The 57,671-nt window shown below is 38.0% G+C and carries 57 protein-coding genes and 1 riboswitch (1 of these 58 cut by a window edge); of the genes, 41 read left to right on the top strand and 16 right to left on the bottom strand.

Going from position 1 to position 57,671, the window contains the following annotated elements:
* Positions 1-126, bottom strand: partial view of a MalY/PatB family protein gene (locus KQ486_RS05000; RefSeq protein ID WP_216686959.1) — the 5' portion only. It extends 1,044 nt beyond the left edge of the window; only the first 126 of its 1,170 coding nucleotides appear in the window; it begins with the start codon at positions 124-126; its stop codon lies off the left edge, out of view.
* Positions 127-434: 308 nt separating this feature from the next.
* Between KQ486_RS05000 and yugI the strand changes: the two genes are divergently transcribed.
* From yugI to KQ486_RS04985, 3 genes are all read left to right on the top strand, one after another.
* The gene (gene yugI / locus KQ486_RS04995; RefSeq protein WP_144163451.1) at positions 435-821 is read left to right on the top strand and encodes a S1 domain-containing post-transcriptional regulator GSP13; all 387 of its coding nucleotides are present in this window, start codon (positions 435-437) and stop codon (positions 819-821) included.
* A 126-nt stretch (positions 822-947) separates the two neighbouring features.
* Positions 948-2,105, top strand: coding sequence for an iron-containing alcohol dehydrogenase (locus tag KQ486_RS04990; protein WP_144163450.1), 1,158 nt, complete (start codon positions 948-950; stop codon positions 2,103-2,105).
* A gap of 138 nt (positions 2,106-2,243) precedes the next feature.
* Positions 2,244-2,636, top strand: a complete 393-nt coding sequence (locus KQ486_RS04985) for a YugN family protein (RefSeq protein ID WP_216686958.1) — start codon at positions 2,244-2,246, stop codon at positions 2,634-2,636.
* Between the two features lies 1 nt (position 2,637).
* Here the strand turns inward: KQ486_RS04985 and KQ486_RS04980 are convergent, their stop codons facing one another.
* Entirely contained in the window at positions 2,638-3,660 is a 1,023-nt protein-coding gene (locus tag KQ486_RS04980; RefSeq protein ID WP_274236140.1) for a potassium channel family protein, read from the bottom strand.
* A gap of 21 nt (positions 3,661-3,681) precedes the next feature.
* Here KQ486_RS04980 and KQ486_RS04975 point away from each other — a divergent pair, with 21 nt between their 5' ends.
* Positions 3,682-3,999 carry a hypothetical protein gene (locus KQ486_RS04975; RefSeq protein WP_216686956.1) on the top strand — a complete coding sequence of 106 codons (318 nt, stop codon included), beginning with the start codon at positions 3,682-3,684 and terminating at the stop codon, positions 3,997-3,999.
* A gap of 863 nt (positions 4,000-4,862) precedes the next feature.
* On the opposite strand, the gene KQ486_RS04970 is transcribed toward KQ486_RS04975, so the two are convergent.
* From KQ486_RS04970 to KQ486_RS04960, 3 genes are read right to left on the bottom strand one after another with little or no spacing between them, the layout of a single operon-like run.
* Positions 4,863-5,216 carry a TraR/DksA C4-type zinc finger protein gene (locus tag KQ486_RS04970; RefSeq protein WP_216686955.1) on the bottom strand — a complete coding sequence of 118 codons (354 nt, stop codon included), beginning with the start codon at positions 5,214-5,216 and terminating at the stop codon, positions 4,863-4,865.
* 22 nt (positions 5,217-5,238) lie between these two features.
* Positions 5,239-5,619, bottom strand: a complete 381-nt coding sequence (locus KQ486_RS04965) for a hotdog fold thioesterase (RefSeq protein ID WP_216686954.1) — start codon at positions 5,617-5,619, stop codon at positions 5,239-5,241.
* A 47-nt stretch (positions 5,620-5,666) separates the two neighbouring features.
* Complete coding sequence (locus KQ486_RS04960) at positions 5,667-6,602, bottom strand: 1,4-dihydroxy-2-naphthoate polyprenyltransferase (RefSeq protein WP_216686953.1); 936 nt, start codon at positions 6,600-6,602, stop codon at positions 5,667-5,669.
* Positions 6,603-6,812: 210 nt separating this feature from the next.
* Between KQ486_RS04960 and KQ486_RS04955 the strand changes: the two genes are divergently transcribed.
* From KQ486_RS04955 to KQ486_RS04925, 7 genes are all read left to right on the top strand, one after another.
* Complete coding sequence (locus KQ486_RS04955; protein WP_216686952.1) at positions 6,813-7,004, top strand: hypothetical protein; 192 nt, start codon at positions 6,813-6,815, stop codon at positions 7,002-7,004.
* A gap of 164 nt (positions 7,005-7,168) precedes the next feature.
* Positions 7,169-7,366, top strand: coding sequence for a YwbE family protein (locus KQ486_RS04950; protein ID WP_144163442.1), 198 nt, complete (start codon positions 7,169-7,171; stop codon positions 7,364-7,366).
* Positions 7,367-7,503: 137 nt separating this feature from the next.
* Positions 7,504-8,895 carry an isochorismate synthase gene (locus KQ486_RS04945; RefSeq protein ID WP_216686951.1) on the top strand — a complete coding sequence of 464 codons (1,392 nt, stop codon included), beginning with the start codon at positions 7,504-7,506 and terminating at the stop codon, positions 8,893-8,895.
* Positions 8,896-10,623 (top strand): 2-succinyl-5-enolpyruvyl-6-hydroxy-3-cyclohexene-1-carboxylic-acid synthase, encoded by a 1,728-nt coding sequence (gene menD / locus KQ486_RS04940; protein ID WP_216686950.1) that lies wholly within the window; start codon positions 8,896-8,898, stop codon positions 10,621-10,623.
* A 5-nt stretch (positions 10,624-10,628) separates the two neighbouring features.
* Positions 10,629-11,450: a 2-succinyl-6-hydroxy-2,4-cyclohexadiene-1-carboxylate synthase gene (gene menH, locus KQ486_RS04935; RefSeq protein ID WP_144163439.1), complete on the top strand. Its 822-nt coding sequence runs from the start codon at positions 10,629-10,631 to the stop codon at positions 11,448-11,450.
* A 12-nt stretch (positions 11,451-11,462) separates the two neighbouring features.
* Entirely contained in the window at positions 11,463-12,281 is an 819-nt protein-coding gene (gene menB, locus KQ486_RS04930) for a 1,4-dihydroxy-2-naphthoyl-CoA synthase (RefSeq protein WP_144163438.1), read from the top strand.
* A gap of 214 nt (positions 12,282-12,495) precedes the next feature.
* Positions 12,496-13,089, top strand: coding sequence for a class I SAM-dependent methyltransferase (locus tag KQ486_RS04925; RefSeq protein WP_216686949.1), 594 nt, complete (start codon positions 12,496-12,498; stop codon positions 13,087-13,089).
* 29 nt (positions 13,090-13,118) lie between these two features.
* Here the strand turns inward: KQ486_RS04925 and KQ486_RS04920 are convergent, their stop codons facing one another.
* Positions 13,119-13,454, bottom strand: coding sequence for a type II toxin-antitoxin system PemK/MazF family toxin (locus tag KQ486_RS04920; protein WP_216686948.1), 336 nt, complete (start codon positions 13,452-13,454; stop codon positions 13,119-13,121).
* Position 13,455: 1 nt separating this feature from the next.
* Positions 13,456-13,683, bottom strand: a complete 228-nt coding sequence (locus tag KQ486_RS04915; RefSeq protein ID WP_274236138.1) for an AbrB/MazE/SpoVT family DNA-binding domain-containing protein — start codon at positions 13,681-13,683, stop codon at positions 13,456-13,458.
* 586 nt (positions 13,684-14,269) lie between these two features.
* Between KQ486_RS04915 and KQ486_RS04910 the strand changes: the two genes are divergently transcribed.
* From KQ486_RS04910 to KQ486_RS04885, 6 genes are all read left to right on the top strand, one after another.
* On the top strand, positions 14,270-15,535 hold the full coding sequence (locus KQ486_RS04910) for a thermonuclease family protein (protein ID WP_216686946.1): 1,266 nt from the start codon (positions 14,270-14,272) through the stop codon (positions 15,533-15,535).
* A gap of 210 nt (positions 15,536-15,745) precedes the next feature.
* Positions 15,746-17,209, top strand: coding sequence for an o-succinylbenzoate--CoA ligase (locus tag KQ486_RS04905; RefSeq protein WP_216686945.1), 1,464 nt, complete (start codon positions 15,746-15,748; stop codon positions 17,207-17,209).
* Between the two features lie 110 nt (positions 17,210-17,319).
* Entirely contained in the window at positions 17,320-19,185 is a 1,866-nt protein-coding gene (locus KQ486_RS04900) for a DUF262 domain-containing protein (RefSeq protein WP_216686944.1), read from the top strand.
* Between the two features lie 105 nt (positions 19,186-19,290).
* On the top strand, positions 19,291-21,213 hold the full coding sequence (locus KQ486_RS04895) for a hypothetical protein (RefSeq protein ID WP_216686943.1): 1,923 nt from the start codon (positions 19,291-19,293) through the stop codon (positions 21,211-21,213).
* A gap of 3 nt (positions 21,214-21,216) precedes the next feature.
* A complete protein-coding gene (locus KQ486_RS04890) occupies positions 21,217-22,077 on the top strand; it encodes a hypothetical protein (protein WP_216686942.1) in 861 nt (286 codons plus the stop codon).
* Positions 22,055-23,179 (top strand): hypothetical protein, encoded by a 1,125-nt coding sequence (locus KQ486_RS04885; protein WP_216686941.1) that lies wholly within the window; start codon positions 22,055-22,057, stop codon positions 23,177-23,179. The genes KQ486_RS04890 and KQ486_RS04885 overlap by 23 nt, the downstream gene beginning before the upstream one ends.
* Before the next feature lie 49 nt (positions 23,180-23,228).
* On the opposite strand, the gene KQ486_RS04880 is transcribed toward KQ486_RS04885, so the two are convergent.
* Both KQ486_RS04880 and KQ486_RS04875 read right to left on the bottom strand, forming a co-directional pair.
* Positions 23,229-25,649 (bottom strand): DEAD/DEAH box helicase family protein, encoded by a 2,421-nt coding sequence (locus KQ486_RS04880; protein WP_216686940.1) that lies wholly within the window; start codon positions 25,647-25,649, stop codon positions 23,229-23,231.
* Complete coding sequence (locus KQ486_RS04875) at positions 25,649-25,972, bottom strand: nucleoside triphosphate pyrophosphohydrolase (protein WP_216686939.1); 324 nt, start codon at positions 25,970-25,972, stop codon at positions 25,649-25,651. Before KQ486_RS04875 ends, KQ486_RS04880 begins: the two co-directional genes overlap by 1 nt.
* A gap of 148 nt (positions 25,973-26,120) precedes the next feature.
* Here KQ486_RS04875 and KQ486_RS04870 point away from each other — a divergent pair, with 148 nt between their 5' ends.
* The 8 genes from KQ486_RS04870 (at position 26,121) to KQ486_RS04835 (ending at position 34,702) form a co-directional block, all read left to right on the top strand.
* A complete protein-coding gene (locus KQ486_RS04870; RefSeq protein ID WP_216686938.1) occupies positions 26,121-29,279 on the top strand; it encodes a DEAD/DEAH box helicase in 3,159 nt (1,052 codons plus the stop codon).
* Positions 29,280-29,322: 43 nt separating this feature from the next.
* Positions 29,323-29,820, top strand: coding sequence for a GrpB family protein (locus KQ486_RS04865; protein ID WP_216686937.1), 498 nt, complete (start codon positions 29,323-29,325; stop codon positions 29,818-29,820).
* A gap of 170 nt (positions 29,821-29,990) precedes the next feature.
* Positions 29,991-30,947: an acetamidase/formamidase family protein gene (locus tag KQ486_RS04860; RefSeq protein WP_216686936.1), complete on the top strand. Its 957-nt coding sequence runs from the start codon at positions 29,991-29,993 to the stop codon at positions 30,945-30,947.
* A 141-nt stretch (positions 30,948-31,088) separates the two neighbouring features.
* Positions 31,089-31,601 (top strand): hypothetical protein, encoded by a 513-nt coding sequence (locus KQ486_RS04855; RefSeq protein WP_216686935.1) that lies wholly within the window; start codon positions 31,089-31,091, stop codon positions 31,599-31,601.
* Positions 31,602-31,746: 145 nt separating this feature from the next.
* Positions 31,747-32,652, top strand: coding sequence for a helix-turn-helix transcriptional regulator (locus KQ486_RS04850; RefSeq protein WP_216686934.1), 906 nt, complete (start codon positions 31,747-31,749; stop codon positions 32,650-32,652).
* A gap of 115 nt (positions 32,653-32,767) precedes the next feature.
* A complete protein-coding gene (locus KQ486_RS04845) occupies positions 32,768-33,136 on the top strand; it encodes a hypothetical protein (RefSeq protein ID WP_216686933.1) in 369 nt (122 codons plus the stop codon).
* Complete coding sequence (gene yidC / locus KQ486_RS04840) at positions 33,088-33,876, top strand: membrane protein insertase YidC (RefSeq protein WP_216686932.1); 789 nt, start codon at positions 33,088-33,090, stop codon at positions 33,874-33,876. Before KQ486_RS04845 ends, yidC begins: the two co-directional genes overlap by 49 nt.
* Before the next feature lie 295 nt (positions 33,877-34,171).
* Positions 34,172-34,702, top strand: a complete 531-nt coding sequence (locus KQ486_RS04835) for a hypothetical protein (protein ID WP_144163419.1) — start codon at positions 34,172-34,174, stop codon at positions 34,700-34,702.
* Positions 34,703-35,430: 728 nt separating this feature from the next.
* Here KQ486_RS04835 and KQ486_RS04830 read toward each other — a convergent pair.
* Positions 35,431-36,606 (bottom strand): MFS transporter, encoded by a 1,176-nt coding sequence (locus KQ486_RS04830; RefSeq protein WP_144163418.1) that lies wholly within the window; start codon positions 36,604-36,606, stop codon positions 35,431-35,433.
* A 266-nt stretch (positions 36,607-36,872) separates the two neighbouring features.
* Between KQ486_RS04830 and KQ486_RS04825 the strand changes: the two genes are divergently transcribed.
* The gene (locus tag KQ486_RS04825) at positions 36,873-38,066 is read left to right on the top strand and encodes an amino acid deaminase/aldolase (RefSeq protein ID WP_375713321.1); all 1,194 of its coding nucleotides are present in this window, start codon (positions 36,873-36,875) and stop codon (positions 38,064-38,066) included.
* Positions 38,066-39,397 carry a D-arabinono-1,4-lactone oxidase gene (locus KQ486_RS04820; RefSeq protein WP_216687011.1) on the top strand — a complete coding sequence of 444 codons (1,332 nt, stop codon included), beginning with the start codon at positions 38,066-38,068 and terminating at the stop codon, positions 39,395-39,397. Before KQ486_RS04825 ends, KQ486_RS04820 begins: the two co-directional genes overlap by 1 nt.
* A gap of 80 nt (positions 39,398-39,477) precedes the next feature.
* Here KQ486_RS04820 and KQ486_RS04815 read toward each other — a convergent pair whose 3' ends face one another.
* From KQ486_RS04815 to KQ486_RS04805, 3 genes are read right to left on the bottom strand one after another with little or no spacing between them, the layout of a single operon-like run.
* Complete coding sequence (locus tag KQ486_RS04815; protein WP_144163416.1) at positions 39,478-40,362, bottom strand: glycine betaine ABC transporter substrate-binding protein; 885 nt, start codon at positions 40,360-40,362, stop codon at positions 39,478-39,480.
* Positions 40,363-40,364: 2 nt separating this feature from the next.
* Positions 40,365-41,042 carry a cysteine hydrolase family protein gene (locus tag KQ486_RS04810; protein WP_216686931.1) on the bottom strand — a complete coding sequence of 226 codons (678 nt, stop codon included), beginning with the start codon at positions 41,040-41,042 and terminating at the stop codon, positions 40,365-40,367.
* A 13-nt stretch (positions 41,043-41,055) separates the two neighbouring features.
* A complete protein-coding gene (locus KQ486_RS04805; protein ID WP_216686930.1) occupies positions 41,056-41,589 on the bottom strand; it encodes a GbsR/MarR family transcriptional regulator in 534 nt (177 codons plus the stop codon).
* 205 nt (positions 41,590-41,794) lie between these two features.
* Between KQ486_RS04805 and KQ486_RS04800 the strand changes: the two genes are divergently transcribed.
* The 5 genes from KQ486_RS04800 (at position 41,795) to KQ486_RS04780 (ending at position 44,256) form a co-directional block, all read left to right on the top strand.
* A complete protein-coding gene (locus KQ486_RS04800) occupies positions 41,795-42,127 on the top strand; it encodes a hydrolase (protein ID WP_216686929.1) in 333 nt (110 codons plus the stop codon).
* Between the two features lie 100 nt (positions 42,128-42,227).
* Positions 42,228-42,821 carry a hypothetical protein gene (locus KQ486_RS04795; protein ID WP_216686928.1) on the top strand — a complete coding sequence of 198 codons (594 nt, stop codon included), beginning with the start codon at positions 42,228-42,230 and terminating at the stop codon, positions 42,819-42,821.
* Positions 42,822-42,839: 18 nt separating this feature from the next.
* Positions 42,840-43,319, top strand: a complete 480-nt coding sequence (gene ytkD / locus KQ486_RS04790) for an RNA deprotection pyrophosphohydrolase (protein ID WP_370512040.1) — start codon at positions 42,840-42,842, stop codon at positions 43,317-43,319.
* Positions 43,320-43,577: 258 nt separating this feature from the next.
* Entirely contained in the window at positions 43,578-44,081 is a 504-nt protein-coding gene (locus KQ486_RS04785; protein WP_255439869.1) for a type II toxin-antitoxin system SpoIISA family toxin, read from the top strand.
* Entirely contained in the window at positions 44,068-44,256 is a 189-nt protein-coding gene (locus tag KQ486_RS04780; protein WP_216686927.1) for a hypothetical protein, read from the top strand. The genes KQ486_RS04785 and KQ486_RS04780 overlap by 14 nt, the downstream gene beginning before the upstream one ends.
* Before the next feature lie 591 nt (positions 44,257-44,847).
* On the opposite strand, the gene KQ486_RS04775 is transcribed toward KQ486_RS04780, so the two are convergent.
* Together KQ486_RS04775 and pckA are read right to left on the bottom strand one after the other, a co-directional pair.
* Positions 44,848-45,840, bottom strand: coding sequence for a TraB/GumN family protein (locus tag KQ486_RS04775; protein WP_144163408.1), 993 nt, complete (start codon positions 45,838-45,840; stop codon positions 44,848-44,850).
* A 502-nt stretch (positions 45,841-46,342) separates the two neighbouring features.
* Complete coding sequence (pckA, locus tag KQ486_RS04770; protein WP_144163407.1) at positions 46,343-47,932, bottom strand: phosphoenolpyruvate carboxykinase (ATP); 1,590 nt, start codon at positions 47,930-47,932, stop codon at positions 46,343-46,345.
* A gap of 285 nt (positions 47,933-48,217) precedes the next feature.
* On the opposite strand from pckA, the gene KQ486_RS14545 reads away from it, so the two are divergent.
* Positions 48,218-48,781, top strand: coding sequence for an NUDIX hydrolase (locus KQ486_RS14545; RefSeq protein WP_216686926.1), 564 nt, complete (start codon positions 48,218-48,220; stop codon positions 48,779-48,781).
* A gap of 102 nt (positions 48,782-48,883) precedes the next feature.
* Positions 48,884-48,989: riboswitch (SAM riboswitch) on the top strand.
* 193 nt (positions 48,990-49,182) lie between these two features.
* The gene (gene metK / locus KQ486_RS04760; protein ID WP_216686925.1) at positions 49,183-50,385 is read left to right on the top strand and encodes a methionine adenosyltransferase; all 1,203 of its coding nucleotides are present in this window, start codon (positions 49,183-49,185) and stop codon (positions 50,383-50,385) included.
* Between the two features lie 184 nt (positions 50,386-50,569).
* Here the strand turns inward: metK and KQ486_RS04755 are convergent, their stop codons facing one another.
* Entirely contained in the window at positions 50,570-50,875 is a 306-nt protein-coding gene (locus tag KQ486_RS04755; protein ID WP_144163404.1) for a hypothetical protein, read from the bottom strand.
* Between KQ486_RS04755 and KQ486_RS04750 the strand changes: the two genes are divergently transcribed.
* The 7 genes from KQ486_RS04750 to tatA all read left to right on the top strand — a co-directional run bounded on the left by KQ486_RS04750 (position 50,866) and on the right by tatA (position 57,466).
* Positions 50,866-51,408, top strand: a complete 543-nt coding sequence (locus KQ486_RS04750; RefSeq protein ID WP_144163403.1) for a hypothetical protein — start codon at positions 50,866-50,868, stop codon at positions 51,406-51,408. The genes KQ486_RS04755 and KQ486_RS04750 overlap by 10 nt on opposite strands.
* A 61-nt stretch (positions 51,409-51,469) precedes the next feature.
* Positions 51,470-52,513 carry a DUF2332 domain-containing protein gene (locus tag KQ486_RS04745; protein ID WP_216686924.1) on the top strand — a complete coding sequence of 348 codons (1,044 nt, stop codon included), beginning with the start codon at positions 51,470-51,472 and terminating at the stop codon, positions 52,511-52,513.
* Between the two features lie 23 nt (positions 52,514-52,536).
* Positions 52,537-53,808: a S41 family peptidase gene (locus KQ486_RS04740; RefSeq protein WP_216686923.1), complete on the top strand. Its 1,272-nt coding sequence runs from the start codon at positions 52,537-52,539 to the stop codon at positions 53,806-53,808.
* A 55-nt stretch (positions 53,809-53,863) separates the two neighbouring features.
* The gene (locus KQ486_RS04735; RefSeq protein ID WP_216686922.1) at positions 53,864-54,142 is read left to right on the top strand and encodes a hypothetical protein; all 279 of its coding nucleotides are present in this window, start codon (positions 53,864-53,866) and stop codon (positions 54,140-54,142) included.
* Between the two features lie 543 nt (positions 54,143-54,685).
* Positions 54,686-55,453 (top strand): gluconate 2-dehydrogenase subunit 3 family protein, encoded by a 768-nt coding sequence (locus KQ486_RS04730; protein WP_246065509.1) that lies wholly within the window; start codon positions 54,686-54,688, stop codon positions 55,451-55,453.
* Entirely contained in the window at positions 55,454-57,208 is a 1,755-nt protein-coding gene (locus tag KQ486_RS04725) for a GMC family oxidoreductase (RefSeq protein ID WP_216686921.1), read from the top strand. It abuts the gene before it with no gap.
* Between the two features lie 51 nt (positions 57,209-57,259).
* Positions 57,260-57,466, top strand: a complete 207-nt coding sequence (gene tatA / locus KQ486_RS04720; RefSeq protein ID WP_186278686.1) for a twin-arginine translocase TatA/TatE family subunit — start codon at positions 57,260-57,262, stop codon at positions 57,464-57,466.
* Positions 57,467-57,671 lie beyond the last annotated feature (205 nt).

Genomic DNA, 57,671 nt, shown 5'->3' with positions numbered 1-57,671 from the left:
GGCAAAATCCATGTCTGCCACCCACATCGGTAACAAATCACTTGTGCCAAAGATTTTTTCTCTTGCATCCCATTTTGCGGAATTGGTATTTTCTCGGTCGATTCCTTGCTCGAAGATTTCTTTCATTGTAACGCCCCCTTTTTAATCTATACGTCTATCATAATTTAAAGCAAAAAAAATGGCAAAGCGGGGGAATCCACTTTGCCAAAGGGGGAATACGAGAAAGTATTACACTACTATGTATAACCATTTAAACAAAAAATAAACCACTTTTTATAAAAAAGTTTATATTTATTTTTATTTTTGATATTTCCTTATGAAAATCGGATTGAATTTGTAACGACCATGAGAATTTGACGGCACTTTTTTGATTCATTCGCCAAAGTGTGATAAAATAGTTAACTGTGTAAAAAGTTTAGAATTAGGAGTTGTATATGATGAGTAACATCCAAGAAGGACAAGTGATTGAAGGAAAAGTCACTGGAATCAAGCCATATGGCGCGTTTGTTGAAATCGACGACCAAACACAAGGTCTCGTTCATATTTCTGAGGTAACTCACGGTTTCGTAAAAGATATTAATGAGCATTTATCTGTAGGTGACAAAGTATCTGTAAAAGTTTTGAATGTTGACGAAGAGAATAATAAATACTCTCTTTCGATTCGTGCGACTCAGGACAAGCCACAAGCTCAAACACAGAAACATCAAGCACCTGTTGCACAGTCAACAGAAGAAGATTCTGGCGGCTTCAACGTGTTGAAAGATAAGCTAGAAGAATGGATCGAACAATCAAAAGAGCGCGAAAAAACATTCCGTCGCTAATATAAAAATGTGTCTTTTGTAATTTTTTCATTTACAGAGGACACTTTTTTTGATTTCATCGCGATTTTTAAACATAATAGAACCAGCAATTCATTTATGTACGTTAAGTTGAAAGGAGTTTAGGTTATGGAAAATTTTCAGTTTTATAACCCGGTACAGTTGGTCTTTGGACGTGGTCAACTTGAAAAGCTACCGAACTTAATTCCGGATGGCGTCGAGCGCGTATTAGTTGTTTACGGTGGCGGCAGCATTAAGCGAAATGGGATTTACACCAATGTCATGAAAAAACTTGAGAATTATGAAGTTTTTGAGCTAGGCGGTGTAGAACCGAACCCTCGCATTACAACTGTCAATCGTGGTGCCGATCTTTGTAAACAACATAATATCGACTTCATCTTAGCAGTTGGTGGCGGCAGCGTTATTGATTGTACGAAGTCAATTGCCGTTGGTGCTAAATATGACGGAGATGCGTGGGACTTAGTCACCCGAAAAGTGAAAGCACCAGGCGGATTGCCATTTGGAACTGTCTTGACTGCTGCTGCAACGGGCTCTGAGATGAATCGCGGCTCTGTCATTACGAACTGGGAAACGAATGAGAAGTACGGATGGGGTTCACAGTACACGTGGCCATTGTTCTCCATTCTTGACCCAGTTCATACGTATTCTGTACCGAGAGAGCAAACGGTTTATGGAATCGTCGATATGATGAGCCATATTTTAGAGGACTATTTCCATAAACCGACGAATGCACCGGTACAAGACCGGATGGCTGAAGGAATTCTTCGGACGATTATCGAAACGGCGCCGAAGTTACTTAAAAACTTGGAATCATACGAATATCGCGAAACCATTATGTATGCAGGAACCATTGCGCTTAATGGCTTCCTTCAGATGGGTTATCGAGGCGATTGGGCGACGCATAATATTGAACATGCGGTGTCAGCCGTTTATGACATCCCACACGCAGGAGGTCTGGCAATTCTCTTCCCGAATTGGATGGAGCATAACTTGAATGTTCATACGGAACGATTCAAGCAAATGGCCGTCCGTGTTCTCGGTGTCGATCCAACAGGTAAATCAGATGAACAAGTCGGTCAAGAAGGAATTGACCGTCTACGTAAGTTTTGGACAGCACTCGGTGCACCAACCCGACTTGCTGACTATGATATCGACGATTCACAATTAGACGTAATGGTCGAAAAAGCAATGGCAAACGGACCTTTCGGAAACTTCAAAACACTTCATGCAGAAGATGTGCATACTATTTTACGTCAATCCTTATAAAATTCATTAAACCAGTCGTGAGGCGTTCTACGGCTGGTTTTTTTGTGTGTTATAAATGTTTTTTCATAAAATTGGTGACATGATAACTTTTTAGCCGTATATAATAACAAACAAACTTAGAAAAGTTGGTGAACCAAAATGTATCCAATTCACTCTGGAATTGAAAATCAAGTTTATGACTATAAAGATTTATCTTATATCTTGTTTCGTTTAGGTTTTGAAAACGAGGACATTGAATTCGAGAAGGGATCGATTGATTACCCGTTAAATCAGCCACATGGCGGTCGTGCATTTTTGCGTATTCCGATCTACATTGAAATCGGCCACTTTAACGAACCTGAAGCGAAAGTTCGAATCGCCAAACCATATATTCTATCTCAGTCTTTTGAAGAAGGATTGGCTGAAGAAGGGCTTTCAGTAAATCTTTCCTCTACTGTGACGAGAACAGAAGCTGACTCAGTCTTACATCCGGCGCTAATGGAAGAAGCAGAACGAGTAATTGAACAAGTCGAAAAAGCATTGCTACAATAAATCAATCCATATAAATTCCTTGGTCGCCTGCTTGGATTTTTTCGTCTGGATCCGGATTAATGATTCGTTCTTCCTCACGCACCAACCCAAGCAGGAGCTTACCATCCTTCTGTAATTGGTGTGTAAGCTCAATAATCGTGTGACCTTGCCATTTTTCCGAGATGTCTTGTAGATGTAGCTTTTGCGTGGACAACACGGAAGCTAAGTAATCAAATGTTTTTGCATGTCCGGACCCAACCAGCTCTTGATAAATGAGTAAGCTAGTCGTCTCGTTTGTACAAATGACTTCCGTCGCTCCAGCACGTAATACATTATTTTTTTGTTGCTCAGTCAACACTTCTGAAAAAATTGGGATTTCTCTGTGTATGCCGCGTGCTGTAATCGTCAACAAGGTCGAACGGTAATCTGCTTCCACTTCTTTCAATGACTGATCAGCAGTAATAATAATTTTTTCCGCTTCATCGATATTCGCCTGCTGCCACGTTTCATCAACCGTTGGGTCACCTTTAATAAAATGAACGAAGGTGAGCGGTAAAGGGTTTGAGCGACACGTTCGGTCAACGAGCACAATAGATGGTGGCTTTGTGTTGTTTTCCTGAAACAAATGAATGAGCCTACGCGTTCGCTCATTCCACCCAACGATAATGATGTGCCCCTTCCCTTGATAAGCAACCTGGCCCTGATGAAACTCCCTTTCTTTTTTCTGCGTTTGATTCGAAACAGCAACCATATAGTAGGCCACCAACCCTCCACCTAATAAAATCATGACCATTGTCAAAAACCTACCGAGCATTGTCACAGGTGCATAATCTCCATAGCCGATCGTCGTCCCTGTAATGAATGCCCACCAGATTCCTTCAAAAATCGTATTGAATTGCTGCGGTTCTACTAAATAAATAACCGTTCCAAACAAAAGCAAAAAAGATAGAACCGTAATAACCAATCGAAACAATGTCGGTAACTGAAAATATGTCCGTAGCAACTGTTGAAACATAGTAAACCACCTTTGTATGTAGCGACTCACGGATATTTTAACCAGATTGCTATGAAATTATTAAAAAAGACTGAGCTGATTGTTGATAAAAGTGGTCTAACTGTCGATAAAAGAGTGCTGACTGTTGATACGAGTGCTCTGACTGTCGATAAAGTCGTTGTAACTGTTGATACGGGTGCTCTAACTGTTGATAAAGGTGTTGTAACTGTTGATACGGTCGCTCTGACTGTCGATAAAAGCGTTGTAACTGTTGAAACGAGCGCTCCGACTGTCGATAAAAGCGTTGTAACTGTTGATAGGAGCGCTCTGACTGTCGATAAAGGCGTTGTAACTGTTGATAGAAGCACTCTAATAACCGTATTAGAATAAAAAGCAGTACATATTAAATGCTATGTTATATTTATTGCTGATAAGTTTGTCGATTGTGAAGTTGGTTGAAATTTTTGTGGTATATTTGGAAAAATGGAAGTTATCCTATGATAAGTGTTAGAACTTTGTGGAAACTTATACTTAAACGGACGGGGCTGTTGTGAAATCAGGGCAGGATAGAGTAGACGATGAAAATATATTAAGAAAAAAGTCAATGTGTACAAACATTCATTTCGTGGTATAATGAACATAGAAGGATTATAAGTGCATAAACTAATAAAGACCGCCCATGCTGGTACATGGAGCGGTCGAAATAGACCGAACCCCATCAGAGGGGCTAGGCAGCAAAAGGAAAAAGTAATCCCTCAGCACCGCTCAAACGCATTGGAGGGGTTATTTTTTTTGGTTTTTGTCAGACATAATAAACGCCACCAACATCCCGAAGGATATCATCAGCGTTAATGCACTAACAATGTCCATAGGCGAGCACCTCCCTCCCCGGGAAGTCTCCCGACGAAGACTAACGGCAGATCAACAGTGCTACCTAACCCCTCATGCGAAGCCAGTCTATTTTATTTTATTGTAATATATCGCTACCATTTATACTGAATACTGACACAATTTTTATTTTATATAAACTGATTAATAGTTTTTCGAAAATAGCAAAAAAATTTCCGTAAAATGTGAAATGGTGCACTTAAGTAAATGTGGCTTTAGTTAGCAATCAATACAAAACGCTTGGATAGAGTTTTATTTCTAACCAAGCGTTTTTGTGCATTCATTCAAGTATTATTTCATCTCAGTTTTTTTCCATGGTAAGTCAACTACTTGCCTAAAAGGTGAGCTGCTTTTCAAATAAATTTTTATTCCGCTTCCGAAACCACCGTGCGTGCAGTTGGCACAGCTTTCAAGCGTTCAACCGGGATTTCTTTACCGGTTTCTTCGCAAATACCGTATGTGCCTGTATCCATTTTTTCTAATGCATGATTGACTTCTTCTAATTGCTGTCGATCACGGTGATAAATTGTCATATCTTTTTCTCGTTCAAAAAGCTCAGTCCCTTGATCGCCAGGGTGCGTTTCGTCAAAGGAGTTCAGTTCTCCAACGGAACCTTCCATCAAGTCCTCTTGGTTTAAATAGCGTTCGATTCGCTCTTCCAAGTCACGTTTTTCATCTTCAAGTTTATTTTTTATTTCTTTCAAATCTTGCTTGTCCATAAGATGAATCACTCCTGATTTGTTATTTTGCCACCACTCCAATTGTGCAACGTGATAAACAAATCAACCGGTCGTTTTCGTCCTTGATTTCAATTTCCCATACCATCGTCGTTCGTCCAATATGTCTTGGTGTCGCATAAGCATAAATGGTTCCATCACGTTTGCTTTTGATGTGGTTGGCATTAATTTCAATTCCAAAGACATTATATTTTTCCGAATCGACATTGAGAAAACCACCGAGACTTGCGGCGGATTCAGCTAAAGCGACAGAGGCTCCTCCATGCAAGTAGCCCATTGGTTGATGAACAGTAGGTGTGACAGGCATGGATAAAACCACTTTTTCTTTTGTTCCTTCTAATACCTCAATTCCCAACGTTTCAAACAATGTACCCTCTAAATTCATTTACAGTAACCCCTCTCAATTTTCCCTTTTTTCAAGAACTTATTCGATTAGAGTGTAAAAACATGAGCAAGCAAGAAAGATAATCCATATAACAAACCATAAAACGTATTCGTCTGCGCGGTATATTTCATCGCCGGCATCATTTCAAGAGGTGTCTCATTCTCTTTAAACGTTTTCACGGCATCATATGCTTTTTTCACACTGAGAAAGACAATCAGACCCCAGATTGGCATCATGCCGATCGCCATAAAAATAATGGCGCATAAGTAGGCGACGATGAAAAACCCAGCAAGTACGCGAATCGCATTGTCACGGCCGACTAAAATCGCAAGCGTCTTCCGGCCGTGTTTTTTGTCGCCTTCCAAGTCACGAATATTATTGGAAAGCAAAATCGCTCCAATCAATACAGCAATCGGAATCGTCAATAGAAGTAACTCTCCGGTCACAACTTCGGTTTGAATGTAAAAACTAATGCCGATAATAACAGTACCCATAAAAAATCCGGAGAAAATTTCACCGAACGGCGTATAGGCAATCGGTATTGGACCGCCAGTATATAAGTAACCGAATAACATACTGACCGAGCCGATGACGGCAATCCAGAACGTCGTTTCTAAACAGATGTAAAAACCTAATAAAACGGCGATTCCATAAAAAATAAAGGCCAAATTCCGAACTCGCTCTGGTGAAACGCCGTCACGAACAATTGTCCCGCCGATTCCGACGGACTGATCGTTATCGAGTCCTTTTTTAAAATCATAATATTCATTAAACATATTGGTTGCCGCTTGGATTAGCATCGATGCTAGTAACATGGCAATAAACAAACCAAAATGTAGTCCCGTTTCCAAGCTGGCAATCATCGTGCCAATAAAAACAGGTGCAAATGAAGCCGTCAATGTATGTGGTCGAATCATCCGCCACCACACTTGAAAGCCCGATTTTTCTTGAAGTGCATCTCGGATGGATTTATCGCTGGACATGAAACAATTCCCTCTCTCCCAAATAATACGTTGATTAATCTAAAATAAGTTTAGAGAATGCCTACTTGGATGTCAATGTGAACAACTTTCGAAACTTGATTGAAGCTTAATTGAAAGGCTATGTTAAAACCACACACGTCCTATGGGTAACATCGTTCTGCCGATAAACCATATGAAGCCGCCGATAAATCAGGAGAACCCGTCGATAAATTGAGCAAAGCCGTCGATAAACCAGGAGAACCCGTCGATAAATTGAGCAAAGCCGTCGAAAAACCGTTTGAAGCCGCCGAAAAACGGATCGAAGCCGTCGAAAAACCGGGCAAAGCTGCCGAAAACCGGAGCGCAGCCGTCGAAAAATCGTGTGAAGCCGTCGAAAACCGGATCGAAGCCGTCGAAAAATAGAGAAAAGCCATCGATAAAACGTGAAGAAATCAATATTGAATCATCAACAACGAATCTTAACAAAGCAATTTGAAAAGAAGTCGTTATAATATTTTTCCCATTGATTTTGAACCACGAATACAGTAAACTAAACCGAATCACGAAGACATAAAGGAAGTGAACAGATGAACGGACAAGAACGCAAAAACATTCAGCCAGGTATAGAGGTTGATATTGTTCTAAAACAAGATCAACGAACTGGAAAAACGACGCGTGGAATTGTAAAAGACATATTGACCAAGTCAGCCCAACACCCACACGGAATTAAAGTTCGACTACAAGACGGACAAGTTGGCCGAGTGAAAAACATCATCGGTGAATAAGTAAAAACAAGGAAATTCCTCTCTTCATTTCCTCAGCCTCCCAACCTTCACTTCGGTGCTTATTCTTGTCCACATCCGCAAAAAGACTTACAATATAGGGTGGACCGTTTTTAATGAGAATAGGTGGAGGAATATGCATGATTCAAATTGAGAAAACATCCGTGCATGACCAATTAAATCAAGCAACGGCTTATATAACGAACCGTAAACAAATTGAGGTATCCCTTGTGGAACCGATCGAACATATATCTGCCCTGCAGTTTTTCAAGAAAACGAAAAACTTAGGGGACCGAATGTTTTGGCAAAATCCGACTGGCGATATGAAAATCGCGGGTGTCGGTGCACATAAACGATTGACCCCCGAAAAAGGTGAGGACCGTTTCCAGTCCATTCGAAAGCAATGGGAAGCGTATTTGGAGAATTGCTTGCTTCCTGAAGCGGGCGAAGCTGGAACAGGTCCCATTTTATTTGGCGGCTTTTCATTTATGGATCACATCAATCAAACAGACGACACGTGGAAAGCATTCGCTTCTGGTGAGATGATTTTAGCGAAATGGATGCTGACAGAACAAGACGGTCAGACATACTTAACGCACCATACGACGATTGATGCGACAACGAATGTAAATGAAATCGCAAACCGTTTTACCGAAATGAAAAAGGTGCTGAGCAAGCCATCCATTGAGGTAACCTTACCGACGGTGCAATCGATGCATGATCAATTTACGTATGAACACTGGGAAAACTTATTGAATGAAGCAATCGATGCCATTCGTGAACAAGCACTTGAAAAAGTCGTATTGGCGAGAAAAACAGACGTTTTATTCGATCACGAAATTCCACTTGCTGAAGTCATTGAACGAATGATCGATAAGCAGACGAATAGCTATGTATTTGTCATTGAGCAGGAGGACGACGCATTTATCGGTGCAACACCGGAACGACTCGTTCAAGTAAAAGGAAATGAATTGTTATCGGCCTGCCTTGCTGGGACAACCGCTCGAGGAAAGACAGAGGAAGATGATGAAATGCTCGCATGGCAGCTGTTAAACGATGAGAAAAATCGTGAAGAGCATGACTATGTCGTGCAAATGATCAAGCAGTCGGTCGCTCCTTATGTCGAAAGCTTTGATATTCCCGACGCACCCGTCATTTATCCATTGAAATCGTTGCAACACCTTTTTACACCAGTGACAGCTACATTGAAAAGCGATGCAACGATTTTGGATTTGGTGAAACAATTACACCCCACACCGGCATTAGGTGGAGAACCGCGTGACAAAGCCCTTCAATTTATCGATGAAAAAGAACCGTTTGATCGTGGTTGGTACGCGGGCCCAATCGGTTGGTTGGATGCAAATTTCGACGGAGAATTCGCCGTCGCGATTCGTTCGGGACTCATTACTGAAAATCAAGCTACGTTATTCGCAGGTTGTGGTGTCGTAAAAGATTCTGACCCACGAGCGGAATACGAAGAAACACGGATCAAGTTTACACCAATGCTTGATGCTTTGGGAGGTACGCAGTAAATGAATATGGGAGAAGCGTCTAGATATTTAACCAACTTTGTCGATGAGTTAGCCCAAAACGGAATGGAACATGTCGTCATTTCGCCGGGCTCTCGCTCGACTCCCTTAGCATTGACCTTTACCGAGCACCCAACCATTCAGGAGTGGGTGCATTTTGATGAACGCTCATCTGCATTCTTTGCCTTAGGGATGGCGAAATCAAAACAAAAACCCGTCGCATTAGTCTGTACATCTGGAACGGCTGCGGCGAACTATTACCCGGCCATCGTCGAAGCGTATTATAGCCGTGTACCCTTAATCGTCTTAACAGCGGACCGTCCGCATGAACTTCGCGATAACGGGGCACCGCAAGCAATTGATCAAATCAAAATGTATGGCGACTACGTAAAACATTTCCACGAAATGGCAATTCCAGAAGCAAACCCATCGCTCGTAGCGTATGCGAGACGCCAAGCAGCAAGAGCATATAGCCAAGCGGAAGCGACCCAACCAGGTGCTGTTCAGTTGAACTTTCCTTTTAGAGATCCGCTTATTCCGGATTTCACATTGGAAAATCTTTGGGGCAATGCATCGGGCAAATATGTGACAGGAATCACCGGACATGAACAGCTACATCCAAGTCAGACCGAAACATTGATCGATCAACTAAAAGATTTATCAAAAGGCATCATCGTTTGTGGAGAATTGCCGGGTGATACAGACGTTGAAGCCATCCACCAATTGGCAGAACAATGGAACATCCCTATTTTCGCGGACGTATTATCGCATGTTCGTCACGGAAATAACGGAAACGCAAAAGTGATTTCAACGTATGATGCCATTTTGAAAGATGAAGAATTCGGGCGCAGCTTTGAGCCAGATTTTATCCTTCGCTTCGGTGCGATGCCTGTATCAAAGCCTTATTTGAAATGGATTCAAGCGATTCCACTGAAACACCATATCGTCGTTGATCAAGCGAGCGGATACCGTGAACCGGCAAGCTTGGAAACGACGATGGTCTACAGTGAACCAAATGAACTCGTTCAACAAATGTTGAAATCACCTGTGCAGCCAACCGGTGACCCGGCATGGTTAGACACGTGGACAAAAATGGATGAAGCAGCGATGAAAGAGATTCACGAATCGGTTGATGGGGAACAGTTAACCGAAGGCAAAGTCGCATATGAATTAACCGAAGCGGCTACTACCGGAGACGTTATTTTCGTCGGTAACAGCATGCCAATCCGTGACTTAGATACATTCTCACTCACCAAAAAAGAAAAAATCCGCATCCATGGAAACCGTGGAGCGAACGGCATTGACGGATTAATTTCAACAGCGACTGGATTTGCAGCGACAGGGAGAGCCGTAACCCTATTTCTTGGCGACCTATCCTTTTTACATGACTACACGGCATTATTTATCGCAAGAAAATATGAACTGAATCTACGTGTTGTCGTCGTCAACAACAACGGAGGCGGGATCTTCTCTTTCTTGCCACAAAACAGTGAAGCAGATCATTTTGAAACATTGTTCGGCACGCCATTTAACCCGCCGATCAAAGCATTGGCTGAAGCGGTCGGCTATCACTATCACCAACCGACCAGATCCAAAGAATTACAACAGCTGCTGGAACAGCCAATTACGGGAATGGAAATCATCGAAGTCGTAACAGAGCGTGATGAAAACAAACAACATCACCGAGCGTTATGGCAACGCATTGCAGAAAGTATCAGTAAAGAAGGTTGATTGAAATGATTGTACCTGTAGGAAATCAACAATATTTTGTCCGGCTGGCAGGTGCTGGCGAACCGGTCGTACTTCTACACGGCTTTACCGGGACCGCCAAACAATGGGAAAATCTTGTGAATCAATCAGACATTTTTTGTCAGTGGATTGGAATTGACATGCCAGGCCATGGAAAAACCCTCATTCGTGATGAAAAAACGATGGAAGGCTATGTCGATGAATTGATTGAAGTCATTAATCAATTAGAGCTCAATCGCTTTCATTTAGTTGGTTATTCCATGGGTGGCCGCACCGCTATGCTCCTGGCAGACCGGTACCCGAACCGTGTCAAAAGCTTAACCTTGGTCGGTGCATCGCCAGGACTTGAATCGGAAGAAGAGCGAGCCGAACGAAAAAAGAAAGACGAAGAACTGGCTACATTTATCGAAGAAAAAGGAATCGAGCGATTTGTCGACTATTGGGAAAATATCCCGCTCTTCCAAACGCAAAAGTCTTTACCGAACGACATTCAAAAAGCGATTCGAAAAGAACGACTCATCCAAACGGAGCACGGACTTGCGCTATCGCTTCAAACGATGGGAACCGGAGTCATGCCGTCTTTATGGGACCGTTTAGAACAACTGAACCTTCCGACATGTTTAATTACGGGTAAGCTCGATGAGAAATTTACGGCAATCAATCAAAAAATGGTTGAACGCTTGCCACAAGCGGAGTTGAACATTGTTGAAGAAGCGGGTCATGCAGTTCACGTGGAAAATCTCCATTCTTTTGTTAAAATAGTAAGTGAATTTTTACAAATCCATATGAAACATAAAACACATACGTAGGAGGAAAACAATATGGCAGTCGAATGGACAAAAGTTCGAGACTATGAAGAAATTATTTACGAAAAATACAACGGAATCGCAAAAGTTACCATTAACCGACCAGAAAAGCGTAACGCGTTTACGCCATTAACGGTTAAAGAAATGATCGATGCATTCACAAGAGCACGTGATGACAAAGAAGTAGGTGTCATCGTTCTTGCAGGTGCAGGAGACAAAGCATTCTGTTCCGGTGGAGACCAGTCTGTTCGTGGACACGGTGGTTATGTCGGTACAGACGAAGTGCCACGCTTAAACGTATTGGACCTACAACGCTTGATTCGTGTCATCCCTAAACCAGTCGTAGCGATGGTTTCCGGATATGCAATCGGAGGCGGCCACGTCTTACACGTATGCTGTGACTTGACGATTGCTGCTGACAACGCTGTATTCGGTCAAACAGGACCAAAAGTAGGAAGCTTCGATGCTGGTTACGGCGCAGGACTTCTTGCTCGTATGGTAGGACATAAGAAAGCACGTGAAATCTGGTACTTATGCCGTCAGTACAGTGCAGAAGAAGCGGAAGACATGGGCTTAGTCAACACAGTCGTACCACTAGAAAAATTAGAAGAAGAAACAATCCAATGGTGTAACGAAATGCTCGAAAAATCACCAACTGCACTACGCTTCCTAAAAGCATCCTTCAACGCTGACACAGACGGCTTGGCAGGACTGCAACAAATGGGCGGAGACGCAACACTACTTTACTACACAACTGATGAAGCGAAAGAAGGCCGCGATGCATTTAAAGAAAAACGCAAACCGGACTTCGACCAGTTCCCTCGCTTCCCATAAGTCGCAGAAAACAAAGATCACATCTACGGTTAGGTGTGGTCTTTTTCATTATATTGCGAAATAAAAAGGTCCAAATCGATAAGGAGAACGGAGTGAATACAATGGACTCTTCAATCTTTGCCGCCGTATTTGTCATCTTTATTATCGCCATCATGTTTAATTCGAAAAAGAAGAAGTGATTATTTTTGAAAAAGACGTAAAAGAGGGATTCTAAATGGGAACATTATTTTCAAAAGCATATGACAGGGTGATGAAGCCTGTCGAACAAAGACGCTTCGGAAAAATACGGAAAAAGCTTGTCTCCAATCAACACGGAACAGTTTTGGAAATCGGTTCAGGGACAGGCGCGAACTTTCCATATTATAAAAATGCCGAAAAAGTTATTGCCATTGAACCGGACAAATCGATGAGAGAGCTTTCAGAGAAAAAGCGAAGCGAGGCGACTGTACCCATCGAATTAGTCGATGCGACGGCTGAACAGTTACCTTTTGATGACAATACATTCGATGTCGTTGTCGGAACGTTAGTGCTTTGCTCGGTCACTGATTTAAACCAAGCTCTTCAGAAAATAAAACGCGTGGCTAAATATGATGCACCCGTATTGTTTTTGGAACACGTTCGGCTAGATCAACCATTCGTTGGTAGATTACAAGATGTGGTGACACCTGTCTGGAAACGGCTATGCGATGGCTGCCATCTCAACCGCAATACATTGGAAATCATCAAACAGAATGGCTTTCGTGTAGAGCAAGTGGACGAGCATTTTAAAGGATTGTTTTTGGAGATTCGAGCGAGGAATGAGAAATAAAAAAGTAAGGTGGAAAGTTCATTAATTTATTATTCTTCGTAAATGTAAGTATGTATCACCTGAACAACCTTATTAACAAGATCATTCGGTGCTTTTCCTGTTATTTTTGCATTTCTGGTTTTCCAATCTAAATTTTTAACTTGGTCGCTAATGATAACTCCTTCGACAGCAAAACCTTCTGGTATAGGAATGTTGAATCCCCATTCTCGTTTTGTTCCGCTAATAGGACAAACGGTTGCATAACCAGTTACACGATTAAATTTCGCTGGAGATAATACAATAGCAGGTCTTCTGCCCGATTGCTCGGTGCCTGTTTGTGGATAAAAGTCTAAATATATAAAATCCCCTCGATCTGGAACTTTCATATTATAATTCTTCCTTCCCGACTGATTTGTTAAAAAACTCATTATAAGGGTTTTCACCTTCACATTGAGCTAGTAGATCGTCTAAAGTTGGCTTACCTTTTGGTTTTAAATAAATTCCATTATTCGTTTCCCGAATTTCTAATTCTGTTCCTTTTTCAATCCCATATTTCTCAGCTAACTTAAAAGGTATACGAATTCCAATACTATTTCCCCATTTTTGTGCTTTCACAGTTATATGATACCTCCTTGTTTCCTCGTTTGGCTCCATTATACCACACTCCCACCACTAAATGTATACTCTAGTATATACATTGGAGGTAGAAATGATACTTAAAGTAGTGTATAGACAGGAAACTCATGATACAATGTAAACCAAAGTGCAGTGGATCATATATTACAATTCACCACCCATGCAGTTACACGGAATGGTCGTATAGACCGAACCCAGTGAAAAATGGCTAGTAGCTATAGGTTGGATAATCTCTCAGTGCCGTACTAACGCTATTGAGGGTTTTTTTTATAGTTACCAGAGACGTTCAATGCAAGGAACATTCCGACCGAGATTAGCAGCAGTATACATATTCTAGTTATCTCTAAAATTGACTGTAGTGATCAATCGACAACAAGCATATTCCGAATCCTTGTGAAAACAACATTTATACATAAAACTTCTTTTCGGAAACTAGACATAAGAAACTACAGGAGTGATTTGAATGGACAATTTCTTAATAATCCTGTTTATGTTGAGCTTCATCGGCATAATCATTAGTTTAATCCGTCCCTCTTTCATAAATTTTTCAAGTAGAAAAAGCGCCATGAAAGTATTCATACCTTTACTTTTGGGAAGTTTTATTTTTATTGGTGGTCTTAAAGAGGGCTTCGTATTTTTATTTTCATTACTATTTTTATTAAGTTTAGTTGCGATGATCATCGGTTTAATCCGTCCTTCATTACTGAAATTCTCAAATCGAATAAGTGCAATGAAAGTTTTGTTCCCGGTATTTTTAGCAAGCTTTCTTATCGTTTTAATAACGACAGATCCTGTTGAGGAACCACGGACTGACCAAGAGACAGTACAAGAGGATGCAGTTGAACAGAAAGAGACTGAAGAAACAGAGAATGCAGAAGAACAATCTGAAGAGCAAAAAAATAAAAATGAAGATGAAAACGCGGCTGAGTCGAAAAACAAAGACAATCGCGAAGAAATACATAACGAGGAAAAAGAAAACGCGAATGAAGAATCCGATTCCTCGTCAGTGAACAAACAAGAAGAAAAACAACAAAACAATACAGAAAACAAGAATGATTCCAAGACATTGGATGAAAAAGAATCCGATCCATCGAATGATGAGTCAACGAACGAGTCGACGGATTCAGAATCAGACAAACGCCCATCCAATGAAACCAAAGGGACGACGGCCACTGTAACTCGTATCGTAGACGGTGATACGATTGGAATTAACTTAAACGGAACGATCGAAAGTGTTCGTTTGTTATTAGTCGACACACCTGAAACTGTCCACCCATCACTTCCCGTCCAAGCATTTGGACCAGAAGCCTCTTCATTTGCGAAGAAAACGTTATCGGGCAAGAAGGTTCAAGTAGAGTATGATGGCCCCAAACGGGATAAATACGGACGGTTATTGGCTTACTTGTGGGTTGATGGTAAAAACTTTAATGAAATGCTTCTAAGAGAAGGTTTGGCCAGACTAGCGTACGTTTATGACCCCCCTTACACGCATATGAGTTCATTCACGAAAGCTCAATCGGAAGCAGTAAACGCAAAGAGAGGCATTTGGAGTATCGAGGGTTATGTACAATCGGATGGTTTTAACGCTGTCGAATCTGAAACCGAAACCAAGCAATCGAACAATTCTTCTACGGCATCCACTGAAACGAAAACTTCAGGGTCTTCAGCCTATAACGGACCATATAATCCACAAGGCAAGGATCGGAATTGCGGAGACTTTGATAGACAAAAAAACGCCCAGGCATTTTTCGAGGCTGCTGGCGGTCCAGAACAAGATCCTCACCGGTTAGATCGAGATGGTGATGGGGCCGTTTGTGAAAGTTTGAGTTAAGATTGCCAGATTGAATGATGGGTTATATACAAAGAGTTGATTCCCCTCGAGAAACACTTCTGAGGGGGTTATTTTTATGGCTTGAAAATCAAATTAAAATCAGAATTCTTTGTTTATAATTTGACTTACTAATATAAAAGAAATTACTTAGAACTAGTTCAGATGTTACAATAGACGATATACATACTTACACACCAAGGGGATGAGAGAATGACAATCATGCCACAATGGCTTACGAAACGTGCGATGATGACACCGGATCGAGAAGCGGTTGTCTTAAGTGATGATACACGTTATACATTTAAAGAACTAGACCAACATGCAGGTCAATATGCATATCAACTGAAACAACAAGGAATCAAACAAGACGACCATGTTGCTGTATTATCCAAAAATAGCTATGAAATGTTTGTCATGATTCATGCACTGCAAAAGATTGGTGCGGTCATGTTTCTATTAAATACACGCTTATCCGTCAATGAATTTTTATTTCAACTAAAAGATGGTGAAGTGACTCACCTATTATTCCAAGAAGGCTTTCGGTCTGTCGTTGATGAACTAACTGTCGAAGTCGATTTACATAGCGTATCTTTCGAGCAATTTTCTTTTGAAGGAAAGGTAGACGAAGGAATCGCTGAATTTGATTTGGACCACGTAACGACGGTTCTCTATACAAGTGGCACAACTGGATTGCCAAAAGGCGTTCAGCTTACGTACGGAAACCATTGGTGGAATGCGAATGGATCTGTCTTGAATCTTGGACTGAATGCAGATGACCGCTGGTTGCTCTGTGTGCCACTATTCCACGTGAGTGGACTATCCATTTTATTCCGTAGCGTGATATACGGCATACCCGCTCACTTGCATGAGCGATTTGATGTCGAAAATGTGCACGAAGACATCATGAATCGCGGTGTTACGACAATGTCGGCCGTTTCTGTCATGTTAGAAGAATTAGTCGAACGATTGGGAAATGAATCATACCCAGAGACCTTCCGTTGCATGTTGCTCGGTGGCGGACCAGCATCGAAATCGTTATTAGAATCGAGCAAGGAGAAAAGCATACCCGTTTTCCAAACGTATGGAATGACGGAAACAGCTTCGCAATTTTGCACGCTGGATGAAGAAAATGCATTAAGAAAATTAGGTTCTGCAGGCAAACCATTATTTCCTGGGCAATTAAAAATCATGAATGATGCTGAAGAATGTCGGATTGGTGAAGTCGGTGAAATACTCATGAAAGGTCCATCCGTTACAAAAGGCTACTGGAACCGCCCAGATGCTAACAAAGAAACCATTCATGACGGTTGGCTAAAAACAGGAGATCTAGGATACCTGGATGAAGAAGGATTCTTATATGTCGTCGATCGAAGAAAAGACTTAATCATTTCTGGAGGCGAAAACGTCTATCCGGCAGAAATTGAATCCGTATTAAAATCACATCCATCTGTCAAAGATGCCGGAGTTGTTGGGAAAAAACATGAACGTTGGGGACAAGTACCCGTCGCATTCGTCGTCATCCGAGAAGAAGAGACGTTTTCATCCGAAGCATTGAAAGATCATTGTGAGAAAAACTTGGCGAAATATAAAGTGCCGAAAGAGTTTCATGAAATTGATGAGTTGCCGAGGAATGCTTCTAGGAAGTTGATGAGGAATAGGTTGAGTGAAAAATAATTAATGAAATGATCTATTTCATAGATTGGCTTTTTAAATCTATTAAATAAACGCAGATCTTGTCAAATATTTGCACAAGTTGTAAAGTGAAGATGAAAGAGGTGAACAATTTGACTAATATCGATTCCAAGATTCAAACAATCGGAGATTTATTGATGGAGTCAGATTACACATATTTTATTCCAGATTACCAAAGAAGTTTTGTTTGGGGAAGAGAGCAAGCTGAAGACTTAATTTCTGATTTTTTAATAGATACGAATGAATTTAGAACGAAAAATGAAAATCTTGAAGGATACCTACTAGGTAATGTTGTTGTTATTAAACATGAAGATAAGAAGGTTTTTGAAGTTGTAGATGGACAACAAAGAATCACGGCTTTAACTCTTTTAGTACACTGCTTATATAAAAGAGTTTTAACCATTGCTAAAGCTCATTCCACCAACAGCCAACTTTTAATGAAATATAGCGGTTTAGCAAATAACTTATTAACGGGATATCAAAAGCCTATTGATGAAGATCATTATGTTAATCGATTAACACATCATGAAAGTATAGTGTTCGGTAAAACCTATGACAAAATTTTAAAAGATAAAGAGTATAGTGAAACTGAAGAGTCAAAGGCAGATCTAAATGTAATAGATGTATATGAGCAATTATCTGAAGCAATAGATTCATTAACGGACCAACAAGTTATTAACTTTAGTAGTTATTTAAAGAAAAAGGTAAGCGTTATAAAAACTATTGCTCCTAATGAACACAAAGCATTTCAGCTGTTTGAAATACTAAATGATCGTGGTGTTAAGCTAAACCAGACAGATTTAATTAAAAACTTTTTGCTCAAAAAAGTAAATGAATTAGATATTAATGAAACTCAATATGAAAATTTTAGTGACAATTGGTCTAACTTTTTAAATAATTTAATTGAAAACAAAAAGCACTTTATAAATGAAAATCAATTCTTAAAACACTACATTCTAGGTAAGTACGGTGAGCATAGGAAAGTTGAACAATTATATCCTTTCTTCTCAAAGAGTAAAATGATAAATAATTTAAGTCTAGAAGAATACATAGACTTATCAGAGAACCTACAAAGAAGTGCAAGAATTTATCGAGATATTCACTATAAAAATAATAACTCATTCACGGACAACAAAGAAAAACTAGAATTCTTTGTTAATATAATAAGTGTTAAGCAACTTTATGCATTATTAATACCATTTTATGATGCTGATAAGAATACCAGGGAAGAAGTGTTAGACTTAGCTATTAAGTTCGGAGCTGCAGTTCTATTTTCTTTTACGCAAACACACTTCATTGAGAGAGAATTACCAGGCTTAATTGGTGCTTATTTAAAAGAGAAAGAAGAGAATGCTGAAAAAGCTTACGACAATTTTAAGAAGAGGTTAAAAGAGATTATTCACTCTAAAGCAGAAGAAGCCTATCAAACGATAAGAATTAGAAGGTTTGAGAGAGGAAGTAGCTCAAAGCCCATAGGAAAAGCTGAAAAGCTTCTAAAATTTATTGAATATTATTCTACAGATAATGAGATTGCTATTAAAGATAAATATAAAAAAGATAAGATCACTGTAGAACATGTATTAGCTAAAGAACTGCCAGAAAAGTATTATGAAGAGCATGGTTTTGAGGATAAAAATGATTTTAAAAATTATCTCAATAGAATTGGAAATTTAACGTTATTATTAGGGAGCCCTAACACATCTGCTTCAAATAAAACTCCAGTTGAAAAGAAAGCACATTTTACACAAAGTGATTTCCTCCTCACAAGAAGAATTACTGGAGAAATTGAATATGCTGTGAAAAGTGGTAGACAACGAGAAAATATTGACATAATCAATGAAAAATTTAGCACTTACTTAGGGGAAAACGAGAAAAATATGCTATTTAACAAGGATGCAATAGTCAAGCGTTCGGATGAAGTTGCCGAAGTAGTTCGTGACCTATTAATAAAAGATTAATTTTAAAACAGAAGTTTCATCTGCATTGATGGAACTTCTGTTGTTTTAACATATAATTATACATATAATATACTGAAAAATAAGACAATAAAGGGGTTTTATTTGATGAGCTTAAAATATGTAGATGAAAAGTGGCAGTTTTCCGCTATACCAAATATAGAAGAATCAAATTTCAATAAAACATTAGAGCGCTTTTATGACATGGGGATAACTGGATTAACTAGGGAGAATATACAAAACTCCTTAGATGGTAAACTTTTATATTCATCTGATCCAGTAATAGTCAAGATCAAAACTGGAAGTATTAATGAGAATCATATACCAGGTATAAATGAAGTCAAAGAAAGAATAAGCAACTTAAAGGGACAAAATGACTATGCCAGAGAAACTATTAGTCACATGAAAAGTAAACTTAATCAAGATGAAGTAAGATATATTTCATTTGAGGATAAAAATACAAGAGGCTTGGCAGGAGCAAGAAATGGGCAGAGTGGTAACCCACAAGACACTTGGGGGATCTATGCTTATAATAAAGGCGTTCACTTTAAAGAACAAGACAATGAGGTTGAGGAATCACGGGGTGGCTCGCACGGTGTCGGTAAAATTGCTTCTAATGCAGCTTCTGACTTATTTACAATGTACTTTGCAAATTGTGATGAAAATGGAGAGCAACATTTAGGAGGAACTGTTCAATTAATAGAGCATATGTATAAAGGTCAAGCTTATCGATCAACAGGTTATTTTACCGACGTTGAAGTAATGGACAATAATAAGACTAAGTTTTATCCATTTGAAAATCATTTTCACGAAATATTCCAAAAGAAAACAAGAGGTTTAAAAATTATAATTCCATACTTACGTGAAGATTATGATGATGAAAGATCTATTATTAAAAGTGTGTGTGATAGTTTTTTTATATCCATCACATTAGGTAAGTTGGAAGTACATGTAAATGGCAACAGAATTGCAAAGGATACTATAAAAGACTATGTATTTGATGAATATTACTATAGTCAAGATATTTCGGAAATTAAAAAAGAGTTTACACCTTTATATTTAAATACATATTTAAAAGAACCTCCTAAAGAAATTATTGTCTCGAACGGTGAGGAAGAATTTAAGTTTAATCTTTACTTTAAATATGATGAAAACATTTCTAAAGGTAGAGTAGCTATCATTCGAACAATAGGTATGAAAATAGAAGATTTTAAAGTTAAAAGTAATGCAACTAAACCTTTTAATGCTGTACTAATTGGGGGCAATAGGGAAGATGCATACCTTAAATCATTAGAAAATGAGTCTCACACAAAACTTTCAAAAGACCACTTTAGTGATCGTAGGTTGAAAAAGCTTGCGACTCGATTTATTAATAAACTTTCAGAAGAAATTGCAAAAGTTATACAAGAAGCGATTGACGAAAACAATCCAATAGACGGCAAGATGGATACTGAAGAAATTCTTTACTTAGACGGAGAAGCTTTTAAAAAAGATTTAGAGGGATCAATGGGTACAGTAAAAGTAAGTGATGGTACTTCATTAGTGAAATCATCTGGTAAGCATCACAAAAAAGAAAAACGAGATAAGAGAAATCATAAACAAGAAGTAATTAATAGTAAAAATAAAAGAACTCAAAAAAGAGAACCATTAAAATGGCAAAAAACAAAAGATGAGTCTATTCAAGAAGGAAAAGGACGCTATAGTGCCCATCCTGATATGGTTGAAAGAGTCATTTTAAAGGATAAAGAGTTAATAATGTTTGATTTTTCAAGCAGCGATAAAATTAATGGGGCCAAGACTTGTGATATTGCTTTATCAATAGTAGATGGAATGGGACAGGAATACCAAAATGAATTTAAGATTAATAGTAGTTATCAAGAGGTCGTTGATTTGAATGCCGGGCAACGATGCAAATATACAAAGAACATTATAAAGGATGTTGAGATTAAAGAGGGGATTGCTCAACTCCAGTTTTCTCTCCGAAATAATTTTAATCGGTCATTGAAATTTGTTTATTATGTGGAGGTGTAATATTTGATATACCGAAAAAAAGCTAACTTTCCATACCCTGTATTCTCAAATGACTCTCTTAGTTATATTAATAATTACTTTAATTTAGATGTTAATGTAATCGAGAAATCAGATTCTTACTATTTCGATATTGACTTCGAAATAGAGTCAGAATTTATAAATCAATTGATAAGAAATGATCAAGCACAATTAGTATTTATTATCCAATCCAAGGATAATAAGTTCTTTCATTTAAAAGCTAACCAACACAGAATTAGCATTCCTAAGAGTCGAATATCATTGAATAAAAGAACGTCAATACAGTTGCATATTCAAGCGCTAAATACAATTAGTTTTGCTGATAATAATGAGTTGAATAATTTTTACCATGTCATTAAGGACGAGATAGTTGTCCCTCAATATTCATTATTAGGCTATTCTAATGTGGTTCTTTTTGATGGAAGTATAAAAAAACCTTATGATCTTTTCTCAAAAAATCTTGATGAGAATTTAAATTCAGAAATAAAAATTGAACTGGGGCAAGAAACGATTGTCATTCATTACAAAAAACCAGAATTTTATTTTCAACATTATTCAAAAAGTAACATGCTAAATAACGCATACATTTATGCAGGTTTAACGAAGGCTCTGCAATCATTTATATTTAATAATGGAGAAGACGGAGATGTTGAGCTAGAAGAAATAAATGAACCAGATGGTTCATTAGACTTGAAGTTATATCAACTAATGATAAACAAAAATATAAACAATATAAATCTCGATAATATCGATGAAGTCATATACAAGGTTACTGACAGAGTGATTGAAAAATATTCTGGAGCATTAGAGGAGTTGTTAAATCGTGGAGATTCAACTGCTAGTTGATGGATACAAAAAGTTTGATAATATATATGAGGACTTTATTGATGGAACACTGATACATAAAGATATATATTTTTCTGATGAAACTGTATATATTGAACATGCTCCTAACTTCCCAATATATATGGCTAAAGGAGATGAAGAACAAAAAAAACGCGACTTCCTTGAAGCCTTTAATGCCATTTCAGCTTCTTACTTGAATGTAGATAGAGAAATTCTTTTAGATGAACGATTTTGGCATTCAATTCTATTAACTCAAAAAAGGTCCTATCTTTTAAATATGTATCCTGAAATTAAAGAGGATAAATCAAATTTTAATAAAATTGTCTTGAAAAAGTTTGATTGGGAAAATTATATATATAAAACAATACTGGGTGCACAATATGTAACAGATAATTTTAGCGATCCAGTAAAACAGAAAAAGTACTTTGAATTAATTATAGAAAACTTAGATTTATATAACTATATTATTAAGTACGAAATATTTAGAAACGATGTATTTCTGATAAATATCCTTGCTATTATTGATGAATTGGATTTATCTAAGGTTATGAAGGCAAAAATTAAAGGACGTGATGACTTAGGTGATGACGAAAGATACGGAAGAAGAGTTATTTTTGAATTTAATAAAAGTTATCCTATTGTAATGTCGCCTATGTTAAAGAAAGATGATTTAAAGAAAATATTTATTGAATATTTAAGTTATTATTACGATACTTCTGATATTGTCTCAACACATGGGCTAGAAGGTTCTCGACCACAAAAAGAATTAATAACTAGTAACCGGTCTAACCATTCAAACTACGTGAAGTCAGAGAATAGTACGGTTATGGCTGGTATACAAGAAGCTTCAAGAAATACGTCAAATATAGTGAGTAAAGAAACGGATGAGATTAGTAAAGATGACCTAACATCTTACTTGGATCGGTTTAACCTCGAATATATAGATCATCGTAAAGATGGAGGTTCCATATGGGTGATCGGTGATAGAAGCATAAAAGAATATTTACGACCTTTAGAAAGTAACGGAGTTTATTTCCAGTTTAAACCAATTGGTAGCAAAGTCACCAATAACAAGTCTGCCTGGTTCTGGTATGAAACGTAAAAAAACAGATTAGAATGTTGTTCTAATCTGTTAGAAAAGGTGAACAGAATTAATTTGGGTTTCTTTTAAAATAAAAATGCAGCCTTGCATTACATATTTCACTCGTCATTCTATACAAATCCACTTTTATATCGGGAAGAATATCGAAGGTTAAACCAAACTCAGATCCATTAAAATAAACAAGATTATAATTATCTACCAATTTACTCATTGGCATTCTTGCAATAAGTTTTGCAATTTCGGATTCATTGTATTTCCATAGTTTTTTGGTTGTTTTATCACTGAAGTCTTTATTTTTTCTGTAAGTCTTAGACATGTAAAAGTCGTGAAAGAACGGTGCCACTTCTTCTGGAGTAATTGATTTGTACCAATTGTTTGGTCCTTTTGAAAGCATGTAGCTAAGTACAACCATTTTATAGGACTTTGCCATGCTTTCCTTTTCTAATTTTTTAAACCAAATACCATATTCCTCGTATGCTTCTATTTCTTTCTCTGTCAATTCGCCATATTCATTTAAGAAAGGAAAATAGCCGCCAAAAACTTGCTTATATTCTTTAAAAGGAACTTCCCCATATAAAAACATTTCTTTATAATATGGACGTCTACCCAGCCTCTCTTTGATTGCCAGATAGTCATAATAAACTCTATCTTTTCTACTGCTACGTTTTCGTTTTAATTCCTTTAGCAGGTCAACAACCTCTGTCTCAAGGTTGATTTCACAATCAGCAGGTAATTCAGGAGTTATTTGTTTAACTGGATCCTTGGTAGAAACCCCTTCAGTTGAATGAAATACTTGAAACTTTGTATTGGCATTGCGATAATTTCCAATTAAGTCGATAATTACGCATTGATCTTTTAATGGGTGTTTTCGCAGTCCTCTACCTATTTGTTGCGTGAACACAACGAGTGATTCTGTTGGTCGAGTGAAAAGTAACGTATCCACTGCTGGAATATCGACACCTTCGTTAAACAAATCAACTGTAAATATAATATCAACTTTATTCTTCTCTAATTGAACGATGGCTTCTTCTCTGGTAATGTCCACTGTTTTAGAAGTGAGTGTTATTGCTTTTACACCCATATCTTTAAAGTAGTTCTCCAGATACTCAGCTTGTTGAATGGATGAACAAAATGCTAGCGTCTTTGTTTGCTTATGTTCATGCCACTTTTCATATACATTCTTTGCTCGGTCACTTATAAGTTGTGCTGCCAATAAATCGTCTGGGTCATACTTTCTACCTAGCCATTTAATTTGTGTATAATCAATGTCGTCTTTTACTCCAAAATATTTAAAGGGACTTAGCCAACCATGACGAATCGCTTCGATAAAGTGAATCTCATACGCCACGTTTCCATCACATAAGGCAAAGATATCTTTGCCGTCAGTTCTTTCCGGAGTGGCTGTTAATCCTAATAGAAAACTAGGAGAAAAGTAGTCAATCACTTTGGTATAACTATTGGCTGCTGCATGGTGGAACTCGTCTATAATAATAAGGTCGAATTCATCCGGTCTGAACTTTTGAAGGTGATCTTGAATACTTAATGTAAAGATTGAAGCAAACAATAATTCTTTGTTTGCTTCCTTAATTTTTCCGTTATATATTCCACCTTCGATTTGTAATACTTTCTCAAAGCTTTTCTTTGCTTGGTTAAGAATTTCTTCTCGATGAGCAATGAATAATACCTTCTGAAATTTTTGTGCAAAGAAAGCTGCTAAATATGTCTTTCCTAAGCCGGTAGCCATTACAACCATTGCTTTGTTGTAGTCTTCCTCAATCGTCAATTCTAATTGTTTTAAAGCCTTTTTCTGAGCTGGTCTAGGCTCAATCACTTCGTACTCTGTTTGATCATCCTTTACTAAGATTGGTTCGATATTGTCATTTGTATTGGGAAAAGTTAACTCAATTTCTTCATCCTCTGACAAGGTTTGGGAAAAATCAGGATGTTCATTGTGAAATTCACGGTAATTTTCTTCATATATCTTTAATGTTTCTTTGTTCATTTGCATGGTTTGATCTGCATAAAATAATTGTATAAATTCATCTATAGCATTTTCAAACAGTTCATTTTCAGCATTACGAACCATTCTTAGGTTCCACTCTACTCCGGAAGTTAAAGCTGACTTTGAGAGGTTGGAAGAACCAATCACTATAGCACCGTCTTCTTTATGTTTGAAGATATAAGACTTGGGATGAAAAGATCTTCCATTACTTTGCCATAGTCGAAGTTCAACTCTGTTTAACGTTAGAAGTTTTTTTATTGCTTTAGGTTGAGTAACGTAGAGATAATCACCAGTCAAAACTTTTATATCTGCACCTCTCTCAACCGCTTCTTCTAAGTCCTTTAAAATTAACTTGACACCTGAGTACATCATAAATGAAGACAAGATATAAATAGTTGTAGAAGACTGAATATCTCGCTTTACTTGCTGATATAATTGATTTGTTATTAAGCTAACATTGGAACTCATTAATCTTCCACACTCTCTAAATAGATTCTATTTTCAAATCCGCCTCTCTCTTGTGACTTAGCTAATCTGATTTTTTCAACTTCATTAAATGATGAACCATGTAATTTGGCAAGAGAATGTATAACTTCTAAAACATCTGCAAGTTCTTCAATGGATTCTTCGTCATTAACGGAACTTTGATACTCCTTTATCTCTTCATTTAATTTCTTTTTCAGTTCAACTCTATATTCTTGGTTGTCCAGTGTTCGGATATGAAAACTTTTGCCTGTCTGTTCAATAATTTGAGGGATCTTATCTCTTACTAGTTTATTATGTATTGGCATGAAAACACCTCCGTTAAATTTGTGTATAGTATATCATTCTAAACAAGATTCGTTTAGATATAGTCGTTCGTCTAAAATAAAGCTATTTATCAGTATATTCTATCATAATATACAAAATTTGTTATAATGCATCCAAGAGGTGAAGTATATGTTGAGGGAAGGAATTTACGAAGAAGTCATCAACCAGAAATTAGCTAATTCGTTATCAGAGTTAGAAAAAGAAAAATTCGCCATCGGGAAAGAACCGATTGATCAAGAAGAGGCAAGTAAGAAATTAGCCGCTTATATATCCTATATTACGAGAAAAGCATTAACTGATGTAAGAGATACGAACAAAAAGAAAACAGATGAATCTTTAATCGAGCAAATTCGTCTTTGTAATGAAATCATTCAGTATTTGAGCAAGGAGTTGGGACAGGAGGAGCTGAATGAACTTCAAGTCAAAGAAGAGGCTGAAGTTTTAACCTCTTTGTACTCGAAGATGAATTCGATTAAAAGTATGAAAGACGATAAACCGATTAGACCTGTTACCCCGATCTCTGAAAGTAGTTTATTTACGGGGGCCAAAAATGAACCGAATATGATGAATGAACTAAAGAAGGAAATAATTACTGCGAATGAAGTACATATGTTAGTTTCATTTATCAAATGGAGTGGGTTACGGGTCATCATGGATGAGTTGAAGGAATTCACAGAAAGAGGTGGAGAATTTAAAGTTATTACGACCTCATACATGGAAGCAACTGATTACAAAGCGATCTATGAATTGAGTCAGCTGCCAAATACGGAAATTAAGGTATCCTATGATGTGAAACGTACTCGTCTACATGCGAAAGCATACATTTTTAAGAGAGATACTAGTTTTAGTACAGCTTATATAGGGTCTTCAAATTTATCAAACCCCGCTTTGACTTCAGGGTTGGAATGGAATGTAAAGGTTACAGAAAAGGACTCCTTCGACGTCATGCAAAAAGTATATGCGACATTTGAATCGTACTGGAATGATGAAGAGTTTGAATCCTTCCATTTTAATAATGAAGAAGATCATAAACATTTAAAATCAATGCTAAATAAATCGAAGCTAGAAGAGAATGCTAATCGATTAGCCTTATTCGATATTAAGCCTTATCACTATCAAAAAGAAGTGTTAGAGAAACTAAGCACAGAAAGAGATGTTCATGGTAAATATAAAAATTTGATCGTTGCAGCAACAGGAGTAGGTAAAACAGTGATCTCTGCTTTTGATTACAAACGATTTTTAAAAGAAAACGGTAGACCTGCTAGGTTATTATTTGTCGCGCATCGTGAAGAAATATTGAAGCAAAGTTTAGAAACGTTTCGAACGATCTTAAAAGATTTTAATTTTGGCGATTTACTCGTTGGGAGAGAAAAGCCAGATAGTTTAGATCATCTATTCATAAGTATTCAGAGTCTAAACAGTACAAAATTGACGGAGAAGACTGAGAAAGACTTTTACGATTTCATTATTGTAGATGAATTTCATCACGCTGCTGCACAATCTTATCAAAAACTATTAGATTATTACGAACCTAAAATATTACTTGGTCTAACCGCCACACCAGAGCGTATGGATGGAAAAAGTGTCTTAACATACTTTGATGATCGGATCGCTGCCGAAATCCGGTTGACCGAAGCAATTGATCGCAAACTCTTAAGCCCTTTTCAGTATTTTGGTGTTTCTGATACGGTGGATCTTTCTAATGTTAAATGGAGAAAGAAAGGATACGATTTAAGGGAATTAGAAAATGTTTATACAAGTGATAAAATCCGCGTCAGGCAAATTGTCAAAAGTTTATATAAGTATGTGACAGACATCGATGAGGTCAAAGGGTTGGGCTTCTGTGTCGGTGTAGAACATGCTAAATACATGGCGAAAAGCCTTAATGATTTTGGAATACCATCGATTGCTTTACATGGGGGTTCGGATCGAGAAGTAAGAGAAACGGCTAAACAGAAATTACTAGCTGGAGACATTCGGTTTATTTTCGTTGCTGATCTCTATAACGAAGGTGTCGACTTGCCCGAAGTCAACACCGTCATGTTCTTGCGACCTACAGAAAGCTTGACGGTGTTTCTACAACAGTTAGGCCGTGGTTTGCGTTTAGCTGAAGGGAAAGAGTGTCTGACTGTCTTGGATTTTATCGGCCAAGCACATAAAGATTATGATGTCTTTGAGAAAAAATACAAAGCATTAATTGGGAAAGCGAAGCACTCAGTTAAATATTATGTTGAAAATGGGTTTGCCAATCTACCTAAGGGAAGTTTCATTCAGCTCGAAAAACAAGCAAAAAATTATATCTTACGTAATATCCATTCTGCTACTTATACGAAAGCGAATTTGATCGAAAAATTAAAGAACTTCCACATGGATTCTGACCGAAAGCTAACATTAGCAAACTTTTTGGATCATCACCAAATGTCGCTATATGACCTTTATGGGAGAAGTGCCAATCGTTCGTTTAGTAGACTATTAGTCGAAGCGGATTTAAAAGAAGATTTTTATGTAGAAAATGAAGAAGAGGTCGTCAAGCGATTACCCTATTTATTTCACCTAAATTCTAAGAAGTTATTAGACTTCTTGTTGAAATACATCGACCAACGCCAAATTGGAAATCAGCAAGAGGAGTTAATGAGGAATTTACTATTTTATACGTTTTATCGAGCCACACCAGAAAAGCTTGGATTATTAACAATCGAAGAGGGTATTGATAGAGTTTTATCATCAACTGAATTGAAAGAAGAAATTCGCGCCATTTTAGAATATAAACTTTCTAAAATCGAAACGAGGGAGTGGAATAATGATCTTCACTTTGAGACACCATTAATGGTCCACTCACTATATACTTCTGACCAAATCATGGCAGCACTAGGACATTATAATGAAGAAAAACGTCCTGATTTTAGAGAAGGTGTGAAGTATTTAAAGGATAAGAAAGTAGATGCACTTTTTATTACGTTGAACAAGTCAGAGAAAGACTTCTCACCTTCCACGTTATATGAAGATTATGCGATTAATGAGAAGCTTTTTCATTGGCAATCTCAAAACAAGACATCAAGCAATACATCAGTAGGGCAAAGATATATCAACCATCGGAAAATGGGAACACAGATTGCCTTGTTTGTTCGTGAGTACAAAACCCAGAATGGCTATCCATCACCATTTGTGTTTTTAGGCACTGCTGATTACATTAAACATTCTGGTGAAAAACCAATGAGCATAACATGGCGTTTGCGACATGAAATGCCTTCTTATTTAGTGCAAGAAGCGAACAAGCATATACTTTAGTTGAATTTGTAACAAGAGAAACGATTGAAATGAGGAAATATCAATGGAAAAAGTAAATTTTATTTCCGACGATAATCTGTATAAAAAAGCAGAAGAAGCCTTTATAGAGTATAAATCATTCCTGCGAAATCTACTTCCTGGAGCAGATATTCAACATATAGGAAGTACAGCGATCCCGGGTAGCCTAACCAAAGAGGATTTGGATATTCAAGTGAGAGTGTCAGCTGCGGAGTTTCCGAGAGCTATAACTGTCTTAATGAAACATTATGAGACTAATGAGGGAAATACAAAAACAGATACATTTCGAGCGTTTCAAGACGATGGAGCAGATCCTCGTTTAGGCATCCAATTAACGGTTATTGATTCTGAACTTGATTTCTTTTGGAAAATTCGTGAGGTATTAAAGTTGAATGATGAGTATTTACGAGAATACGATAATCTAAAAAGAACATATGAAGGCCGAGATATGGGAGCCTATCGAGAAGCCAAGAGTGAATTCTTTGAAAAGTTGATGGCATCGCCGGAATTTAAGCGATTATAACTTCAACTTTGCAGCAAGATATGTAAAACATTCAACACCCATTGACTTTCCCACATAAAATTACTACAATCTATGTAATTTTATAAAATAGAAGTTTCGACAATTATTGAGGAACTTCTATTTTTATATTTCATCTTACAAAAGACGATACAGCATAGGGGGCGTAGTCAATGGGTATTCATCATCACAATCATCCATACATGACGATTCATGATTTCAACGAGCATAGTCATATTGGGTGGAACAATTCATTAAAACCGATTGCAGAAGTGGAATCTGGACAAGTGGTGACGTATGAGATCACCGAGGCATCTGGCGGTCAATTCACGAAGAATTCTACAGTAGAAGATGTCAAAAACATTGATTTCTCAAAAGTGAATCCAGTGGCAGGACCTGTATATGTGAAAGGTGCGCAGCCTGGCGATACGTTGGAGGTCGAATTTCTCGACTTTAAACAACTGGATTGGGGTTGGACAGCACTCATTCCTGGCTTTGGTTTACTGGCAGAGGATTTCAAAGACCCAGCGATTAAAATTTTTGATTTGAAAAAGAGAAACACAACTGAATTTTTAGATGGCATTGATTTATTTTTAAAACCTTTTCCAGGTACAGTCGGAGTTGCACTTCCTGAAGTAGGAGATTTCAGTATTGTACCTCCACGTAAAAATGGAGGTAACATGGATATCCGCCACCTGACAAAAGGAGCAAAGCTTTACTTGCCTGTATGGGTAGAAGGCGCGTTGTTCTCCATAGGTGATACGCACGCCGCTCAAGGGGACGGTGAAGTATGTGGTACGGCGATTGAAGCTTCAATGGAGGCAACCGTTCGCTTTAAGCTGCATAAAGGGAAAACGATTGCCGAACCGCGTTATGAGATTCCTGGACCTCCAACACCAGAAGCGGATAGCCGAGGCTACTTTGTGACGACTGGCCATGGTGAAGACATTTTCAAAGCGTCTCAAAATGCGATCCGGTATATGATTGAGCACTTGGTGAGTGAATACCGCATGACCGAGGAAGAAGCTTATATGCTTTGTAGTATCTCAGTAGATTTAAGAATTAGCGAGATTGTCAATTCACCGAACAGTCTTGTATCTGCGTTTTTGCCGAAGTCTATTTTTAGATAAGATGCTGGCAGACGTATAATCACAAGTGAATTTTATGATTTAAATGATTCTGAAATTACTCATTACCAGCCAATAGAAGAGAGCAAACTATTAAGAAGTGACCAAATTTGATTACCTTTTAAAAAGCGGAGTGGTGAGGTAATGGAAGTATTATCAATTATATTATCTAGTTCCTTGGTTAGTGGAGTTATAACGACGCTTATTATTCAAACTAATGAAAGTAAATTAAATAAAAGAAATAATTTCCATAACAAAAATCTGCAGGTAGATAACTTCTTTAGAAATATAAGTAATGAGAAATTATTGAGATTACTGAATGATTGGCATGATATTTTATACAGAAGAGAAGATGAAGAATTAAAGATTGATGAGATAACTTTAGTAAGAAGAACCCTTTTTTATGGATCTGCTGAAACTATTAGAAGGTTAAGTCTTTATCAATCTTATATTTATAACTTAAATCCTGAAGAGGAGGAAAGTTTACAGGAAATGGCACGGGGAGGGGTCTTAATAACAGGCATTATAGTGTCTTTAAAAAAAGACTTCTCGAATGAAGATGTGTCTATTGAAAATATAATGAAAACCTATTTACCATGGTATAATGATGAATTTGATGAAGAAGTAAAGAAACAGATAGCAATTTACAATTACTAATCATGTAGTATCATTTGAATCCTTTTATAAATTTTAAAGGCGCAAATCTTAACATTAGATTTGCGCCTTTTTCGCATTAGCACAAAAAATCAAGTTTCTCAGAATCATTCAGTTATACTGGTAGATAAGAGTAAGAGGTGATCCAATGCCCTATCAAGATCATGAACAGGCTATTCAACGATCATTGAATTTTATTGAACAATATTTGACTGAACCATTGCATCTCAACCGTTTGGCTGAACATGCAGGTTATTCGAGATTCCATTTTCAACGTGTCTTTCGAAAGATCATTGGGAAATCAGTTGCTGAATATGTGAGAGAGCGGCGGATGACACAAAGTGCGAGGGAGTTAATTACGACGGATCAACGAGTGATTGACATTGCGATGACTTATCAGTTTAAGTCGCAAGAATCCTTCACAAGAGCTTTTAAAAAAGTTTACGACGTAACACCTAGTGAATATCGGAAATTGCTTAAACAATTAGTTAGCAAAGGAGAGTTCATCGTGAATAAAACGAGTAACACCCCGAATGGTTGGATGATGACCGGAGAATCACCATATGATTATGAAACCGGATTAGACAATAACATTGTGCATAGTGGAAATTACGCCGCCTATTTGAAATCAAAACATGAAAAAGCACGAGGATTCGCAACATTGATGCAACAAATTAAGGCAGACCACTATCGAGGAGAACGGGTTCGTTTTTCTGCATTTGTAAAAAGCGTAGATGTTAAAGAAGCTGCTGGCTTATGGATGCGGATCGACCATTCTTCTGGAGAGGTCCTTGCTTTTGATAATATGATGGATCGTCCGATTAAGGGAACAAATGAATGGAATCATTTTAGCGTCGTATTGGATATTCCAGTAAAAAGTGAAGTGATCGCATTTGGCGTATTGCTCAACGGACCAGGCCAAATTTGGGTAGATGAACTTGGCTTTGAAATGGTAGGCGATGATGTTCCTGTTACAAATCAGCGTTCCACAGAAGGTTTATCCAGTGAACCTGTAAATTTAAATTTTGAAGATAATACTGTAGAAATTATTTAAAGTGGTTGTTCTGGGCAACTTTCTCTTTTGCAGTGGTATGCATTGGCATACATCTTTGGTACAATTATAATTAATAATATTTTTATTTATCAGAATTTAAAGGAGGTGAGTAAGTATGTTTCTAGACTTGTTAAACACGTTGTTTATTGATGCGTCTGCTTTTTATCTATATTTAGGGATTCTGTTGATTGCTTTTGGTGCAATTTATGTCAGCCATCTTTATAACCAACATCTATCCAACAGTGATTATTTGTTTACGAATCAGCACCAAAGCACAAAGGTTAATATAAATCCATTTGAGAAACCGATTATAACCAATGAATCGTTTGTCGTATGGCTGATCATGACGTTTAAAAGAATAGATGAAAAAGACGATAAAGCCGATGACAATTCCTCTTATTTTAAACAGATTTTTAAAATAAGAGGAGGACAAGAATGGAACAAAACAGCTTACTCACTTTCTTCAGAAAGTATTCTTTTTTAATTTTTCTATTGTCATTTTTGCTTATACTGAGCGGGTGTAGCAATAACTTCACACCTGTTGACAGTGCATCTACAGGGTTCTTTTCACATTACTTTGTATATCCGCTGTCACTTTTGATTAAAAAAGTTGCTCTTTTTTTACAAGGAAATTACGCGGTGGCTATTATTGTTATTACGATAGGCATTCGTTTCGCGCTATTGCCATTCTTCATTAAACAATCGAAGAATAGTAAGGAATCCCAAGGGAAAATGGCATTGATCAAACCGGAAATGACTGCGATACAAGAGAAGTACAAAGGAAAGAACAGCCCAGAAGATCGGCTGAGTATGCAAAAAGAACTAAGTGCTCTTTATCAAAAACATGATTTTAATCCGGTGAAAATGGTAACAGGTTGTCTGCCTATGATCCTTCAAATGCCGATTCTAATTGGTTTTTATTATGCGATTAGGCGCACACCTGAAATTGCCGAACAATCATTTCTATGGTTTAGTCTCGGAGAAACAGATATTTTATTCGTTTTAGTGGCTGTTCTTATTTACTATCTGCAAGCAAAAGTCAGTTTGATTGGCTTGGAGCAGCCCCAACGAAAACAAATGGCGTTTATGGCGATAATCTCTTCGATTATGATCGGGATCATCTCGTTAAATGTACCAGCAGCCTTACCGTTATATTGGGCGGTGAGTGGTTTATTTGTAATCGTTCAGACGTTGATTATTAAGAAAACCATCCACGGAACATAAATTAGCTTATTAATTAGGGGTGCAAATCGTAATGGATTTAGCACCCTGATTTTTTAAGGTATGGGGGCTTATACAAGTAACACTGCATTCATATAGGTCCACAAATGGTTGTTCGGGTACGCCTTTTGGATATGGTCGAAAGCCTGCATGGTCATGAAAAAATTAAATAACGGTGTACAATTTATCGGGAGATAAAGTATGACTTCTATAACATGTTCAACAAACGGAGCCATTTTGTTTAACAAGGGATTGCCTATTTTATGGTAAAATAAGGTTATGAAAAGGGGGTTTATAGATGACTTTAAATCACTTCATAGGGGCTAATATAGAACTTCCTACTGGTACATTTGGTAGGAACCCAACATATAAACCTCTATCGGAATTGAAGTTAAAAGGACTAAGTTTAGAAAAACGTTTGAAGAAGAATAACGGGTCTAAGCTCGTTAAGGTGTATGAAACAGAAGAAGATGCAAGTGGAATTGATGTTCTTAATTTAGTTTCTGGGTACGAACCAGTAAGAGAAAAATTTACTACTTCTTTTGTATATGAAGTAGAAGGATACTTACACACTAACAATACAGCAAGTCACCATAAATCTATCAAGACACTTTTTAATTATATTGACGAAAACTTATTAGAAGGGAATTTTATGGAAATATATTCTTGTTGGGATGGACATGAAGGTAAAGAAAAAGATGACAGTAAAAATGTAGCTATTAACCTTAGCACATTTCAATTTGGAAAACATTTAAAGTTAAAAGACATAAACCATCTTTGCGAAACATTCTTTTTAGAAGATAAGCAGTACGTATTGATAAAGAGATAGAAAAGATTACACTATTTAAGTAGCGGGCGCTTTCATTTAATAAGAAGCTTTCTTGTTAAGTAAATGGATAAATGAACGTTGAAATAACAAAGGTAAAAATATGTACAAACTTTAATTTCGTGGTATAATTAACATAGGAAGATGATAAGTGCATACAATAATAAAGACCGCCCATGCTGTAACATGGAACGGTCGTAATAGACTGAACCCCAACAAGAGGGGTCGGCAGCTAAGGAAAATAATCCCTCACGTACCTGCAAAAGCGCATGAGGGATTATTTTTTATGGTTATTATCAGAAACGATAAACGCTACTAACATCCCGAAGGAAATCATGAGCGTTAGCGCACTAACAATGTCCATTGGCAAGCACCTCCCTCCCTGGGAAGTCTCCCAACGAAGACTAACGGCAGATCGACAGTGCTACCAACCCCCTCATGCGAAGCCAGTCTATTGTTTTTATTGTAGCATAGATTAGCAGGATGGAGTTACATTTTCGGCGATTCATAAATTTTAAACAAACAGGCGTGATTGTTGAAGAAAGAGATAATATAAAACGCTAAAAAGGCTGAGTTTACTCAGCCTTTTTTGCTTGCTAATTGTACTGTTGAAACATTGTTAAAGAGAGTGCAACTAGATGTGTTATTCATATTGTGAATAGCACTTTTCTCCCCCATAACTGAATGGGTTAGAGTTAACCCAGCCTTTTTTGTTTGCTTAATAATTTAAATTAATACTTCAATAAGCCGTCACTTTGATTCGCCTCATATCTTTGATAGTTCAAAGCGACAATGGCAAGGATTAAAGCAAATACAGCAATAACCCCTCCAATGATTGAATTAAATTCAACTTTATATAGATCAATATTTATTCCACCAATAAATGAACCGATTGCCATACCTATGTGTATATTCGAATTATTGATACTTTGTTGGATGTCAGATGTCTCTGGTGCAATAGAAACTAATTGGCTTTGTATTGCCGGTGTAAGTGCCCAGCTTAAGAAACTCCATAACATTAATGCAATAACTAACATCACAGGTTTAGAAAGAAGAACAAAAATCATGAATAGCATCGTTGCAAAAAGCGATAAGACAACGATGATTGTTTTTTTAGTTCCAAAACGGTCAGATGCATAACCACCAGACCAACTACCAAAAATTGCAGCGACACCAAGTATTAAATACATAATAGTTAAAGAGTCTCCAGTAAGATTCATTGTTGTTTGTAAGAAAGGGGTTAAATACGCGTAAAGCGATAAGTGTCCCACATAAAATAGAATGGAGATGGATTGTGTCATTATTATTTTTGGATTTGAAAGGGCATTAATTTGAGCCTTTAGCGGCAAAGCCTCTTTTCCTTCAATTTCGCTCATGAACAACCACATCAGTACAATTAAAATCATCAGGATGAAGACAATCATTAAAAATGGTGCTCTCCAGCCCCATTCATTCCCTAGAAATAAACCAAAAGGAACGCCAAAGACTAATGAAGCGCTCACTCCCGTCAATACGATACCGATCGCTCTGGAGCGGTGAGTCGTAGACGTGATTTGAGAAGCAATCGACAAGCACAATGAAATAAGAAGTGCTGCGAACATTGCTGATAGAATTCTTGATATTAGAAGTGGTGTAAAACTTGTACTTACAACGGCAAGAACGTTAGAAAGTAAAAAAAGTACTAAAACGATAATAATTAATTTTTTGCGTTTTATTTTAGCAGTTAATGAAAGAAGTATAGGACCCGAAATGGCAAAGCTTAATGAAAATACAGTGATCAAGAGGCCAGCGCGTCCTAAAGTGATGTCTAAATCATTTGCAATTAAAGGAAGAATCCCTCCAATAATCAATTCGACCAATCCTACAATAAAGGTAATGGTCGTTAAAATATATACTCTTTTATCCATAAAGTTCCTCCCAAAAAAACAGGGCCACCCACAATGGGAGGCCCCGCTAAGTAGCAGATCATTTGCCCTCTAACATAGTTTTAATGATGATTCCTGTTCAGTATTATTTAATTAAAGATAAATTATCATGCTTTAAAGTTGCTGTCAATTGAATATAAGCTTTTATCTGAGCAGACACGATTGTTGAGTAAAAGGTATGGTTAACTCGATTTTTATTTGCAGAATATTTAAAATAATACTTCAATAAACAGTCACTTTGTTTTATGATGAAAGAAGAGGTGATGGTATTGGATTCAAACGTATTGCCAGAGGGTTTATCGCTTCCGGCTCTTTTCCTGAATGTAAATGCATTTGATGAAAACTGTGAAATGATCGCTAGTAAAGCTCAGGGGAAAACGATCCGGATCGCTACAAAATCGATTCGGTCGATCCCGGTTTTACAGCGGATTTTAGATTCGAGTTCTGTGTTTCAAGGGTTATTATGCTATAGCCCTGATGAAGCTGTTTATCTTACTGAAGCGGGATTTGATGACATCATGATCGGCTATCCGTGTTGGAATGAACAGGCACTGACGAAGATTGCAAAATTGAATGCTAGTGGTCATCAAATTACGTGTATGGTGGATGCTGAAGAACAGGTAGAATATTTACACCGCATTAGTGAAAAAGCTGAAGGATTTTTTTACTTATGTATGGATATCGATATGAGTACGACATTTGGTAGTCTTCATTTTGGTGTGAGACGTTCGCCGATCAACTCCGTACGTGAAGCGGTCCGTTTAGCACGAAAGATCAAAACATATTCAGGTTTGAAACTTCATGGTGTAATGGGATATGAAGCGCAGATTGCGGGTGTCACTGACCGGATGCCTGCCAACCGTATCAAAAATCAAGTCGTTTCGTTTTTAAAAGAACGTTCAATCAATGAAATTCATACGCGGAGAAAGCAGGTTGTTCAAGCGCTAGCCGAGGAAGGATTTGACCTGTCGATCGTAAATGGTGGTGGCACGGGAAGTATCGATTCAACAGCACTGGATGACAGTGTCACAGAAATTGCAGCTGGATCTGGATTTTATGCGCCGTTATTATTTGATTATTACCAAGATTTTCAATATAAACCAGCGCTATTTTATGCATTACCAGTCGTCAGAAAACCGGCACCAAATATATATACATGTACGAGTGGTGGCTTTATTGCATCAGGTCCACATGGTAAAGATAAAATGCCGCAACCGATTTATCCACCAGGGGGAAAGTTGCTGCCATTTGAGGGTGCGGGCGAAGTACAGACGCCAATTCATTATGAAGATGTTTCCCTAAATATTGGCGATCCGATTATTTTTAGGGCTGCAAAAGCTGGTGAAATTTGTGAGCGCTTTCAAGAGATAATTTGTGTAGAGGATAAACGGATTGTTGATCGTTATTCTACGTACCGGGGGGATGGCCAATGTTTTCTTTAATTAAAAGAGCGCAGGGGAAGAAGTGGAAAAACTGGGCAGAAACGCATGAGGGCCAGCCGGAGTCGACGTTTTATCCGTCCTCGGTAGATGAAGTCGTTACCATTGTGAAAGAAGCGGCCAACCAAGGAAAGAAAATTCGTGTGATTGGTGCTGGCCATTCATTTACGAACTTGGTCGGAACAGAGCAATGGCTCGTGTCGCTCGATCAATTGACGGGGATTGAGCAGGTGGATGAAGCAAATGACACGGTAACGGTATTTGGTGGAACTCGTTTATATCAATTAGGTAAAGAACTGGACCGATTAGGCTATGCTCAAGAAAACTTAGGCGACATTAATGTTCAATCGATTGCAGGAGCAATTTCAACAGGAACCCATGGAACAGGCCTGTCGTTCGGGAATATACCGACACAAGTTGAAGCGTTAACGTTTGTGACAGCAAAGGGTGAACTTTTAACGGTTTCAGAAGAAGAGAATGCGGATTATTTTAAAGCATCTCTTATATCTTTGGGCACATTTGGAATTATTGTGAAAGTAAAACTGAAGGTTGTTGAATGCCCTGTCTATGAATATCGATGTGAGAAAATTAATTACCCGCTTTTTGTAGAGAAGCTTGATGACTATATTAAGAACAATCGTCATTTTGAATTTTATATCTTTCCTTATTCCGACCTTGTACAAGTGAAACGGATGAATGTTTCAAAAAACAAACCCCAACGATTATTTTTTCATCATTGCAAAGACCTTGTGATGGAGAATTATTTATTATATGTTCTGTCGACAGGGTGCAAATGGTTTCCAAAACGAAGCCGAATGATCAGTAAGTTTTTAGCAAAAGGTATCAGTGAAACGAACATTACAGCAAATAGCCATCAATTATTTGCGACACCACGGCTTGTGAAATTTACTGAAATTGAATACTGCATCCCGCTTCACTATTTAAAACTTGCGCTAGATGAAGTCCGTTCATGCATCGAAGAGAAAAATCATGAAGTTCATTTTCCGATTGAGTGTAGAGTCGTGAATGCCGATGACATTTGGCTTAGTCCGTCTTACGAAAGAGAATCCGCATATATTGCTTTTCATATGTTTAAAGGAATGCCATATGAATCCTACTTCCGTGATATGGAAGCCATTATGCGAAAATACGAAGGAAGACCACATTGGGCGAAAATGCACAATTTGAATCAAAAGGATTTACAAAATCTTTATCCAAAGCTTTCGGACTTTCTCACCATTCGTGAAAAGCTTGATCCTAATGGAATGTTTATGAATGAATACCTGGAAGAAAAACTCGGGAAAGCTCGAGTTGAAAAAGAACCGGTGGGATGAATTGAAAGAAATTGATTTAACATACGATAGAAATAATAATGAACCCTGGAAACTAAATCAGTTCCAGGGTTCATGCATGTTTATTTACCTAACCACTCATCAACAGTGTCTCTATTTTCTTCAATCCAATTGGCTGCGGATTCTTCAAATGGTACGTCATTTTTTTCATACTCAGCCATCATATCTTCTAGGTCGTCAACTTCGATGCTCCATTGAGAAAGGATGTCGTAAGCCTCTGGATATTTTTCTTCGATACCTTTGTAAGAAAGGACATAGACATTGTCGTATTTAAAGTGTTCCTGTGTATCTTCTAAAAACTTCAAGTCATTACGGGAGAACATAGAATGCGGTCTCCAGCCGGTAATGATGAATGGCTCTTCTTCGGCTAGTTTATTCTCCATGACTTGTAGCATGGCAGCTTCACTGGATGGTGTCAATTCAAAACCGTCTAAGTTGTATTCAGGATCGGCAAAAACTTTTTTGGATAGTTCAACGATACCGGCACCTTCACCGATCGTGACGACTTCTCCGTCAAATTTTTCTCCTTTACCTTCAAGGTCTGCAATTGATTCTTCTTCTACATATTCAGGAACGACCCAGCCGAGTGGCACGTTTTCGTAGCTTGTCGCAACTTTTTGTAGCTCATCTTTATAATCATTCCACAGAGCTTCTTCTGTGTATGGAAGCCATGCGTCCATAAAGAAATCTACTTCTTCAGAAACCATGCCTTCCCAAATAACCGGTTGATCAAGAAGTGTTACTTTAACATCGTATCCAGCTTCTTCAAGAATTTGTTTCGCAATTTGTGTCGGTGCTTCAGTACTTGTCCAAGAAGTTTGACCGAATACAATTTCACCTTTTTCTTCTTCTGTGTTTGTACCTTCCTCAGATTCCCCATTGTCAGAACCACAAGCAGCAAGAATCAATACAGCTGCCATGGCCATCATTATGATGACTCTTTTCATAATTAAAATTCTCCCTTCGCTATCTGTTGAATATTCTCTATCTGTTCTTTCAATGTTTCTGCGGTAAATTGCTTGGAATCGACTTTATCCGATGCCCAATAGTGGTGCTTTTCACCTTGTATCTTTTTTAACATATTATCTGTGTTGTAGATTTTTAGGTTATAGACCCAATTTGCCATATTTAATATAGCGGCTTGATGGGACCCTTCATTGGAAGCTGTACACATCTCTTCAATAAGATGAACATTATAATCTCTGAAATAGGCGTCATAGACAGATGTCATAACACAACCATCAGTGACGACACCTCCGACGATTAGGTCGGTTACGCCCATGCTTTTCAGCAATAAATCCAATTCAGTTTCAAAAAAAGCACTCCAACGATATTTATCTATGACGATATCTTCTTTTTGAGGAGCAATTTCGTCCCAGATTTCGATATTTTCAGTTCCTGAATCATAAAAATAAGGAGTTCCATCTTCATTTAATGGCTCGCCTGATGAAAGTCCAATACCATCCTGACGATTGATGTGACGTGTATAAATAATCGGCATTTGTTTCTCGCGTGCTACCTCAACGATTTTTTGTGTATGTGTAACGACGCTATCCATATTAATTAGTCCAAAATCAGATTCTTTTTGTAAGTCAATGAGCACAAGTGCTGTCTTGTTGTTTTGCATATAAAAATCTCCTTTATTTCTTTTTTGGTATTCGTTCAAATATTTCTCTGGACTCAAAGTGGTTCGCTAAACGCATCATCCAGTCCAAGTAATCCTTTGTATCGGCAATTAATTCAAGGTCTCTGTTGGCATCCTGTTTAATGGATTCCTCTTTGGATTCTGTCGCAACTTCTTTTATGGCCAGTTCAGCTTGTTCAACGGCTTTTGTAATGATACTTCGTTCTAAGCGAATCATCTTTACAAAGTAGTTCAAAAAGTTTTTCATAAAGTCTTTTTCAGCAATGAAGTGATCTTTTCGTTCGCCTTTTTTCCAAACTTTCGTGACCATTTCAGTATCAATTAATTCACGGATCCCATTACTGACGCTCGCTTTACTCATCGCCACTTGCTCTGTGATCTGGTCCAAAGTAAGTGGTTCGTCGGAAAAATATAACACTCCGTAGATACGACCGACTGATGGTGTGACGCCATAGACAACCATAGACTGGGCAATGGCGCTCACCATTAGATCCTGGGATTCCTGTAACTTCTCCTGGTCATTTGCCAATAAAATACACCACCTTTTATTAATTCGTACAATTAATTTAATTTATATAATATATATTATATAAAATAAATAAAAAGTCAAATAAAATTTTTAAAAAAGTAGTCATATCCATGAATGTCCATGCATATATACATTTTATAAGTAAAAAATTCTATAAATACATTTTCATCATCCTGTTCACACTAGAGGTAGGAGGATGATGCAAATGGACAAGCGGAGATTTTATGTCAATGTAGAAACGGGAGAAATTTCAGAGTTGAAGGCAGGTAATAATGCGCAGTTTACGGTCTATGCAAATCCAGAAGAGGTCAAAGCGTTGCGCAAGTGTTTTGAAGACAAAGATCATGCGGACTATGGAACGTACTGGCGAGCGCATGTGCCGTTCAAGGAGTATCACAACGACGAGGATAACGATGCTGTTGATCATGAACTGCTTCGGGCATATAAAATGATCTATCAACTAGGCGATGAGGAGGCGAAAGAGCATATTAGCCAATTCCCGTTTTTCGAATCACTGATGGACTCAGATGATTTTTAAAATCATTCCTAAAATCTTCCGTATTCTTTTCATTTTGAGGTTTAGCATTTTCTAAAAAAAGGTATAAATGTAGTAGACAATACGGAAGGTGGTTTAGACAATGAGACATCGAATGAATTTCAAAAACATCTTACTTTCGTTGATTGTCATTCTTGCTTTGCCAATCTCTTTCGCTGCGAATGCTGAAGGAAATTTGGAAGTAAGCTATGATGAACAACAAAACCACCAATCACAACTTCAACAAAAAAATGAGATGGTTGTGATGGGGGAAACGCAAGAAGAGAAAGAAGAACATACAGAACAACCATTGACTCATGAACAAATCGTCAGTGTGACGGATCAATTCATGGATCATTTGGTTCAAGATACAGATCAGTACTACAACGTGAAAGCATATGAAACAATGGACGAATTTAAAGAAAGCTTCTATGGCTTTGCTTCAGAAGAAGTCGTTGATGAATTCGTAGATGTATATTACGAAATCAGGGACGGCGAGTTGAAAGTCATCCCAACTTCTACACCGCCGTGGTTTGAAGCGGGAGAAGATTATAACGTGCAACAAACAGAAGCAGGAACGTATGTTGTCACACAAGAAACTGGGAATGAACTTCATGGAAACTATACGATTGAAATCGAGATTGATTTGAATGAAGATCAGAAACCACGTATAATGAGCGTTAACTATCAAGGTTAATTTGCTGTAAAGGAACGTATGCAATTGAATACTTTTAGAGATTATTACAACAATGAAGTTAAATTCGCCATTCGTGAACAAGCTTTCTCGGAAAATCCGCAGCATGTCTGGGTGATTACCCGGTATGGTGACCAATGGCTTTTGACGAAACATGGTGACCGAGGAATGGAATTTCCCGGAGGCAAAGTCGAGCCAGGGGAGAATGCACCCGAAGCTGCGATCCGCGAAGTATTTGAAGAAACCGGTGGAGTTGTGAACCACTTAGAGTTCATCGGCCAATACTACGTCGACGGAAAAAGCGACTACATTATTAAAAATGTGTACTTCGCCCATGTCGATGAAATGACAGAACAAGTCCATTATTTTGAGACAGATGGACCTGTACTATTGGACCGACTACCGGATAATGTAAAAAAGAACAAGCAGTTTAGCTTTATGATGCGAGATGAAATTTTGCCATTATCTTTAAAAGAAATTGAAAAAAGAGATTTAATGTAAGAAGGAACACAAGCGCTTAGTGGCGCTTGTGTTTTTTTGGTGGTGAATAGCTCGTGCTAATCTCGGTTGGGCTCATATATTTTGAGTTTGGGCATATAAGTTTCAACTTTGGGTCCATAAATTCGTATGCGGGTCGCATATCCTTTGCTCCTGGGCGTATATCCGTGTGAGATGGACGCATATTTTTTCAGAATGGGCGCATATATTTTGGTCGGTTAATTATTGTGGCTCGATTTCTGAGATATTCTCCGTACTTCTTTGGTTAATGAACTGAGGAGCTTCGAACAAATTGAACAGGCAGAAAAATATTTGGATTCTACTAGTCGTAAAATTGAAAGCATGAAGAATCTCTTGAACACTTTCGAATTTACGCGGTATACTATAAGTAGAGAACAATACTTTAGTGAATTGGAACGCTTTTTAGATGAATACGGAAATGAAGAAGGATTGAATGTACAAATTTTTTCGTATGAAGCAGAAAAGGACCAAGAAAACTACTTAAAACGCATTAACCAATCAAAAGCAAGAGTGAAACGTTCACTAAGGAATTATGAGACGTATTTTTCGGTAAATGACACAAAAATGTGTATTCCCATCACTGTGTTAAATGAAAAATATGTCGCGGAAGTAAAATCAATCATTAGTAATTCAGAGGTAGAAAGAATTGATGGAAATATTATAAACATACTCTTAGTAGCCTATGTTTTGGTCGTGGAAGAACCAGAAAATAACGAAGGCGGTGTTTTAGATGGCACGGAGTAAAGAGTCTGTAAATACGGTTGTAAAAAGCACTGAACAACAAAGTAAGCAAACCAAAAAACGTGCAGGTATACCACTCGCTCGTGTTGGCTTGAACAACAGACAAAAGCGTTTAAGGGAAGAAAACAGAAGAATAATGGCTAATCGTAGAGCCAAACAAAAAGAAAGTGTCCGATAATGGACACTTTCTTTTATATTTTTTCTACATATCACATAACTTATATTAAACAGTGATAACCGAGGTGATATTGTGAATCGGGAACCGAAAAGAAAACGTCTCAACCTACCATTGGCTATAGTGCCAATGTCAAATAAAGAAAGAAAATCTTAGGGAGACCAACCGAGCCATTATTAATTCTTTTAATAAGAATATTCAAATGCAAGACCCCTACTTAATTGCTGAAGAAATCTTAGAAAGCATTATTGAAGAGGGACATCCAGTTGAAGAAATAGTAAATCTGTTCCATCGAAGAATATCCGAATACCGAAAGTAGGAATTATTTGCAAAATAAACTTGCTTATAACAGGGTTATAGTATAAAACAGAATACTATTGAAACATTTCATGAAATATAAATTAAGGCTACTGATTTACTATCAAAGTGTATTGTCACAAAGTATTTTTCACTTTTGTCAAAATTAGATACAAAAAGTTCGCTTAAAGATCTAAAACCCTTCAGGTTGGAATACATTAATCATGTACTTAATTTCCATTCACAACCTGTTTCATCTAAAATACAAGCGGCTAGTTCTACAGGTGAAAAAGTTATTTAGTTTCTCTCTATCTCAAATCCTTTGTCCTTCAATAACTCGAGCACATTTCCTTCATTAAAAAAGTGAGCGGTTCCTACTGCAACAAAGAAATTTTTGCCGGAATATTCATTTGAGATCTCGGCGATTCGATCGGCCATCATTTGATCTCTTTTGACCATCATATTATCGATATACATCTGTTCGTATTTCTGATTTTCAGAGTTGGAATCTACAGTACGTTTAATATCGGTTAACATTGATTCATCACCAAGTCGGTAACCAGCAAAGCTCTTTATCCCTTCATTGATTTGCTTATCCATATTATCAATAGTCTGTTCGAGCATGTAAGCATAGTAATCATCTGGCTGATTATGAATCAATTCGTAACGTTCCCGACCTTCAAGGCCGATAATTTCCGTGTTTTTTGGTTTTGTTTTTGTCAAATATTCTTCCACGCTATAGTCGCTAGTAAGACCTTTTTTTCCTATTTCATAGTTTATAATTCTTTTAGAGAGCGCGTATGGCTTCATGCTATTCAATTGTCCAAATCTCGCTTTAATCTTTGTTGAATAATCCCTAATTGAATCAACTAATTCTTCTGGCATATGATCTTCTAATGTTTCTCCATTTGGGTAATAGAAATATTCTTGGGTTAGATCTTGTTCATCCTCAGAGAAATGCTTTTCAACTAGAAGAAAGTCTGAGTTTTCAAGTGCTGATTCGATATCTTCTTCAAATGGATACATATCCTCTGTGCCTATATGCATAGTTCCTAAAAAGTGAAATTGATTTTTGCCATCTGTTCCTGTCCAAAAAAAGCCTTTTGTCCGATCAGGTAAATCAAAATCTTCTACACTTATTATATCCTCTTCATTTATCTCCGTTTCATCAATACTTTTTGTCTTTTTTTCTTCTTGTTCATTTACGTCCTCATCGTGATCTTGTGCTTCTTCCTGGCAACCAACAAGTAAAATCAATACCCCTACTAATAAATAAACCATCTTTCTCATGTACTTTCCTCCCCCTATTAAAAAGTGTACCAAAAATTAATCTATATACAATTATTTTCCTTGCGTATATTTCACAACACAGGATTAGTAAAGCTACATCCGACATGTTAGGCCCATATATTTTGAGACCGGGCACATAAATTTCAACTTTGGGTCCATAAATTTGTATGCGGGTCGCATATCCTATGTTCGTGGGCGCATATCCGTATGGAATGGACGCATATTTTTTCAAGATGGGCACATATATTTGGTTGAGTTAATCTTGGTGGGTGAATAGCACGCGCTAATTACGGTTGGGCTCATTTATTTCGAGATTGGGCACATAAGTCGCAACTTTGGGTCCATAAATTCGTATGCGGGTCGCATATCCTTTGCTCCCGGGCGCATAACCGTGTGAGATGGAACCATATTATTTCAGAATGGGCGCATATATTATCCGCAGCTTACAATGACCAACAAAAAAAGGACCGGGATCACCCGGTCCTTACCACTTTTTATTCAATTATCCTCTAAACGTTGGTCCTGCTTCAGCGATATCTTTTGTTACATGATCGAACTGTTTGAAGTTTTCATGGAATTTCTTCGCTAAGTCTTGTGCTTGCTGGTCGTAACGATCTTTGTCAGCCCATGTTTTCTTTGGGTGAAGAACTTCTGTTGGTACACCAGGGCACTCGGTCGGAATGTGAAGACCAAAGAAATCGTCTTGTACGGTTTCAACATTTTTCAGATCGCCTTCCAAAGCTGCTTGAACCATGGCACGTGTATAACCAAGTTTCATACGTGAGCCTTCGCCATATGGGCCACCTGTCCAGCCTGTGTTCACTAGGAATACTTCTGAGTTGTGCTCATCAATTTTTTCACCGAGCATTTTTGCGTATTCTGCAGCTGGTAATGGCAAGAATGGTGAACCGAAGCAAGCAGAGAATGTCGCTTGTGGCTCTGTGACACCACGCTCAGTTCCAGCTAGTTTACTCGTATAACCACTTAAGAAATGGTACATTGCTTGTTCTTTTGATAGCTTACTGATTGGAGGCAATACGCCTGAAGCATCAGCAGTCAAAAAGATAATTGTATTCGGATGTCCGGCACGACTTGGACGGACGATATTATCAATATTATCAATTGAGTAAGCGGCACGCGTGTTTTCTGTTAAGCTCGTGTCATCATAGTCTGCTTCACGGTTTTCGTCCAAAATAACGTTTTCCAAAACAGAACCAAAACGAATGGCATTAAAGATTTGTGGTTCTTTTTCAGCAGATAGATTCACGGTTTTTGCATAGCATCCGCCTTCGATATTGAATACACCGTTTTGGCTCCATGCGTGTTCGTCATCACCGATTAAGCTTCTGCTCGGGTCGGCGGATAAAGTTGTTTTCCCTGTTCCGGAAAGTCCGAAAAATAAAGCAACATCACCTTCTGCGCCGACGTTCGCTGAACAGTGCATTGGAAGCACTTCATTTTTAGTCGGTAGCATATAGTTCATGACAGAGAAAATGGATTTTTTAATTTCTCCAGCATATTCTGTTCCGCCAATTAAAACGATTCGGTGCTTAAATGAAACAATAATAAATGTTTCAGAATTTGTACCGTCTACTTCAGGGTCAGCTTTGAAATGTGGAGCAGAAACGACTGTAAATCCAGCCTGATGATTTTCTAGCTCTTCTTTTGAAGGACGGATAAATAGACGATTGGCAAATAGGTTATGCCAAGCAAATTGTGTAATGACTTGGATCGGCAGGCGGTATTTTTCATCCGCACCGGCGAAGCCTTTGAAAGTAAATAATTCATTCTGAGTTTCCAAGTAATCGATAACTTTATGAAATAGATTTTCGAACTTTTCTTCGCTGATTGGTTGGTTGACACTTCCCCATTCAACATGATCTTGGGATTCTTCATCTTTTACGATAAATTTATCTTTCGGTGATCTTCCTGTATATGTTCCAGTTGTTGCGCGAATGGCTCCGGTAGAAGACAGGACGCCTTCCTCACGGCTCAATACTTTTTCAACAAGTTCAGCAACTGAAAGATTTTGATGATTCACGTCTAAATCGGTTAAGCGAGAGACGAGCGAATCAAGTGTATTTGTGCTCATTCATTCATCATCCTTTACGTTTAAGTTAAAGTGTGCTGTTTCAATCTGGTTATTAGTATAACACATTAGATATATTAATCCATACTAATGGTGAAAATAATTGTGACTAAATTATAACAACATTCAGAGGTACTTTACCAACCTTTTATTAAAATTTGATGGATTGTTTTATCTTTCATACTCTAAATCTGTCGTTTATTCATGAAATATCGTATTTTACGTAAACATGTTATGCTTTTATTAAGAAGTTCACAAGCTGATTTTGTTGAAAGGTAGGTTATTTCAATGGAAACGAAAACAAATAAAGAAGAAACGTTGAGACAGTTCCAAACGTATATGCTCCAATTTCCTGAAGAGGCAGAGAACCTCATACCGCTTATTTCCTTCACTAAAGACCGCGAAGAATTATTCGACCGAAGCGTGTCACCGGGACATATTACCGGTAGCGGATTTGTGCTTCATCCGAATAAGCCGGATCATATTTTGATGCTGTTGCACAAATCGTTGGAAAGATGGTTACAACCAGGTGGCCATGTGGATCCAGGAGAAACACCAGAGGAAGCAGCCATTCGTGAAGTGAAGGAAGAAACAGGCATCGATGTGCGTCTTCATTCAGTACATAAAGAACAGCTGTATCCTTTTGATGTCAATATTCATTACATCCCTACGAATAAACAAAAAGGCGAACCAGGTCATTTTCATTATGATTTCCGTTATCTTTTCGTGACAGATGAGACAGAAATCGGTCAAAATGATGAAGATCACGATGTCAGGTGGGTACATGTTTCAGAAATTCCGGACCAATCAATGGCTCGTGCGATTAAGCAGATTCAAGCGCTGCACCAGTAGATGGACGTTCACGTTTTCAGTAAAGTCGAATTAGTTAATCATTGACAATATAAATTGACAAGTTCCCTTATTTAGCGATATGATAATGCAGAAACGGAATAACTCTTATCCAGAGAAAGCGGAGGGAACAGGCCCGATGAAGCTCGGCAACCATCACAAGCTGTGACAGGTGCTAACCTGATGCAAGGTGTCCCTTGGACGATAAGAGCGGAAGGCGGATAATCACCTTTCCCTTTTGTCATGGATAAAGGGGAGAGGTTTTTTTGTTGGATTGAAGACGTTCGTTTTCAATCGATATTAAAACTACGTCTCTGACATCACTCGATTACTAGCTGTATGAAGAGTGATGCTGTCGTCTGACCAGGAGAGAGTGCCGTAATAAATCTTGGGAGGAAATAGATATGGAAAGGAAACGAAGATTATTCACATCTGAATCGGTTACAGAAGGCCATCCGGATAAAATCAGTGACCAGATCTCAGATGCCATCTTGGATGAAATTTTAAAAGAAGATCCAGATGCACGAGTGGCGTGTGAAACAATGGTTTCAACAGGGCTTGTCTTAGTATCCGGTGAGATTTCAACGACTTCATATGTTGATATCTCAACAATCGTTCGTGATACGGTGAAAGAAATCGGATATACACGGGCGAAATACGGATTCGATTATGCGACATGTGCTGTATTGACTTCCATTGATGAGCAATCCGAAGATATTGCTGCTGGAGTCGATGTCGCTTATGAAAAAAGAGAAGGACAAATGACGGATGAAGACATTGAGGCAATTGGTGCAGGTGACCAAGGGTTGATGTTCGGTTTTGCAACGAATGAAACGGAAGAATTAATGCCTCTACCGATCTCACTATCTCATAAGCTGTCGAAGCGTTTATCCGATGTTCGACGTACGGAAGTGATTCCGTATTTACGACCAGACGGGAAAACGCAAGTAACGGTTGAGTATAAAGAAGATGGTACACCAGGACGTATTGATACGATTGTCTTGTCTACACAACATCACCCAGAAATTACATTGGAACAGATCAAGAATGATATTATGGAATTCGTCATACGACCAATCGTTCCGGTAGAGTTAATGGATGATGAAACAAAAATCTTCATTAATCCAACAGGACGCTTTGTCATCGGCGGACCTCAGGGGGATGCCGGGTTGACAGGAAGAAAAATCATCGTAGATACATACGGTGGTTATGCTCGTCATGGCGGAGGAGCATTCAGTGGTAAGGATCCGACGAAAGTTGACCGTTCAGCCGCTTATGCTGCGCGCTATGTCGCGAAAAACATCGTCGCTGCGGGACTTGCTGAAACGTGTGAAGTGCAATTGGCTTATGCAATTGGCGTAGCACAGCCCGTTTCCATTAATGTTGATACATTTGGAACAGGCGCTGTCTCTGAAGAACGGATGGCTGAAGTTATTCCAGAAGTATTTGATTTGCGCCCTGCAGGTATAACGAAAATGCTTGATCTGAAGCGGCCGATTTATAAGAAAACAGCAGCTTTCGGACACTTTGGACGAACAGATGAAGATTTCACATGGGAACGTACAGATAAAGTAGATGAGTTAAAGCGTTTCTTTGAAAATAACTAAATCATAGATTCTTGAAAACAGTTGTTATACATAGTGTATAGCAGCTGTTTTTTTATTAAATCACTCGATTACATTTTGAATTTAAGTAATGTAAAATATAATTCAAAATATTTAGATTTGTGGTACGATGATTATAAATAAAGTTATGGCGCCCAAAGGCTCTGTTAAAGATTAGTGTTGATTTTTAATTGCCTGTGGGTGAAAGCTTTTCGCTGATAAACCGAGCGAAGCCGTCGATAAACTGTGCGGAGCCGTCGATAAACTGTGCGGAGCCGTCGATAAACTGTGCGGAGCCGTCGATAAACTGTGCGGAGCCGCCGATAAATCGAGCGAAGCCGTCGATAAATCGAGCGAAGCCGTCGATAAATCGAGCGGAGTCGCCGATAAACTGTGCGAAGCCGCTGATAAATCGTGGAGAAACCGATATTGAATCATTAACAACGGACTTTAACAAAGCCAAGTGAAAAGGGGGGTCTTTAAATGGTTCCACCAAAAGCTCTTTTTGAGTCTGGATTGAAAATCGTCGGGGTTCTTACGATTATTTGGGGCTTAGTCCATATTACTCCGGTGGTTTTTCAATTTATGTCTATTTATAATCAACCGGATATGATGACGAATCAGAATTTAAGTTCTTATCGTTTTTCGCTAATTTTTCAAGTCGTGTACCCTGTAATTCTTTTGATCATTGGGTTTTACCTACTTAAAGATGGAAAAGCCGTTGTGGAATTAGCCTTTAACAATTTGTCTGCGAAAGACGAAGATAAGATTGGCTCATTATTTTATCTTTTTATGAAGATGGTCGGATTAGTTTTAATCATCTATTCCCTTCCAAAAGCGTTTCAGATTATATCCAATATCATTTTCACATCTTCTGTTAACAGTGTAGGTACGAACGAGCAAACACAATTCATTGTTCAGAATCTCGTAATGGTAGTGATTCAATTTGTATTCGGGTTTTATTTACTGAGAAGCGGAAAGATTTTTTATAAAATTGGCTTCACTAAAAACAATAAAGATGAATGATGGAAGCTAAGTTGAATGGTGTTTTGGGAAAAAATGGAGCTAACGATATGGAGGGGAAGTTATGTCCCAAAGGATCGCTGAACGATTTAAGAACTTTGCTACATTAGAATGTCACGGATCGAGTGATCTCTATGAAAATTTATCGAACCAAATTGCAACAGATAATGAATTGTTGGATTTAAGCATGTATGCAAGAGAAGGGCAACCGATCCCTAACTTACTTTTTGGCGCTGTTCATTATTTGTTGCTACAAGGTGAGGAACATGAATTGAAGGAATTCTATCCTAGCATCGTCGATCAGGTGAGTAGAGAGGATAATCCCTTTCCTTTTTTAAAAGATTTTTGCATGAAAAATAAAGATAAAATAAAGGCCATCTTAGGAAAGAAGCTAGTCCAAACAAATGAGGTACGGCGATGTGCCTATCTGTATCCTGTGTTTTGTTATATATACAACCAGATCAAGAGACCACTTTCACTCATAGAAATCGGGACAAGTGCAGGATTGCAGTTGCTATGGGATCATTATTCCTATTCTTATGGGGACGAGCAAGTCTTTGGCAATCAAAATTCCACTGTTCATTTAACATCCATGGTACGTAATGGTGAAATACCTTATGAATTATTAACATCAATCCCACCAGTCAATGATCGACTGGGAATAGACTTAAACATTACCAATCTTACCGATGAAGACGAATATTTATGGTTAAAAGCACTTATTTGGCCTGAACATAAAGAACGACTAAAAAACCTTGAAAATGCAGTTAAACTATTACGGATAACGCCACCTAATTTGATAGAAGGAGATGGTGTGGCTTTACTTCCCAAAGTAATAAAAGAAGTTCCTGCTCATACAGCAGTTTGCATCTTTCATACGCACGTGGCCAATCAAATGCCTGAAGCGGCTAAAAGTGAACTGTTGGATCAGGTTAATGAAATAGGGAGAAACAGGGACGTTTTTCATATTTATAATAATATTTACGACAGAAAACTTCGCGTCGATTCCATTATAGATGGAAAACCCCAGACACAGATTATTGGTGATACAGATGGGCATGGAAGGTGGTTTGATTGGCACATAACTTCTAACACCTTAACTCCATAAATTCTGTTATAGGATGTGAACATATGTACACGCAGATATTTCAAGAAATTATATCCATTATGCATCATGACTATGCAGGATACACAGACAAGCGAGGTTGGGACCAACCGAATGTTTATAAAACTAAGATTAGCAGTATGGAGAAACAAGGGATATTAACCGCAAATGTTTTTATGGAGATCGTACAAGAATATTTATTAGATTTTCAAGATCCGCATTTATCTTTTAGTCTAGTTGAAAGCGATTCTCAGAAAAACTACGATAATGGTTTCAGGGTAAGGCGTTATAAAGATCGGTTATATGTCACCTCGGTCACCAGCGAAAAACGATTGGAATTGGGTGATTCCATTCTGTCGCTTAATCAGATTCCAGTGCTGGAGTTAGTAGAAAAGCATCAGCGTGAATTGATGGAGTCTAAGGCAGAACGTGAAGATTGGCGCAAGGTGATTTCAAAATATCATGACGTAGAGGTTTTTCATGCAGGAGACAAAAGGAATATAACGTTAAAGAAGTATGAAAAGGAAGCATACAAACCGAAACACACCATTGAATACATCGGAAATGACACGTTACTCATGACATTATCTGACTTTTTTGAGCCATCGACGATTGATTATTTGCTTGATAAGCATAAAGCATCTTTAGAATCCACATCGAATTTAATCATTGATGTTAGGACGAATCTAGGCGGTAGCACATTCGCTTTCAAAGGTTTGGAGAGATACCTGTACCCGGACGAAAAAAACAAAATTGACCTCAGTTTCTATAAAATGAAGGTAAACTATACAAAACGGAATGCAGATTTAATGATTGAAGCGATTGATAAAGAACTGAAGAATATCGATAAGAAAGCAGATCGTGAGAGTCTTAAGCGTTGGAAGGAAGAAACGTGGGAAAAGTATCGCGGCAAAGGATTTATTAACTCTATCAATGAAAGCGATGAAGATACATATAAAATAACAGGTGCTGACTTCCCAAAAAATATTATTGTCTTGACTGACAACTACTGCGGTAGTGCAGGAGATATATTTGTTTATTTATGCATACAATCTCCAAAGACCAAGGTCATCGGTCGTCCAACGATGGGGGTCAATGACTATTCAAATTTAGCGGAGATAATTTGGGACAATCAATTTAAATTAATGTACGGTACATCCCGAATGGATCAAATAGATTACCGTGAACTCGATGCTGAACCAGGCATTAAGCCTGATATTTATATTCCTTGGACACCAGAACATATCTATAACGATGTGGATATGGAAAAAGCGATGGAAATATTAGCAAGAACATAAAGAACTATAAATCAATCGATTGGAAAATTGAAATTTTATAGTAAGGAGATGCCGAATGAAAGTAAATAAATCTGTAGGCAGAAAATTTTCTAAACTGGATATTATATTCATAACCGTTAGTGTAATCAGTTTAATTTTTATGCTTTTAGACCGACAGAACGCTATCATTTATGCAGAAGTGATCCAATTCTCGGCAATTTTATTCTTTATAACAAAGGGGATACATTTTGCGAGAATAAAGAATGCCAAATATGCGACACAATGTTTTTTATTGGCAGTCATATTAATAGGTGCAGAAATCTTAAAGCTTTTAATGTATAACAATACTATTTAAAAAGCGAAATAAAAGAGACTCATGGGCGAAATAATGGGCAAAGTGTTAAACGAACTTGTTTATGGTTGGAGAGATATAAAAGATATAAGTTGATCATTTATTAATCGAGCAAGATGATCTAAAATAGCAAATTTACAATACCGAAAAGGATTTGTTTTGAGAGTAAAACAAATCCTTTTTTTGTGCCAATATCCTTAATTACTTTTTACCATTTTTTTCGTTTAATGAGCTTGGTTTCTGGGTATGCTACCCTATAAAGGCTCGAAAAGACTTGTTTTTTTGCCAATTTTGTCTAATAATTGGGGGCGTTTGGCTGTTTAAATTAGTTGACGAGCCAGCTAAATCACTATGGTGTTCTTACATAGTAGAAAGACACGTGAGGATTAAATTGTTACCGGTTTATAAACGAATTGAAACCTGGGTGATGATTCATAGTTACCTAGGAGCTTTCTTTTTGAGTTAGTGATTTAAACCTTATATAGGTTTAAAAATAAATAAATATTAATTTTAGTCAATTAATCTTTGTGGAGGGGGTTCATTATGGTGGACAAGGATCAAAACAAAGGCCATACAGAAGAGCCAGAGAATGCTTCTAGGAGGGATTTTCTTAAGAAATCAGGTTATGCGGCTGGTGGTGTAGCCGGTGGTTTAGTACTAGGTGGTCTATTCGGTCAGTTCGATACGGCTGAGGAAGGAGCGAATAGCGATCAAGTAGAACAACTGCAAAATGCTCGTACTTTCTTTAAGCGTCGTGAGGATTTTGAAACATTAGCTTATGCTAGTGAGCGAATTTATCCAGAAGATGAAAATGGTCCAGGAGCGATTAAGCTAGGTGTACCATATTTTATTGATAAACAGTTGGCTGGATATTACGGTTACAATGCCAAAACATATATGAAGGGACCTTTCCAACCTCAAAAATCAGGTGAATATGGTCTTCAGACGAAACTTAATCGTGGAGAAGTATTCCTACATGGATTAAGAAAAATGCAAGAGGTAAGTCAAAAGGATTTCGGAAGTAAATTTGCTGAACTTGAAGGCGAACAACAAGATGAGATCCTTCGTAAGTTTGAAGCGAATGAAATCAAATTGAAGGGTGTACAATCAAGTATATTCTTTGAACTCTTGCGTCAGACAACGATTGAAGGTGTGTATTCTGATCCGGTTTATGGTGGAAATAAGGATATGCAAGGTTGGAAAATGATTGAATATCCTGGTCCTCGGATGGGCTGGGCGAATGAAATCGATGCGGAAGAGTTCTTATCTAAAGAACCGATGAGCTTGAAGGAATACCAAGGAGGTAATTTATAGATGGCAACAAAACTTGATAAAGTCGATGTTGTAGTTGTTGGAGTTGGCTGGGCTGGTGGAATCATCAGTGCTGAAATGGCCAAAGCGGGAAAGAATGTCGTTGCATTGGAACGAGGCGACCATAGAGACCGAAGCGATTACATCGGTCAAAAAGACGAACTGAAATACGATAGTCGCTATGAAATTATGCAACCATTATCAAGCGATACAGTTACCTCTAGAAACGAAATCGGCGAGACGGCACTCCCGATCAGAACAAGAGAACAAATGCAGCTCGGATTTGATGTCGGAGGTGCTAGTGTTCACTGGGCTGGAGCTACGTATCGTTACTGGCCTTATGATTTTGAAATGAGAAGTAAAACAATTGAAAGATATGGTGAAGATAAAATTCCTGAAGATATGAATCTGCAGGATTGGGGCATTACTTATGAAGAAATGGAACCGTACTATGATAAGTGGGAGAAAATGGCCGGTATCTCCGGTGAGCAAGATCCGTTGGCACCGAAGCGGAAAAATGAGTGGCCAAACCCTCCATTAAAAGAGACACCGCCATTAAAGTTATTTAAAGATGCAACGAGCAATTTAGGTTTACACCCTTTTCAAATTGCTGCAGGAAATATGTCACAAAATTATACGAATCCGGACGGACAAACATTGAATGCGTGTATGTATTGTTCTTTCTGTACGAGACATGGGTGTGATTTCTCAGCAAAATCAGACCCAATCGCTACCGTTGTCCCGACTGCTTTGGAGCATGATAATTTTGAACTCCGTACGCGCGCTTACGTTAGACGAGTTTTATATGATAGTGGGAACCAACAAGCAACAGGTGTCATGTATGTAGATGAAGAAACAGGTGAGGAATTCGAACAGCCAGCAGATGTAGTCGTATTGTCTGCTTTCGCATTTACCAATAACCGTCTATTGATGTTGTCCGGTATCGGTGAGCAGTATGACCCTGAAACGAGAAAAGGAGTCATCGGTCGTAATTTTAATGGTCAATATAATTCAGCTTTCCATGGTGCAAGAGGATTTTTCAAAAACAAACGGTTTAATTTATATATGGGTGCCGGTGCACTTGGTGCTGCTGTCAATGATTATGCGGCAGATAACTTCGACCATTCCGACTTAGATTTCATCGGTGGAGGCGCAATTGAATTAAGACAGTATGGAGACGCCGCAATCAAAAGTAACTATATTGTCCCAAGCGATACACCACGTTGGGGTAAGAAATTCAAAGAAGATTCATTATTCTATGCTTACAGAGGTTTGCATATCTGGTATACTGCAACTGCAATGTCTTATTGGCATAATTATCTGGACCTGGATCCGAATTATACGGATGAATATGGTGACCCGTTATTACGAGCAACATATAAATTCGGTGAAAACGAAAGAAATATCGGTAAGTTCGGTGTAGAAAAGTGTCGCGAGATCATGGAAGAGATGGGCGCCGACATTGTTGAAGAAGACGCATTACCAGAAGAGTTCGACCATGTGTATGCAGGTGGACACTATACTGGTGGTGTGGTCATGGGAGATGATCCAGAAACTTCTGCGGTAAACAACTATCTACAAATGTGGGATGTAGACAACCTATTCGTAGTTGGTGGATCCGCTTTCCCACAGTTTGGTAGCCACCACCCGACACCAACGATTGGAGCCTTGGCTTATCGTGCTGCTGAAGGGATCGAGAAGTATATGGATGAAGGCGGTCAATTAGCGAAAGCTAAAACCAAGAGTCATAAAGCATAAACAGGACCGGTAATAAAAACGAAAAGGCTAATCCTCTGGAGGTGAATACTGTTGTTAAGTTCGATCGGAATTCCGGGCCTAATACTCATCATTATATTAGCGCTTATTATCTTTGGACCTAAAAAGCTACCTGAAATTGGAAAAGCAACCGGTCAAGCATTGAAGGAATTTAAACAATCTACAACTGAACTGATGTCAGATGATTCGAAAAAAACGGATCAGAAAAATGAACATCAGGATCAAGTTAGCGAGAAATAATAGAAGTTTGAGGAAAAAGCGTCGCACAATGCGGCGCTTTTTTGTTTGTAGAAAAACCTCGCCCTTTCCGACGAGGTTTGCTTATTTTGGGAGATTACTTTCAATCAATCTGGAAGTTTTAATAGGATATGCACCCAAGTGAGGGGAAAATGCGCCCTCCATTACGTGATATGAGCCCTCACTTCGGATATATGGTCCCAGATCA

The sequence above is a fragment of the Allobacillus halotolerans genome (assembly GCF_018967645.1).
In the GTDB taxonomy this organism is placed as follows: domain Bacteria; phylum Bacillota; class Bacilli; order Bacillales; family Alkalibacillaceae; genus Allobacillus; species Allobacillus halotolerans.
Note: the sequence above shows the minus strand (reverse complement) of the source record. Positions and strands in the feature narration are given on the sequence as shown.

Bases quoted from the DNA above. Each gene is read 5' to 3' on its own strand.
- KQ486_RS04735 (WP_216686922.1), top strand. From the start codon at position 53,864: ATGAAAGTAAATAAATCTGTAGGCAGAAAATTTTCTAAACTGGATATT.
- KQ486_RS04875 (WP_216686939.1), bottom strand. From the start codon at position 25,972: ATGCCAATACATAATAAACTAGTAAGAGATAAGATCCCTCAAATTATT.
- KQ486_RS04825 (WP_375713321.1), top strand. From the start codon at position 36,873: ATGAAAGAAGAGGTGATGGTATTGGATTCAAACGTATTGCCAGAGGGT.
- KQ486_RS04870 (WP_216686938.1), top strand. From the start codon at position 26,121: ATGTTGAGGGAAGGAATTTACGAAGAAGTCATCAACCAGAAATTAGCT.
- KQ486_RS04910 (WP_216686946.1), top strand. From the start codon at position 14,270: ATGAAAGTATTCATACCTTTACTTTTGGGAAGTTTTATTTTTATTGGT.
- menB (WP_144163438.1), top strand. From the start codon at position 11,463: ATGGCAGTCGAATGGACAAAAGTTCGAGACTATGAAGAAATTATTTAC.
- menD (WP_216686950.1), top strand. From the start codon at position 8,896: ATGAATATGGGAGAAGCGTCTAGATATTTAACCAACTTTGTCGATGAG.
- KQ486_RS04860 (WP_216686936.1), top strand. From the start codon at position 29,991: ATGGGTATTCATCATCACAATCATCCATACATGACGATTCATGATTTC.
- KQ486_RS04795 (WP_216686928.1), top strand. From the start codon at position 42,228: ATGAGACATCGAATGAATTTCAAAAACATCTTACTTTCGTTGATTGTC.
- KQ486_RS04865 (WP_216686937.1), top strand. From the start codon at position 29,323: ATGGAAAAAGTAAATTTTATTTCCGACGATAATCTGTATAAAAAAGCA.
- KQ486_RS04975 (WP_216686956.1), top strand. From the start codon at position 3,682: ATGAAATTATTAAAAAAGACTGAGCTGATTGTTGATAAAAGTGGTCTA.
- metK (WP_216686925.1), top strand. From the start codon at position 49,183: ATGGAAAGGAAACGAAGATTATTCACATCTGAATCGGTTACAGAAGGC.
- ytkD (WP_370512040.1), top strand. From the start codon at position 42,840: ATGCAATTGAATACTTTTAGAGATTATTACAACAATGAAGTTAAATTC.
- KQ486_RS04985 (WP_216686958.1), top strand. From the start codon at position 2,244: ATGTATCCAATTCACTCTGGAATTGAAAATCAAGTTTATGACTATAAA.
- yugI (WP_144163451.1), top strand. From the start codon at position 435: ATGATGAGTAACATCCAAGAAGGACAAGTGATTGAAGGAAAAGTCACT.
- KQ486_RS04800 (WP_216686929.1), top strand. From the start codon at position 41,795: ATGGACAAGCGGAGATTTTATGTCAATGTAGAAACGGGAGAAATTTCA.
- KQ486_RS04895 (WP_216686943.1), top strand. From the start codon at position 19,291: ATGAGCTTAAAATATGTAGATGAAAAGTGGCAGTTTTCCGCTATACCA.
- pckA (WP_144163407.1), bottom strand. From the start codon at position 47,932: ATGAGCACAAATACACTTGATTCGCTCGTCTCTCGCTTAACCGATTTA.
- KQ486_RS04920 (WP_216686948.1), bottom strand. From the start codon at position 13,454: ATGAAAGTTCCAGATCGAGGGGATTTTATATATTTAGACTTTTATCCA.
- KQ486_RS04945 (WP_216686951.1), top strand. From the start codon at position 7,504: ATGATTCAAATTGAGAAAACATCCGTGCATGACCAATTAAATCAAGCA.
- KQ486_RS04780 (WP_216686927.1), top strand. From the start codon at position 44,068: ATGGCACGGAGTAAAGAGTCTGTAAATACGGTTGTAAAAAGCACTGAA.
- KQ486_RS04810 (WP_216686931.1), bottom strand. From the start codon at position 41,042: ATGCAAAACAACAAGACAGCACTTGTGCTCATTGACTTACAAAAAGAA.
- KQ486_RS04740 (WP_216686923.1), top strand. From the start codon at position 52,537: ATGTACACGCAGATATTTCAAGAAATTATATCCATTATGCATCATGAC.
- KQ486_RS04965 (WP_216686954.1), bottom strand. From the start codon at position 5,619: ATGAATTTAGAGGGTACATTGTTTGAAACGTTGGGAATTGAGGTATTA.
- KQ486_RS04990 (WP_144163450.1), top strand. From the start codon at position 948: ATGGAAAATTTTCAGTTTTATAACCCGGTACAGTTGGTCTTTGGACGT.
- KQ486_RS04850 (WP_216686934.1), top strand. From the start codon at position 31,747: ATGCCCTATCAAGATCATGAACAGGCTATTCAACGATCATTGAATTTT.
- KQ486_RS04880 (WP_216686940.1), bottom strand. From the start codon at position 25,649: ATGAGTTCCAATGTTAGCTTAATAACAAATCAATTATATCAGCAAGTA.
- KQ486_RS14545 (WP_216686926.1), top strand. From the start codon at position 48,218: ATGGAAACGAAAACAAATAAAGAAGAAACGTTGAGACAGTTCCAAACG.
- KQ486_RS04905 (WP_216686945.1), top strand. From the start codon at position 15,746: ATGACAATCATGCCACAATGGCTTACGAAACGTGCGATGATGACACCG.
- KQ486_RS04745 (WP_216686924.1), top strand. From the start codon at position 51,470: ATGTCCCAAAGGATCGCTGAACGATTTAAGAACTTTGCTACATTAGAA.
- KQ486_RS04815 (WP_144163416.1), bottom strand. From the start codon at position 40,362: ATGAAAAGAGTCATCATAATGATGGCCATGGCAGCTGTATTGATTCTT.
- KQ486_RS04725 (WP_216686921.1), top strand. From the start codon at position 55,454: ATGGCAACAAAACTTGATAAAGTCGATGTTGTAGTTGTTGGAGTTGGC.
- KQ486_RS04775 (WP_144163408.1), bottom strand. From the start codon at position 45,840: ATGAGAAAGATGGTTTATTTATTAGTAGGGGTATTGATTTTACTTGTT.
- KQ486_RS04925 (WP_216686949.1), top strand. From the start codon at position 12,496: ATGGGAACATTATTTTCAAAAGCATATGACAGGGTGATGAAGCCTGTC.
- yidC (WP_216686932.1), top strand. From the start codon at position 33,088: ATGGAACAAAACAGCTTACTCACTTTCTTCAGAAAGTATTCTTTTTTA.
- KQ486_RS04845 (WP_216686933.1), top strand. From the start codon at position 32,768: ATGTTTCTAGACTTGTTAAACACGTTGTTTATTGATGCGTCTGCTTTT.
- KQ486_RS04960 (WP_216686953.1), bottom strand. From the start codon at position 6,602: ATGTCCAGCGATAAATCCATCCGAGATGCACTTCAAGAAAAATCGGGC.
- KQ486_RS04855 (WP_216686935.1), top strand. From the start codon at position 31,089: ATGGAAGTATTATCAATTATATTATCTAGTTCCTTGGTTAGTGGAGTT.
- KQ486_RS04970 (WP_216686955.1), bottom strand. From the start codon at position 5,216: ATGGACAAGCAAGATTTGAAAGAAATAAAAAATAAACTTGAAGATGAA.
- KQ486_RS04830 (WP_144163418.1), bottom strand. From the start codon at position 36,606: ATGGATAAAAGAGTATATATTTTAACGACCATTACCTTTATTGTAGGA.
- KQ486_RS04835 (WP_144163419.1), top strand. From the start codon at position 34,172: ATGACTTTAAATCACTTCATAGGGGCTAATATAGAACTTCCTACTGGT.
- KQ486_RS04750 (WP_144163403.1), top strand. From the start codon at position 50,866: ATGGTTCCACCAAAAGCTCTTTTTGAGTCTGGATTGAAAATCGTCGGG.
- menH (WP_144163439.1), top strand. From the start codon at position 10,629: ATGATTGTACCTGTAGGAAATCAACAATATTTTGTCCGGCTGGCAGGT.
- KQ486_RS04950 (WP_144163442.1), top strand. From the start codon at position 7,169: ATGAACGGACAAGAACGCAAAAACATTCAGCCAGGTATAGAGGTTGAT.